Origin of the sequence: uncultured Chitinophaga sp., assembly GCF_937898475.1 — a bacterium.
Taxonomy (GTDB): Bacteria; Bacteroidota; Bacteroidia; order Chitinophagales; family Chitinophagaceae; genus Chitinophaga.
The window spans coordinates 1-57,671 of the sequence record NZ_CALEJS010000021.1; the positions used below are offsets into that span (position 1 = coordinate 1).

A 57,671-nucleotide genomic window follows, 5' to 3' on the forward strand; every position below is an offset into this window, starting at 1 on the left:
AGGCATGCCTTGTTTTGCCAAACAGTCGGCATAACATCACCAATTTCTGATTGGAGTAGTCCTGTCTCATTTGGGTGACTGTTTGGCACCAGGTTTTTTTCTGATCTCAATTTTAAATTGCTTTTCGGCAATCTCAATCATCGTCTCCAGGGCGGCTATCTTCAGTTGCGCTTCTTGCAGTTGCTGCTGTAAGGTCTTTAAATCTTGCTCAGGGGTGGCAGGCGGTTGTTCATCCATGACAGACCTATTTAGTACTGCAAGTTCGGTATTTTCCCGGTTGATTGTCCGTATCCACTTGCGTATCGTATCGACCAGCGTCTTATTGGCGATGGCCGCTTCCTTAATATCGAGCCTGTGTTCTGTAATCGCTCGTACGATGTTTCTTTTTTGTTGATGAGTAAAGGTCCGCCGTTTATGGGCGTGGTAATCTGCAGAGCCATACAATCGCATCCACTCGGCTAAAGTACCAATGGTTACCCCATACTGCTCACAAACCATTCTACGGCTACTGCCACCTTCGACTGATGACACTGCTGCACGGATCCCTGCCTTGCCTATCCTTGGCTTGCTGGCCTTTAAGGAACCCTCAAAATTGTTTCCTACTAACATAAAACTCCCAAGTTTTGTGTATAGTGTTTTTAGGACGGGTCATTTCAGCCGGATCTTACATAAAGCACGAGGGTGTATCAACCAATTGATACACCCTCGTGCTTTTATACAGTGTGTAAAGTGTGCCGGATGGCTTACAGGCTGACACCGCGTTTCCAGGGAATAAAGTCATCCTGGTGCAGTTGCTCTGCCTTGGTACTTATTTCACCGCTGGCAGCACTGATCACAAACTCCAGTATCTCTTCGCCCATTTCAGCAATGCTTTTTTCACCGCTGATGATAGCGCCGGTATTGATATCAATAATATCGGGCATGCGTTGTGCAAGACGGGTATTGGTAGCCAGCTTAACAACCGGCGCAATCGGGTTGCCGGTTGGTGTACCCAGCCCGGTGGTGAACAGCACGATATTAGCGCCGGATCCTACTTCTGCAGATGTAGACTCCACATCGTTGCCAGGTGTGCAAAGCAGGTTCAGTCCCGGCTTAGTGACATACTCGGTATAATCAAGCACATCTACCACGGGGGAGGTACCGCCTTTCTTAGCCGCCCCTGCAGACTTAATAGCATCTGTGATCAGTCCGTCTTTGATATTACCCGGTGAGGGGTTCATATAGAAGCCGGAACCTACAGACTCGGCCTGGCTTTCATATGCACGCATGATGCGGATAAATTTCTCTGAGGCATTTTCTGATACACAACGGTTGATCAGCTCCTGTTCCACGCCGCACAGCTCAGGAAACTCAGACAGGATGGAGGTGCCGCCCAATGCCACCAGCAGGTCTGAAGTATGACCCACAGCCGGGTTGGCAGATATACCTGAAAAACCATCAGAACCGCCGCATTCCAGGCCTATTACCAGTTTGGAAAGAGGGGTGGGCTGGCGTTCCAGTTTGTTGGCCTCAACAAGGGCCAGGAAGGTTTCCCTGATGGCGGCAGACAGCATATCAAACTCTGATTTGCTTTTCTGCTGTTCAAAAACCAGTAAGGGTTTGTCAAAAGAAGGGTTCAGTTTCTTAAGCGCATGCTGCAGCAGAGATACCTGTGCGTGCTGGCAACCCAGGCTCAGGATAGTAGCGCCTGCAACGTTGGAGTGGTGGATATAGCCTGCCAGCAGTGCACAAAGCGCTTCTGCATCCTGGCGGGTGCCACCGCAGCCGCCTTCATGTGTCAGGAACTTAATACCATCTATATTCTGAAATACGCTGTTCTTGCGTGTAATAGTCTCTGTTACGGTAACAGGCTGATAGGTTTTAATAGCATCTATGTTGCCGTTCCGGTAGAGGTTTACCAGGTCGTTCACCTGCTCATTGTACGCTTCGGGCGGTGCAAAGCCCAGGCCCTTTTCAAAGGCCGTTTTGATCACGCCTACATTCCGGTTCTCACAAAACACCATAGGTATCACCAACCAGTAGTTACGGGTGCCTACCTGTCCGTCTTTACGCGGGTAACCCATAAAGGTGCGGTTCTTCCAGCGGCTCACATCCGGGGCTTTCCATTGTATGCTGGCGTCCTTTTCATGAAAAGCATTGGCCTCATGGCGTACATTGCTGGTTGTAATGATCTCGCCTTTATTGATGGGCTCCGTTGCCTTACCTACCAATACACCGTACATTACAATCGGGTCACCTTCCCTGAGGTCGGTAAGCATAAATTTATGCTTGGCGGGAACATCTTTTACCAGCGCCAGGGAAGTGCCGTTGAATTGTATATTTGTGCCGCCCGGAAGGTCCTGAAGGGCCACCAGAACGTTATCATCAGGATGTATTTGCAGATATGTGTTCATAATACTAAAGTAGGGAATATATGATTTTGATTTTAATACTATAATGTTAATCCATGATAAGATTTTGACAGTTTGGAGAGCAAAGAAACTAATAAAGCGTTAAACAATATGGCTAAAGTATGCAAACGTTTGCAAGATTCACTATTTAGCGTTATCTTACCAGTATATTTCAAAACTACCGAGGCATGAGTACCATTGCAGCAACAAGATATGCTAACAGTCCGCAGGAGGTGAAAACCTGGACAACAGCACAAACACGAGAAGCTTTACTGATAGAAAAATTATTTGAACAGGATAAGGTAACCCTGGTATACAGTCATTACGACCGTTTCATTACCGGTGGTGTAATGCCCGTAAGCAAAGCAGTGGCGCTTTTGCCCGTAGATCAGCTGAAGGCGGCCTACTTCCTGGAACGCAGGGAGCTGGGTATCATCAATGTTGGAGGAGCCGGCACTGTAAAGGTAGACGGAGAAGTTTTTGACATCGGTTTTAAGGAAGCCCTGTACATTGGCAGAGGTAAACAGGAAGTTATCTTCAGCAGTAAAGACACCGCAACGCCCGCAAAGTTCTACCTGAATTCAACACCCGCACACACTGCCTATCCTACCCGCCGCATTACCCGTGAGGATGCAGAAGTGGTAACATTGGGGGCACAGGAAACATCTAACCACCGTACCATCAATAAGCTGATAGTGAACAGTGTGCTGCCCACCTGCCAGCTGCAAATGGGCATGACAGAACTAAAACCAGGCAACGTGTGGAATACCATGCCTGCGCACACCCATGACAGGCGCATGGAAGTATACTTTTATTTCGAGGTGCCGCAGGGACAGGCCGTATGTCATTTCTGGGGGCAGCCACAGGAAACAAGGCATATCTGGATGCAGAATGAACAGGCGGTGATCTCTCCGCCATGGAGCATTCACTCCGGAGCTGGTACCAGCAACTATACCTTTATCTGGGGCATGGCAGGAGAGAACCTGGATTATGGAGATATGGACGGCTGCGCTATTACCGATCTGCGTTAAGCAATTTCTTTACACGGAAAAAATATTATAAGCATGGTGCTCGAACAATTTAACCTGGAAGGGAAAACAGCACTGGTCACCGGATGTAAGCGGGGTATTGGCCTGGCAATGGCAGTGGCCCTTGCAGAAGCAGGCGCCGATATTATCGGTGTTTCTGCATCCCTGGAAAAGAGCGGCAGCGAGGTGGAAAAAGCGGTGACCGCACTGGGACGCAAATTCAGCGCCTGGCAATGCGATTTTGCAGACCGCGCCGCCTTGTACAACTTCATAGAAAAAGTACAGCAGGCGTTTCCTGTGATAGATATTCTTGTGAACAACGCAGGCACCATCCTGCGTAAACCCGCGGCAGAACATCCGGATGAATACTGGGATACTGTGATCAACACCAACCTGAATGCGCAGTTCATACTAACCCGTGAAATCGGGAAAACCATGCTGGCGCGTGGCCGGGGTAAGGTGATCTTCACCGCTTCCCTGCTTACTTTCCAGGGAGGTATCAACGTACCCGGCTATGCTGCCAGCAAAGGCGCCGTAGGCTCCCTGGTAAAGGCCTTTGCCAATGAGTGGGCCGCTAAAGGTGTTAACGTGAATGCCATTGCACCCGGTTATATTGCCACGGATAACACAGCCGCCCTGCGGGCAGACGAAAAACGCAGCAGCGCCATACTGGAACGGATTCCTGCCGCCCGCTGGGGTGAGCCTGAAGACTTTAAAGGCCCGGTAGTTTTCCTTGCATCATCAGCGGCTGATTATGTGCACGGAACTATTTTAACGGTAGATGGTGGATGGATGGGCAGGTAGATAGGTAGTTAGCAACTTATTTCATAAATTCCACGAAGCTAATTACCCTTATATGAGTAAACGATCAGAAAAAACAATCGTTGATATTGCAGCAGAACTGAACCTTTCCGTTTCAACGGTTTCGCGTGCATTGAACGATCATCCCAATATCAGTGTCCGCACAAAGGAAAAGGTAAAAAAAATGGCGCGTAAGCTGGGTTACCGGCCCAACGCGCTGGCAGCCGGTCTTCGCAATAACAGGAGCCGTACAATAGGATTGATCATACCACGTATCTCCATGTTCTTCCCGGCGGCCATCAGCACTATTATTCAGAACAAGCTGCAGGATCACGGTTACCACCTGATCATTTGCCAGTCTAACGATTCATATGAGCAGGAAGTAGAGCTGGTCAACACCCTCTATTCTGCCCGCGTAGATGCTTTGGCAGTATCTACCACCTTGCATACAACAGACTTCTCCCATTTTGATGTGTTCCGGAACCATCAGATCCCCCTGGTGTTCTTTGACCGTGTGCCATTGAAACAGCAGGTGAAAGTGATCAAGGGAGATGATTTCCTGGGAGGATTTACAGCTACGGAGCACCTCATAAAAAAGGGATGTAAGGATATTGTGCATATATCCGGGCCGCTTAGCTGCAGCCTGTATATAGAACGGGTAGCAGGCTACAAAAGCGCCCTGCAGCAGTATAAGCTGCCGTTTAAAAAATCGCGCATCTTCTACCAGGAACTAACCCGCGAAAATGCGCTGCAGGCCTGCCGGCAAATATTCGATAAACAACCTTACCCTGACGGCATATTTGCAGCGAATGATACCACCGCTATTACCATACTGCAGTACTGCCGTTCCATCAACGTAAGGGTACCTGAGGATATCAAGATAATAGGCTACTCCAATGATCCGCGCAGCGAGATCATTACGCCTTCCATCACGTCCATAGATCAGTCGCCCGAAATGATGGGAGAACGTGTAGCAGCAGCCCTGATCGAAATGCTGCATACGGCGCCATCTGCCAGCCAGCGGTATTCACAGGAAATAATACCCATACAGTTGATTGAGCGTGGGTCTTCTGCGGGAAAAGAAGTGGTGAAGGGACGGCAGCCTAAGCTTAAAAAGGCAAATAAGAAATAAACAAATATTCACGGAATGGAAAAACTAAAACTACTTACGGGCATTGTACTGTTGTCTGCCATGTCTGCGGCAACAAACGTGCTGGCTCAATCTGCTAAACCGGAACTGATAAAGAAAGCCGATCAGGCCCTGGATCTGGCAGTTAAGCAATATAAGCTGATGGCTAAACAGGTGCCTGACAGTTTACTGCCACGCTCTACCAACAAAGACGGCAGCCTGATGACCTCTAAATCTGACTGGTGGTGCAGCGGCTTCTTCCCCGGTACTTTGTGGTACCTGTACGAATATTCAAAAGATGAATCCCTGAAACAGGAAGCGTTGAAACGCATGGCGGTCATCGAAAAAGAAAAGTACAATACCCACACGCATGACCTGGGCTTTATGATGTATTGCAGCTTTGGCAATGCTTACCGCTTAACAAAAGATCCTACGTATAAGGAGGTGTTGCTTACCAGTGCAAAATCCCTGTCTACGCGCTTTAATCCTGCCGTAGGCTGTATTAAGTCATGGGATCATGGCAGTTTCACCTTCCCCGTGATCATAGACAATATGATGAACCTGGAATTACTTACCTGGGCAAGCCGCGTAAGTGGCGATCCCTCTTTTGATAAGATAGCCAGGACACATGCCAATACGACTATAAAAAATCATTTCAGAGACGACTACAGCTCTTATCATGTAGTAGATTATAATACTGCATCCGGTGCGGTATTACAGAAGAAGACGCACCAGGGTGCGGCAGACAGTTCTGCGTGGTCCCGCGGACAGGCATGGGGCTTATATGGTTATACCATGCTGTATCGCGAAACAAAGGATAAAAAGTATCTCAGCCAGGCCAAACATATTGCCGACTTCATTTTAAATAACCCTCACTTACCGGAGGATATGATCCCTTATTGGGACTACGATGCGCCCGGCATACCTAACGTACCAAGAGATGCTTCTGCGGGTGCTATAGCCGCTGCTGCTTTGCTGGAATTAAGCCGCTATGCATCCGGTAAAGATGTGGCCCGTTACTGGAATGCAGCGGAGAAAATGCTGACCAGTCTTGCCAGTCCTGCCTATCTGGCCAGGGAAGGGGAGAACAATGATTTTATACTGATGCACAGTGTAGGTTCAGCACCGCATAATTCTGAAGTGGATGTTCCGCTGAGTTATGCCGACTATTATTTTGTGGAGGCCTTGCTGCGATATAAGCAGTGGGGTAAAAAATAGCCAATCAATTATAACATCTTGAACAGGCGAAACTTTATCAAAGCGGTGCCACTGGCAGGTGTGGCAGGTACTGTAAATACAGGCAGCTGGTGGAATACCGGTGGCGCCGCTCAGCATCTGGTCAATGAAACGGATCGCACTTACTGGGCAGGTTTACTAAGCCGTATTGCCACACCTGTACTTTTGCATCTGAGTAAGGGACAGTTAAAGCAGTTCATGCCCAGGGAAGTGGCCCCTCATTATAATAAACCGGTAGAAAAAGTAACCTACCTGGAAGCATTTGCCCGTACCATGGCTGGCATTGCTCCCTGGCTGGAATTAGGCGCGGATAATACGCCTGAAGGTAAAGAAAGGGGTCGCCTGATACAGTATGCAAGGGCCGCAACAGCACACGCCGTGGATCCGTTGTCTGCTGACTACATGAACTTTAGCGGTAAGTACGATGGACAACCCCTGGTAGATGGCGCTTTCCTGGCACATGCCTTTCTTCGCGCCCCCAGGCAGCTGTGGGAGCCGCTTCCGCAGCTGGTAAAGCAGCAGGTGATCACTGCATTTAAAAGCCTTCGCGAAATAAAACCCGGGTATAGCAACTGGCTGCTATTTGCAGCCATTATAGAAGTTGCACTATTGCAGTTTGGCGACAGCAGCTGGGATTCCATGCGGGTAGATTTCGCAGTGAAGAAACATGCAGAGTGGTATAAAGGTGACGGCATGTATGGAGACGGGCCTCATTTTCATTTTGACTATTACAACGCATTTGTTATCCATCCCATGCTGGCTGATATACTCAAAATATTAGCCGGCAAGGGTAAGGTAGCGCAAAAAGATTACGAACAGGAGCTTAAACGTATGCAGCGCTACGGCGCAATACTGGAGCGTCTGATCTCTCCTGAAGGTACTTTCCCTGTGGTAGGCCGTTCCATGGCTTACCGCAATGCAGTATTCCAGCCATTGGTGCAATTAGCCCTGGAAGAACATTTACCGGAGGAACTATCGCCGGCGCAGGTGCGCTGCGCGCTGACCAGTGTAATGAAAAACATTTTTGAGACACCCGGTACCTTCGATAAAGAGGGGTGGTTACAGTTAGGGTTTTGCGGTCATCAACCGGAAATAGCCGACGTTTATACCTCTACCGGTTCCCTGTATTTATGTATTACTGGTTTTCTGGCTTTAGGACTACCGCCGGGGCATCCGTTCTGGACAGCGGCCCCTCAGGACTGGACAGCGAAAAAGGTATGGAAAGGCAGGCCGGTAGGAAAAGATCACGCGATCGATGACTGATCATGGCGCTGCCTTATCTTCCATTGTCAGTTACTGATATCGATAAGGCCATATTTAATTCCGAATATCACCAGGCCAACCCTTGTCTTCACTTTCAGCTTTTCACAGAGGCTGCTTTTATAATCGTCTATCGTACGTGGGCTCACGTACATTTTCTGCGCGATCTCTTTATAGGAAAGCTCCGTACACAGGAGTTGCAGGAAGTACTTCTCTTTGGGAGTAAGGTCTATTTTCTCGCTCACAGATAATACATCCTTCTGAAGGCCTGATATTACTTTGCCTGAAATGTAATCCGGTAAATAGAAGTCCTTTTTTATGATGGAGTCAAAAGCTTCTTTCAGATCGTCCGGCTCAACATTTTTCATAATGTAGCCTTTGGCGCCTGATTTCAGCATTTTAATGATCACAGACTCGTCATTGAGCATGGAGAGGGCCAGTACTTTGATCTGAGGGAAATGATTGTTGATCCAGGTGGCGGTTTCATAGCCGTTCATGCCGGGCATGTTTACATCCAGTATCAGTATGTCGGGTAACTGTATTTCGCGGCTGTTAATAATCTTAATAACTTCTTCGCCATTGCTGGCTTCAAACAGCATGAAATAGTCGTTGAAGGTATTGATAAGCCTGCCAAGTGCTTTACGTACGAGAACATGGTCATCGGCAATAGCCACGCTATATTTGGCTTTCTTCGTGGTGCTCATGAAACGTTTGTTTATTTACGGGTATGGTTATTCTAATAGTGGTTCCGCCATTCTTTATACTGTTGATGATACAGTTGCCACCTATGAGGGTAGCTCTTTTCCGGATATTTCGAAGTCCCAATCCTTTTGAATGTTCTTTTTCCAGCAGGGCTCCGGGGTCAAATCCGATACCGTTATCCCTGATTTCAAGTCTGATAGTATCGTTTTCATGGGTTAAATATACTTCAAGTTCACTGGCTCTGGCATGCTTTACGATGTTGTTCAGCATTTCCTGTACAATTCTGAACAGGATGGTCTCAGTTTGGTGATCTATCAAATTCCGGACATCTGTAAAATTAAAAGAAGTTTTGTATAAATTCGTTCTTTCCAGCCTTTGTAATTCAAATTCAATGGATTTAACCAATCCTATTTCTGTGATACGTTCGGTCTGGAGACCTTTAGACAGGTCTCTCAGTTCGGTAATGGCTTTCTGCAGCATTTTGCGGCTCTCTTCAATATACAGGTGAGCCTCGCTGCCGTTATCCACCGGTACGGTTAGCAGTGAAAGCGAAACAAAGGTGAGGGACTGTCCAATATTGTCATGAATCTCCTGAGAAAGGTTCCCGAATATATTCTCCTGGATCTCCAATTGGGTCCGCAGCAGTTCCTGTTCATACTTTTCCTTCAGCAAGCGTAGCTCCTGCACCTGTGCAAGCCGGCTTTTCTGGTTCAGGATCAGCATGATAACTATGAACCCTACCAGGAAAAGCAAGAGGATGGTAGTAGTTATAATTACGATGACAACTTCCGGAAATTCAGACTGCATAATGATGATATACAATACAAAGAATAAAGAATAATATTGATAACCACGCTGATATTGAAAAACGTTTTGTAAGCAAGCTTTGGAATATTAGTAAGAAAATTAATAATACCCAAATTTGGCACGCTGATGGAATTAAAGAATAAAAGGCCGGTGGCGATCCAGAAGGAGGGGTCGCGTAGCAGGTTGTCTTTACCCGGGTACTTGATCCGCTGATAGAAGTAGCAGATGCAGCAGATCACGATCATTACGGCGCCGATGATATAGCTATAGGTAGCAAAGGAATGGAGGCTTCGTTGAATAAGTCCGATATTGATCAGAGGGAAAACCGGATATATCAGCATACAGCGGCCAAACATTTTTTTGGCTTTGCCCTCCTGCAAAAAATGGCGTACCAGGTAGATCGAATAAATGATATTTATAACGCCATAAATGTTGTAAAGCGGAAGATTATTCTTATTATGTATGTTAGACCACCAGCCGATAAACTCAACCAGGAGGGTCAGGATCATATAAAACGTAAAAAGCCACATATAGGAAGGTGGCTGTTTTTGGGTAAGAGATATCAGGCTGATGAGAACACACAGAAAGATGATATAGATATGAATGGGAATCGGAAAAGAAAGGTCTAATAGTAAAACCATACACATATCAATAGTTAAAATAGAGCGTCAAATTAGGAAACTCGGTGCAATTACTGCACATATCTAAAAAAACTGCCAGACAAAAAGGCTGTCTGGCAGTTTCATGGATGCAAAAAGTTTACTATTGTTCAGGATTGTTTTGCGACAATAAACGTAGGCAGGTCTTTTGTTGTACCTCCGCCACCAGGGCAGTATGGAGGGCAGGGGCTGCCTATATTAAATGCAACGATTTCAGGCCCCTTGGGTGTGGAAACATACAGGTCTTTGTTTTCGGTTTTGCCCGTCTCGGTTTGTTTCTGCTGTGTAGCAACAAACGCAACAGTCTGGCGGCCTTCGAGCAGGATATTGTCGGGATATGTGGACGGATATACTCCGAAGTAAACCCTGATGCCGTCAGCACCAGCAGCTTCAGCAGCTTCCAGGTATTCTTTCAACTCGGGCAGGCTATACCAAACACTTAATGAGTCGGGTTTACCAAGATGGTTGGTATTATTTACCCACCTTTCTCTACGGTAATTCTCACGGAGTTCATTCACATGACGAGCATCCACGAATTTGCCCGCTTTATTGATTTGTTTAGTAGAGGACATAATCGGAAATTTTAGGTTTAATGATCAAATAACATCCTAAAGCTACGGTCAAATTTGATATTAGTGTATTTATAAATTATTTATTTTCATTAGATAATAAATTAACTAAATTTATAATATTGCTATAATCATGTCATATTGATTTTTTCATAATATAAAAACCGTAGTTTCCGGTATAAAATATGAATAATAATGAAGTGAAAACTGCGTAAATCACGGTATTATTCATCCGTCATTTACCGGTCGTTTTTCTAACCCAAAACGCAATAGGTGAAATTTGAAGAGGGAAAGTAAAATGACCACGCCCCTGATGCCCGTATATATAAAGCAACATTGTAAAGCCCGTTATAATACGGGTGACTTATTACCGTGATTTACGCAGTCGTTTATATCGTATTAATACATTTTCAAACTAGGTTATCACCGGTTTTTTCCCCACAGCTAACACGTAAATATATGCTCGTTTCCGTTAGTATTACTTACCTGGAATACCGGCTAACTTCGATTGGTAAAAGGTTTGGGACTAATGCACAATGGCCCGTGATTTACCTGGGTTAATGCTCAGAAAGGCTGTCTCTTCACGGGTAAAGTTCTCTTTCTGGCCTTTTGCCCTTTTTAATTGAATTGATTTTGATAATTTGAACCTGCAATTGAAACACAAATGCAGCTTTTGATATCCATTGTAAATATACCCTAAGAAATTTTTGTACTCTTGTGAAAACCCAATTGTATTGTCCCCCCCAAAGTACCATAATTGGCCTGTTGTTTAGCAGGCCTTTTCTTTTTTCAATACTTTCCGGTGGAGTAATATTGCCACATACTGAATTTCAATGTTTTAGCGCAATAGTGAAATGCTTCAGGGCATCCAGGTCATAAAAGAACCTGAACACAATCACTGCCGTTTCGCCCGTTTCCTGTGAAGAACCCAGATAGCAGATCTCGGTCTCACCTTCCGTCACCCAGAAGTGGCGGGTGTGCGGTGCTTTCCCATTAGGGCTACCCAGGCCAACATCCGGTTCACCATATATCTGACAAAGACGGTCGGCGATACGGTTGTTAACCTGCAAAGGGTAAACGAATATACTGTTTATAAAGCCCACTTCATTGATGCCGGCCAGCAGGAAACGTATATCGATATCCGTTTGCTGGTTTTCCAGCCGCCCCTTAAGGGCGCCGTTATAGATATAAAACCGGCTCACATCCGGCAAAACCATGAAGAGATGGCGGTGCCTGCATTCAGACAGGGGGATCAGGCCTGCCACATGCTGTGGTTTTTTCCCCAGTTGAATGGGTCCTACGCCTAGGGTGTGGAAAAGATGACTTTGTTCAGCGGGAGGTACCGGCATATTGTGGAACTTTTGTGGTTCCGTGTATAAATGTAATCAACTTATGCAGGTAATAACCGGGGGGAGGGTAGCGATCTGCGCATCTGGTATATGCAGGTCACCCGGCATTTGCCGGGTGACCGCACTTTTTTACATATATAACGTTTTCTATTTATAATTTGCTTTTGCAGCTTTCGGCCCCATGTAAAAAGTAAGCTCGCCGCCATTCATAATGTCGCCATGCGAAATAAAGGGAGTGGAGAGCTGTTTACCGTTCAGCAATACCTTCTGGACAAATACGTTCTTGTCACTTTGATCCCTAGCTTCGATAGTAAACGTTTTACCATTTTCGAGTTGCAGGGTAGCATGTGCAACCGCGGGACTGCCCAGCGCATACTGGTCTGAGCCAGGGCATACCGGGTAGAAGCCCAGTGAGGTAAAGATGTACCAGGCGCTCATCTGTCCGCAGTCGTCATTACCCCCCAGACCGTCGGGAGCAGGCTTATACATTTTCTTTAATATCATGCGCACACGCTCCTGCGTTTTCCAGGGTTCGCCCGTCCAGTTATAGAGGTAGGCCACATGATGTGAGGGCTCGTTCCCGTGTACATAGTTGCCAATAATGCCATCGCGGGTAATATCTTCTGTTTCAGCAAAGAAAGCATCCGGCAAATGCATGGTGAAAAGAGAGTCCAGGTGCTGCACAAACTTTTTCTTTCCGCCCATCAGTTCAATCATCTCTGCGGGGTATTGCGGAACGTACAGGCTATAGTTCCAGGCGTTTCCTTCAATGAATCCCTGGCCATGCGTGGTCAATGCATCAAATTGTTTACGGAAACTGCCATCGCTCAACTTAGGCCGCATAAAGCCTGTGGATGCATCATAGACATTCTCATAGTATCTGGAACGTTTGATGAATTCATCATAGATATCCATTCTGTTCAGCTTTTTAGCCATTTGTGCAATGCACCAGTCGTCGTAGGCATACTCCAGCGTTTTAGAAACAGCAGAAGAGTTTTTGTCATCCGGCACATATCCATACTGCATATAGTATTCGATGCCGTCATATGGTTTATAACGGGCGGTGTTCACACAAGCCTCCAGCGCACGATTAGCATCGAAGGGCGCATTGCCTTTAATGACGGCGTCTGCAACAACTGATACACTATGATAACCGGTCATGCACCAATTCTCATTGGCGTAGTGCGACCATACAGGCAGCATCTTATGTACACTTTGGTCATAGTGAGCCAGCATGGATTGTACCATATCTGCATTCCGTTTAGGTTGTATGATGTTGAAGAAGGGGTGCAATGCGCGATAGGTATCCCACAATGAGAAAGTAGTGTAATTGGTAAAGCCGTTGGCGCTATGATTGTTCTGATCCAGCCCGCGGTACATCCCGTCCACATCCATATAGGTGGTAGGACCCAGGAAAGCATGATACATAGCTGTATAAAAATTTACCTTATCATCTGTGTTGCCGGTTTCAATGGCTATCTTCTGCAATTCTTTATTCCATAAAGCCTGACCTTCCTGTTTTACTTTATCAAAGTCCCAGTGCGGTATCTCTGTACGCAGGTTTTGCAGGGCGCCGGCTATGCTTACTGGTGACAGCGCAAACTTGATCTTGATCTTTTCATCGGCATTTGTTTTAAAATCGAACCAGGCCCTTATCTGCTTTCCTGCCATTTCAGGGAAGTTGTGGAACTGGTCAAATTTTCTCCAGAAGCCCTTATACACATCATTGGCGTAGTTGGCATGGCCATACCGGTGAAAAGGTTTAGAGAAGGTCATCGCAAAGTACACAGTACGGGTACGGGCCCAGCCGTTGGTTTGCCGGTAGCCGGTGATCAGTGTATCATTCTCTACCCGCACAAATGTCCACACATTTTTGTTCTCATAGTTATATATGCCCGCCATGAGGTCCAGTACAATGTGCGCCTGGTCTGTCTGCGGAAATGTGTACTGGTGAAATCCTACGCGGTTGCTTGCGGTCAGCTCGGCCAGTATATTATACTCATCCAGCTTTACTTTATAATAATCCGGTTCAGCCACTTCTGTCTGGTGGGAGAAAGTAGAGCGATAACCACTTTCAGGATGGGTGGCTGTACCCGGGTTCAGCTGCAGCGCACCCGTAGTGGGCATGATCAGGAAGTCGCCCAGATCAGAATGCCCGGTACCACTGAAATGGGTATGGCTGAAACCTGTAATGGTCTTGTCGTCATACTGATAACCGGCGCAATATTTATAGACATCCGGGTTGTATTTGCCATTCATTTCATACGGAATAGTATCTGTTTCCGGGCTTAACTGCACCATTCCGAAAGGTACGGTTGCGCCCGGGTAAGTATGGCCCATTTTCTGGGTGCCGATAATGGGCTTTACGTATTGCGTCAGATCTGTAGCCGGCCCCGTTTGGGCAAATAAGGTCAGCGGCATATAACAGCAGACATGGAAAAACAGCTTCTTCATTCGTTTAATTTTATTTCTCTGGTCGATTTTTGTTGTGACGTCTGATTTTTTGATAAACGGGATTAAAGATAAACATCCTGTGGGGGATATTATATATGGAGTATAGTGTAGTATAGTTAGATATTATTATCTTGGACCGATAAAACTTCCACTTATGAAACAATTGTTATGCAGGTATTGGCTGCTGGCGTGTTTGCTTGTAATACCCGGTGCGGCGATGTCCCAGCAGAAAGCGCTCGTAAATACTTCCAGGAGTACGTTTGCATCATTAAGTAGCATAGATATGGGTGATGTGCAGTGGACCAGCGGTTTCTGGGCAGAACGCTTTTCCGTTTGCAGGGATGCGATGGTACCACACCTTTGGAAAACCTACACAGATCCGGATGTAAGTCATGCGTTCAAAAATTTTGAGATTGCAGCAGGACTTGATACCGGCGCCCATGCCGGGCCTCCCTTTCACGATGGTGATTTCTATAAACTGCTGGAAGCGGTAGCCTGCGTATATGCAATAACAAAAGACAAACGGCTGGACGCGCTCATGGACAGTGTAATACCGGTTATCGCCCGCTGCCAGCGTGGGGATGGCTATATACATACGCCCGTTATCATCGCAGGACACAATAAGGCTGCCGGTGTAAAAGAATTTGAGGACCGCCTTAATTTCGAAACCTACAATATGGGACACCTCATGACGGCTGCCTGTGTGCACTACCGGGCTACCGGCAAGACCTCCTTACTGAAGCTGGCCATCAAAGCAGCTGATTACCTGGATCATTTTTATAAAACCGCTTCTCCTGCGCTGGCGCGTAATACCATTTGCCCCTCTCACTACATGGGAGTGGTGGAATTATACCGCGCTACCAATGATACCACTTATCTGCAACTGGCAAAGAACCTGATCAATATCCGCGGTTATGTGGAGGATGGTACCGACGATAACCAGGATCGCATCCCCTTCCGCAGGCAAACTACTGCCATGGGCCACGCTGTACGTGCCAACTATTTATACGCCGGTGTTGCAGACGTATATGCTGAAACAGGGGAAGACTCTTTGATGACCTGCCTTCAGCGTATATGGGAAGACGTGGTATACAGAAAAATGTATATCACCGGCGGCTGCGGGGCATTGTATGACGGCGTATCTCCTTACGGCACTTCCTATGAACCGCAGCAGATACAGAAAACACACCAGGCTTACGGCAGAGCTTATCAGTTGCCCAATATGACCGCTCATAATGAAACCTGTGCTAACATCGGTAATGTACTATGGAACTGGCGTATGCTGCAGATCAGCGGCGATGCCAGGTATGCAGATGTGTTGGAGCTTGCTTTGTATAACAGTGTACTCTCCGGTATCAGCCTGGATGGAGATCGTTTTTTCTATACCAATCCTTTAAGCGCTGCGGCACAGTTTCCCTACCAGCTGCGCTGGAGCGGCGGACGCACTAACTACATACGTTTATCCAACTGCTGTCCTCCTAATGTTGTGCGCACCATCGCAGAAGCGGTGAATTACGCTTATGGTATTTCAGACAAAGGTCTCTGGGTGCACCTCTATGGGGGCAATACCCTTTCCACTCATTTAAAGGATGGAGGAGCCCTCAGAATGACGCAGCAAACCGATTACCCCTGGGACGGTAACATTACCCTTACCATGCAGGCAACGCCAGCTACGCCGTTCACCGTTTTTCTGCGTATCCCGGGATGGAGTAAAAGTGCAAAGGTATTGGTGAATGGAAAGCCTGCCGGCATTGATGCTGTCTCCGGTCAATATGCCGCCCTTCATCGCAGCTGGAAGGCCGGTGATGTGATCTCCCTGCAATTGCCGATGCCCGTTACCATGATGGAAAGCAACCCCCTGGTAGAGGAAACGCGCAACCAGGTAGCGGTGAAGCGCGGCCCTCTAGTATACTGCCTGGAATCTGCTGACCTGCCTGAAGGCGCCTGTCTTTTTGACATTGTTTTGCCCGGACAAGCTAAACTGCAGCCGGTACCCATGAAAATAGACAACAGTAAGCTGCTGGGTTTAAGCGGAACTGTTTTGCTGAGAAAAGATACAGGATGGAATAACACCCTTTACCGGGAGGCCGCAGTAAATGATACCCGTCCGCTCAAGGTAACTTTTATACCCTACTACGCCTGGGGAAATAGAGGACTTTCTGACATGGAGGTGTGGGTTCCGAAATATTTTCAATATTTTGGGGCTCAAATACAATAGCGGTGAGCAAGCCTATTTTAGTGATCAAATTTGGAACGGCTTCTATTACTCATGAGAACGGAGAGCTGGATGAATCAATCATAGCAGCAATTGCCAGGCAGGTAGCTGCCCTGCATTCACAGTATAATATGGTGCTGGTATCATCCGGTGCGGTAGCAGCCGGAAAAAAACACCTGCTGCAGTACAATGCCACTATCAGTGAACGCAAAGCCGCCGCAGCTATCGGCAACCCCTTGCTGCTTAATAAATATGCACAGTACTTTCAACCCTTCGGGATTGCCATTGCACAAAGCCTTTGTGAAAGAAGACATTTCAGCAACCGGGGACAGTTCCTGCAGTTGAAGAAAACCTACGAAGAACTATGGGCAAGCAATATCATCCCTGTGGCGAATGAAAACGACGTGGTAAGCGACCTGGAACTTAAATTCTCGGATAACGATGAACTGGCCACCCTCATAGCAGTGGGCTTTGGCGCATCTGGCTTGCTGTTCAGTACCTCAGTAGGCGGTGTGCTCGATAAAGATGGTAAAGTAGTACCGCAGATAGATGTGATCGATGAATCTGTATTTGCCCTGGCAGATACAAAGAAATCAAGCCTGGGTCTCGGTGGTATGGTATCCAAGCTCACCTTTGCCCGTTTGGCCACCCGCATGGGTATCCGGGTAGTGATCTTTGGTATTCATACGCCTGATGGTATCCTGAATGCACTGGATGGTAAAACGGGTACTCTGTGTCTGCCGCAGCAATGCAGTATGCCCGCCCGTAAAAAATGGCTGGCCAGTGGTAGCCTGGTAACTGGCCGTTTACAGGTAGACGCCGGCGCGCAGAAAGCGCTGGAGAAAAGGCACAGCCTCCTGGCAGTAGGCGTGAAAACCGTATTGGAAAGGTTTACCCGCGGCGAGGTGGTAGAGATCGTTAATGAAAACAACGAAGCCATTGCCGTTGCCAGGGCAAAGGTGTCATCCGATACACTGTCATTAAATAAAAAGATGCAGAATGTTGAAATCGCACATGCTGATGATATTGTGTTATTGTAGTTAAGAAGATGGAAACGATACAACCTTTGCTGGAAAAGGCCCAGCAGGCCACCAGCGCAATCAAGACACTACCGGCTCAGCAAAAGCAGGAACTGCTGCAGCAGCTGGCCGTTCGTATACAACAACATACGCAGGAGATCATTGCTGCCAATCAGCAGGACCTGGAGCGCATGCCAGACACGGATCCTAAAAAGGACCGCCTGCTGTTGAACGCAGACCGCATACGGCAACTGGCGGAGAGCCTGCAGGAGATTGCGTTGCTGCCCGATCCCGCCAATCAGCTGCTGCTGGAGAAAAAACTGGCCAACGGCCTGCTGGTGCAGAAACGCACCGTGCCTTTGGGTGTAGTTGGCGTGATCTATGAATCAAGACCCAATGTAACAGTGGATGTAGCTGCGCTTTGTATACGCTCCGGCAACGTATGTGTACTGCGGGGCGGATCAGACGCTTTTTATACCAATACCTGCCTGGTAGCACTCATACAACAGTTGCTGGGGGAATTCAAACTGCCTGAAACAGTGGTACAGCTGCTACCGGCAGACCGTAACCTCATTGGGGAATTGCTGACAGCAGTTAAATATATCGATATCATCATCCCCCGCGGATCTCAGCAGCTGATAGATTATGTGCGTGAAAACGCTCGTGTACCGGTGATCGAAACGGGTGCAGGTGTTTGTCATACCTATGTGGAAAGTACGGCCGATCTTGAGCAGGCCAGCGCCATAGTCACCAATGCCAAAGTATCACGCCCCTCCGTATGTAATGCGCTTGATACGGTACTGGTAGACAATGCCGTTGCAGCAAAGTTCCTGCAATTGCTCGCCCCTTCACTGCAGGCCTATAACGTAGAGATCTTCGCAGACGATAAAGCATTTTCTATACTGCAAAAGGCAGGGTACCCTTATCTGCAACAGGCCGCCCCGGAAGATTTTGGCCGTGAATTTCTCGACTTCAAATGTTCTGTCAAAGTTGTAGCCAATGCAGAGGAGGCTCTTGAACATATCCGCCAGTATTCCTCCAAACATTCTGAAGCCATCATTTCTTCCAATGCCGCTATCAGCGAACGTTTTCTGAACGAGGTAGATGCCGCGGCTGTATATGTAAATGCCTCCACCCGCTTTACAGACGGCGGCGTTTTTGGACTGGGTGCTGAAATAGGCATCTCAACACAGAAGCTGCACGCCCGCGGGCCTTTTGCGCTCGAAAAGCTGGTGACGGAAAAGTGGTTTGTACATGGCAGCGGCCAAATCAGGACCTGAACAGGTCTACAACAGGGATGCCGTAATAAATGCCATGCCGTAGCTACCCCAGTTCTTCAGGCTTTTGTTAAGGGTTTCGAACAACGTTTTGTTGTCCACCTTTTTCCCTTTTGAAGGCGCTTTCAGGTTGGCCGTGCTCACACTTTCTGACAATACTTTTGTTGCAAACCATGTTACATGCTCATAGGGCAGGGCAACCCCCAGGATCATCCCGGGTAAGCCGCTGAAAGACTCCGGACCGCCCGGTGTAACAATAGCGTCGGTATAGAACGCCACCACGTAAACAGAATCCATAATCACCGCATTGGCCCTGCGGCAGTCAAACCCTGCTATATTGCGCTTTTCGTCTGTTATTTTCCAGCGGATGGAACGGGTGCTGTCCTTTACCAGGAAGATCTCTTCAAATATTGTTTTTTGTGCAATGCTTTCCTGCTTATCCAGATCGCTGTATACTATATTGTCTTCCGCAGGTTCAGGACGTAGCCGTGCATTGTCGGGGTTTTCCCTTCCGGGTGCATATAAGGTAGTATTGTTGTGGAAGCGTAAGTCAAAATAAGAGATCTTAAACTTAGGCTGCCGTTTTTTCTCCATCTCTTTCCAGGTACTTTCATTGCTGCCGTATATGGCATCCAGCCGGGCATGTGCGTTGAACCTTTTTTCATATTCAATGCGGCCTTCTGTGAGGTAAACGGGTTGTTGTGCCGCAGCTTTCAGCGTAATATTTATAAGGAGGAAAAGCAGTATTGTTCTCATACTTGTGTTCTTTTGCGGTTATTGTTTATCGGCGCCACCGGTTTTATTAAAGTTCCAGATCACGGAAAGGAAGAGATATCGCTGGATGGTGCTGTACGTGTTCTGTGTAATGAAGTTGCTGTTCACCTGCCTGTTAAACCCTATGTTCTCGTTCAGCAGATCGTTTACAGCTGCTTTGATCAGGAGGGCATCATTCTTCAGGAGCTTCTTACCGATCCAGGCATTCCACAGGAACACATTGTTATTAGTGGTAAATACTTCTGTTTTCTGGCGCAGGTTGATAATACAGTCTGAATGTATCTCTACTTTCCAGGGCAGGAAAAAACTTACATCAGGGCTCATATTAAAGCTCCAGTAGTTGGTTTGTACCCTTTGCTGTACAGACGAGCTGCTGTTGGTATAGTTGGCGAACGCCTCAAGTCCCAACTCATATATTTTATCTTTCCTGTGCCGTATGTAAATACCGCTCCTGTAATTGCCACTGTTGGTGACATTCAGGGCATCATTTACATAGTTCACGTAACGGCTGTAATTGAAGCTTCCGTTGAGGCCTACGCGCGCAGCCAGTTTGGTTAATTTAAGGCCATAGTCCACATACATGCCGGCTGAACGATTGCCATCTACGTTAACAGATTGGTTGGTTCTCCTGCCGTTGGCGTCAACAGTGCTCCGGCTGCTGATGGCATTAGTGGTGAAGCTATAATTGGCGCTGACATATATTCCTCTTTCAGAAAGCAGCCTGAAATCGTTGAACGAGATCCTTACACTATTATAGAACTGTGGTTTCAGGTCGGGATTACCAATGGTAACATTCAGCGGATCTTCATTGGTTCGCAGGGGCTGTATCTGGTCAATGCCCGGCTGCCGCGTACTACCGTTGTAGTTGAAAGTAAACCTTCTCTGGCTGTTGAACATGTAAGCCACTGTAGCCTGTGGATACCAGTTCACAAAGTCGCGCGTGCGGGTAATGTCCTTGCGTACGTCCCGCTGGTCAAAGCTGGTAAGACCTACGTTCGTACCAAAGTTCACACGCAGCTTTTTGTTGATCAGGTTATAGGTGATACCACCGCGATGAGTGAACATATTAAAAGCATAGTCATTACTGAACAGGGTATCCAGCTGGCTGTATTTCCCGTTATTATCCTGGTTAAAGGAGTTCCTGTTGGAATTGCTGTTGTTAACTATCACACCATAATTGATGATTAGTGAACTGGTAGCTGATAAAGGCTCTGAATAGGTCAGTTTGGTATCAAAGCTGAAGTTCTCATTTAAATTGGTCTTATACTGATCTATCCTTTGTGTGCTCTCAATGCTGCCGTTCTCATAAAATTCCGTAGTGGAATTCAGGTAGCCATCAGAGGTGCTGCGTGAAAAGCGCTCTATAATGTTCAATGACAGTGTTCTGCCTTTTTTGCGTAGTTTTTTACGCCACAGGATATTGCTGTTCAGGCTGCGGTTGTCGCCAATGGTGTTGATATTACGATCATTCTGGTTCACCAGCGAACTGTCTTCAGCAAGGGATTGTGTGTTGAACACGCTGCCCGTGGTTTTATGATCCAGGCCGCCGTCTGCCTGTATCTTGATAGAAGAGGTGGAGTCCAGCTGGATCTCATAGGAGGCGTTGGCCCGTTGCCGTAATATGTTATTGGAGAAACGCTGTGATGAATTGGTATAGTACAAGGTATCGGGCAATAAGTACTGCGAGTTGGTGGTGCTGCTGCCATCTACATACAACTGCATGATCTTATAACTGCCGTTCACGGATTGTTTGTCCTCATTCCATTTATTGCTGTACATCAGACCGCCTGTCTGTACCAGCGGATAACCCTGACCTTCATAGTTTCCGTCCCAGGAATCCAGGTCATCTCTTGAGCCGGAAAAGAAATAGGTATCAGTCGTTTCATCGTAGCCGGCGCCTGATGACATTTGCCCGTAACTATTCCTTTCCTGCCAGTTTAAACCTGTTTTACCGGTATTGGATACAATACCGTACCCGGAGAGTTTCCGTTTCTTACTGAATGAATTGAACATGGCCTGGCTGTCATGGTAGCCATCGGTACCAGCGCCGGTGCTCAGCTTTCCAAAGTAGCCGTTCTTTTTGTTCTCTTTCAGTTTCAGGTTCAGGGTCTTTGTTTTTTCTCCATCGTCTACGCCTGTAAAGGTGGCCTGGTCGCTTTTTTTATCAAACACCTGTACTTTATCCACCATATCGGCCCGCAGGTTCTGGGTGGCAAGGGTAGGATCATCGCCAAAAAATTCTTCGCCGTCTACCAGCACCTTTTGTACTTTCTCACCCTGCGCGGTGATCTGCCCGTTCTTATCTACCTGTATGCCGGGTAGTTTCTTGAGCAGCTCTTCCACGGAGGCATTGGGCGGCACCTTGAAACTGTCTGCATTGTACTCGGTGGTATCGCCTTTGAGCTTGATGGCGGCCACTGCCTGGTTGATCACTACTTCCTGGAGCAGGCGTGCCTTCAGCGACATGATGATCCTGGCATTGGTGATGCTGGTTGAATCTGTCAGTTGTAAGGGTTCCACATAATCTGCAAAGCCCGGCGCTGTTACCAGCATCAGGTAGTTACCGCCTTTAAGGCCCTTCAGCTCAAAATACCCCGAGGCATTGGTCCGGGTAAACTTATACAGCATAGAGTCTTTGGCCTGTAAAAGGGTTATGACCGTGTTCGATAGGTTTTGATGATTAAGGGTATCCATAATGCTGCCTTTTACGGCTGCTTGCTGGCTATAGCACAGGCAAGGGACAGCAGTACAGAAAATCAAGGTAGAGAGTGTCTTCATTTACGGGATTTAACAGGGTTAGCTTAATAGACGCAAACGGTTGTTAATTCCATAAATTAAAAGCGTTTATTTTATTTTTTATAGACCTACGTAGTGAAAAATCTGTTAATTTATCAATGTTCCGGTATAGATCAGCAGTGGAAGCGGGCATCAGCAATGTTACCCCTTTCTGGCATTTTTTAATATCTTTAATAGACAAACTAACACTTTACACTGTTCAACCATATGCCAGGGGCTTTGCACTTTATCTCCGGTGCAGCCGCCAGATATGCCAACGGAGAAATCACAGTGCAGCATGCCTGAAGGTACGGACCTGCCCTGTACTGTTCAGGCGCTCCCATCTTTTGACGGAAACAGGTATGTATGAGCGAAAAAGTACTAATAGTAGAGGATGAATTTATTGTGGCCAATGATCTGCGCCTGATGCTGCAACGGGCGGGGTACCAGGTATGCGGTATAGCCCCTTCTGTAAAAGAAGCGCAGGATATTATTGATCAGCACCAACCCGGTCTGGTAATACTTGATATCTATCTGAAAGGCCGGCAAACAGGTATTGAGCTTGCCCAACAGTTAAAGGAAAGGCATATCGCATTTGTATATCTCTCCGCCAATTCCAGTCAGCATGTACTGGAGGCGGCAAAGGCTACTGAGCCTTACGGCTTCCTGGTAAAGCCTTTCCGCGAAAAGGATGTATTGGTTACGATTGATGTGGCCCGGTACCGCCACCAGCATAGCCTGGAATCGGGGTACCGCCGGGAGCTGTTATTACAGGAGGCCATTTCACAGATCATCACCGAACGGATCAGACCTGAACAAAAATGCCTGAAAATAGCCCGCGCCCTGCAATCATACCTCCCTTTCGATTATATGTCTGCCGGCGCGCTGGGTTTCCTGCGTATCGGGTTCGATGAATACCAGGTGATCAGGAAGGATGAATTGTGTACCATATCCGGCCTCAAAGCAGCAGATCTGGATGTACTGCAGGCCGGTACGCCGGTGGATCAGTTCAGCGCCGCATACAACCAGGAGGCGTTTGAAGGTATCCTGGCTCAATATCCGCTGAAGGGATTGCTGGCCCGTACTTTTCAGCTGCAGTCCCACCTGGTGGTACCCATATCGCATCCCGGCGGCGGCGCTACTCCCTTTAGTTTTTACAGCCGCAGGCCAGACGCCTATCAAAGCGGCGACACGCATATCCTGGAGCGTTTACAACATTTACTGGCAAAGTTGGAAGTTCCCGGAGATCAGGTTGTTGTGTCGGCGTCCAGCCCGCACGGTACCTATGGGCACACCGTTGCCGCAGGCTTTGACGGTATCATCGGCAAAAGTCACCGGCTGCTCCGTGTACTGGACCATGTGGCCCAGGTGGCGCCGTTTGACACCTCTGTATTGATAACAGGGGAGAGCGGCACCGGTAAGGAGAAAGTGGCCAGGAGCATTCACCAGCTATCGCCACGTTGCAGGAAGCCGCTGGTAAAGGTGAATTGCGCTGCATTACCTTCCAGCCTGATAGAGTCAGAGCTATTCGGCTACGAGAAAGGCGCTTTTACAGGCGCTGCCAACAGGAGGATCGGTAAATTTGAACAGGCCGATGAAGGCACCATCTTCCTTGACGAGATAGGCGAAATGCCGCTGGAACTACAGGTAAAATTGTTAAGGGTATTGCAGGAAAAGGAGATAGAACGCATAGGCGGCAGAAATGCCATTAAAGTGAATGTGCGCATCATCGCCGCTACCAATCGTAACCTGGAGCAAGCGGTAGCGGAAGGCCGTTTCAGACTTGATCTTTACTACCGGCTGAACGTGTTCCCCATCAACATGCCGCCCCTGAGAGAACGCAGGGAAGACATCCGCTTACTGGCAGACGCCTTTGCAACACAATACACCAGCAGGATGCACAAGCCCTATTACGGAATAGCCCCGCAGATGATGGATGCCCTGGAAGCATGGGACTGGCCCGGTAACATCCGCGAACTGGAAAACGTGATCGAACAATCTGTCATACTGAATGACGGCAATTCCCCGCTTGAACTTAAACGCCCGCTGGGAAACGGATGGCTGACCGGTCTTACACCCGTTGCCGCACCAGGGGATGCCCAGGTGAAAACATTTACAGACATGAAAAAACACCTGCAGGAAACAGAACGGGCCTATATACTTTCCGTACTGAAAAAAACGAATGGCCGTATAAGAGGGGAAAGCGGCGCGGCCAGGATCCTTAACCTGAATCCTACTACCCTGGAATCCAGGATCGCCAGACTGGGTATTAAAAAAGAGGACATTTCTTAAATGTTGAGGGGAGCGATCATACTGTTTTCTCTATGCTCCCTACATGCTTTCCGTATGCTTCAGGGGTTTCTGTTAAAATAATACCGTTGACAGGGTTGTTTAAGCCTGTTTTAAAAAAGAAAACCGGAATAAGAATACCCCGGCCTTTACCTAAACCTACAACTGTTACACTGTTAAAAGACTAGCACATTGTATGTGCCTATATTATCAGGTAATTTTATTCAACAGCAAAGATGCAACTAAAAACGGGTCCGGGGAATATCTAAATGACGGATTCTGTTGTACTTATCCCGGTTTATCAGAAAGCTCATCCACGGTGGATCGTATTTTTATCAGAGACGGCTCCGAAAAAGTCGGAGGCAGAAATGTCATATAATTGTTTGATAAATGAGACCCCGCAATTTAAGTGCTTCTTTTTCAAAGCGCTATATGCGGTAAATATAAGTATGCTTAAATCGGGCAATTCCGGTACATTAATAGACGGGATAAGCAAAACTACAACGTTATGCTATCCCTTAACAGGCCAAGTACCATCATCAAGAACGGAACCTCTCTCCAGCATCCTACCAGGGGCACTGCATTACCCTTTGAGATTCATACCATTGAATGGATGATGAAAAACAGGTGGGGACAGCAAAGCACTCCCCACCGGCATAATTATTACAAGATCATCTGGGTTAAACAGGGGGGAGGCACCTACCTGGTAGACCTGGATAAACATGGTATCAGTAATAATACGGTATATTGCCAGGCGCCCGGACAAATATACCTGTTCAACGCGGGGGAGCATACTTCGGGTTACGTTGTTTCCTTTACCGCAGAATTCCTGGGCATAAATGAGCACAGTTTTGAACCCCTGCATGACCCCGGCTTTCTCAATGCCTGCGCGCATGCACCTGTTATAAAAGTGAGCGGCGAAATGCAAAAGGAAATGCAGGAGATCATCGAAAAGATGGTGAAAGAATATGATAATTTTTTCCTGCTGCGTGCAGAGATACTGAAAGGCTTTCTGAAGATATTCCTGATCTACCTTACCCGCCAGTTTGGAAGGCCTGCCATGTATCAGCAGCGTACCAAGAACACCGCGCTGACGGATAAATTCCTGGGACTGCTGGAAAAGAACTATACTACCTGTAAAATGGTGAGCGATTATGCCGAGGAATTGTTTGTAAGCTCCAATTACCTGAATGAAATAGTAAAAAAGGTAACCGGTTTCCCGGCCAGCTATCACATCCGGCAGCGTATTGTGCTGGAGGCCAAAAGACAGGCTATTTACGTGAACGCCAGTATGAAGGAGATTGCCTACCATCTGGGCTTTGATGACATTGCGCATTTCAGTAAATTCTTTAAAAACGTTTCGGGCATGAGTTTTACCGAGTTTAAAAAAGAGGCCTTGCGCCGCTTCAGTTTTCAATAGGTCAGGCCTGCTAATATGAAAACACAACAGCAAAAAGTGACCTGGGTGATTGACCCGGTGCACTCCAGGATCCGGTTCAGTATCCGGTACGTTTTACTTACATCCGTTTCAGGTTGGTTTACCCGTTTTGAAGGCGTGATTATGGCAACGGCAGATGATTTCAGCGATGCACAGGCCCAGCTCAGCATCTTTACCAGCTCCCTCGATACCGGCAATCCACGGCGTGATGCACAACTTCGTTCCCCCTATTTCTTTGATGTGGAAAGATACCCGGTCATCTTCTTTGAATCTACCTCGGTTAAAACAACAGGCTTCTTCATTGCGATGACAGGCATACTGCGGATAAGGGATGTAACGGAAGTGATCCGCTTCAACGTAATGTACAACGGCACAGTGGTGGACCAATTGGGAAATATAAAAGCAGGCTTCGAAATGGAGTCTGCTTTTAACCGAAAAGACCTGCATCTGCAATGGAATGAAACCTTTGATGCAGGTGGCGGACTGCTCTCTGATGAAGTGAAGATTTTTTGTGATGTGGAACTTTTAAAGCTGGTATAAACAGGTACATTTGTAGTATGGACCAATTGATAACAGGCATTCATCACGTTACGGCCATTGCTGCGGGTGCACAAAAGAATATTGATTTCTATACTGGTATCCTGGGACTGAGGATGGTAAAGAAAACAGTCAACTTCGATGCACCCGGCGTATATCATTTTTATTACGGAGATGAAACCGGTCATCCCGGCAGTATCCTCACCTTCTTTCCTTACGAGGGTCTTGCGCACGGCCGTCATGGTAAAGGCATGCTGAACACCACCACTTTTTCATTGCCCATAACCTCCATGAATTATTGGCTGGAACGCCTGCAGCGTTTTGACATTGCATACAAACAACCGCAGGAACGGTTTGAAGGAGAAGCCGTAGTGTATTTTGAGGATGCAGATGGTCTGGGCCTGGAACTGGTGTTCAACGACAAGGATACCCGCAGCGGCTTTACCTACGGGCACATCCCGGCGGAGCATGCCATCAGGGGATTCTATAATGTAGAGATCTGGGAAGAAGGTTATGAACGTACGGCCGGCTTGCTGACAGAACAGCTTGACCACCGGCTGATCGCCGAGAAAGGCAACCGCTTCCGGTTTGCCGCTACGGATGCGCCAGGTAACTATGTAGACATTGTTTGTTCTCCGGATAGCCTCAGAGGCCTGGCAGGCAGCGGTACCGTTCACCATATCGCCTTCAGCACTCCCAATGCTGCTACCCAGCAGGAACTGCGCCTTAAAATAGTAAAGCGTATGCTGAACCCAACACCGGTATTGGACAGAAACTATTTTACCTCCATCTATTTCAGGGAGCCCGGAGGAGTGCTGTTTGAAGTGGCTACTGCTGGTCCCGGGTTTACGGTAGATGAAAGTAAAGACCACTTAGGGGAGGCACTGCAATTACCCCCCCAGTTTGAAGCAGACAGGGCAGCTATTGAAAAGGAAGTGCTGCCCGTAACTTTGGCGCCCGCTAATTTTAAATAATAGTATTTTGTTGTCTATGCAAACAACCGTATCCAACAGACGGGGTGGCCTCCTGCTGTTGTTAACAGGTGTGCTGGCCATTGCCCTTATTATAATCGTGAACAGGTCCTGGTTTAGCCGGATAGCCGGATACTGGAGGGCGTTCCCTTCACAGGCTGCCCAGCCAGACCTGGAGGCCCGGAAAGTATCCCGCTATGGTAATGCATATATCCTCTCCCGCTCTATTGCCCTTTCACTGGAAAGAGCGGGTAAAAAAGAAACGGCCCTGGTGCTGGTGCCGCCTACCAGCTATTTCAAGGCAAAAGGGCTCAATTACCACGTCCCGGAACCAGCGGTGTTCTACTATTACACATCTCTGAAAACAGTGCGGCCTGATACAAAGGATACCGCTAACATCAACTATGTGGTGAGTGTGGAGAACAAAGATATCGCTATCAGGAAAGTGAAGGATAAACAACAGCTCAGCAAAATATTGGCAGAATACAGAAAATACCGGATCACCTTATGAACATAGTTGCATTGCTGCTGCTGACATTACTGCAATTCATCTCCGGCATTGGGGTACTGGCCCTGTTCAGGCTGTCCTTACGCAATGGCCTTAAAATTCCCCTGGCATTATTACTGGGAGTGGCGGTGTCTTCTTTAGTACCGTTCCTCTTACAATTATTGTATGTACCGCTTACAGCCTTCTCCGTTTTCAGTGCGCTGATCCTGACGGCATTGTTACTGAACCTGCACATGGGCCGTACGGCGGAGCAATGGAAAAGGATGTTCCATCACATCCATTTCACGATGAAACTGTATGAGCTGCCATTCATCCTGCTGATGGCCGCCATTGTGCTGATCAGCGTGTGGCGTTGCTATTACCTGCCGCCTACGCCAAGAGATCTTACCTCGGGGCCGGAGGTACTGGCAGCTTATGCAGTGCGCGAGCATACCATGATCAATTCAGTTTTCAGTGTAGACCTGCTCAGTACCAATAATCCCTACAAGCCGGCATTTATTACCAGTCTGCAGATCATCTACAAATATGCGGGCTTCCCATTTGGGCAACTGTGGCTGTCTGTGATATTTGTGAGCTTTACACTGCTGCTGTACCAGCTGTTGTGCCAAAGCCTTCACCGCCTGCTGGCGGGTGTATTGCTGTTGTGTTTCCTGGCCATACCGGAAATGTATGCCTACACCTTCATGGCCTTGTTTGATTACAGCAATGCCGTTTTCTTTTTCCTCTCGGTCTACAGCTTAACGCTCTACTTTGCCGAACAGTCCAGGTCTTACTTATATTTTGCCGCATGGCTGATGGGTATTGCCACCTACATCCGTCCGGAAACCCTGGTGCTGGCTTTTTTCTTCATTCCATTGCTGGTGTACCGTCAGTGGGGAAGGCAACGCCTGGGGCAGCTGGCGCAGGATGCCGCGGTATTTGTAACACCGGCTGTGTTGTTATATGCGGTTGCCGTAGTTGGCTATAACAGCTATTACCTGCCTGCCCGGTATGAAGTAAGTAACCTGATTAATCCGCATCCGCTGCAGCTGCGGACCTTCTTTGAACGTTTTGCAGACATGCATACCAGCCTGCTGTTCGGCAGTCGCTGGGCATCCCTGTATGGGTATTTTACAATACTGTTCGGAGGTTTGCTGCTGGCCGAAGCGGTGATATATAAACTACGCTTTTCCGCTACCGCCAGGGCCTGGCTGTATGCAGTGCTGGTCATATATATCGGGCTGCCATTTTTAGGGCACCTGTTGCCGCTGCTGGATATTCAGCACTCTACAAAAAGGGGCTTACTGAAGATCTTTCCCCTGATGTTGTTATACCTGGCTAATAACCAGGTGCTGGCAAAATTATCTGCCCGTCTTGGCAGGTGGGGATGATAAATCTGTCTACAGCAAAGTTTCCTTAAACAGGCGCAGCGTTCTATCCCAGGCCAGTTTTGCCGCTGCTTCATTATATCGCGTAGGGGCGGTATCGTTATTAAAGGCGTGTTGTGCGCCCTCATAAACATACAGTTCGTATTTAACACCGGCAGCTTTCAGTGCGGTTTCATAGGCAGGTATGCCTGCGTTGACACGCTCGTCTAATCCGCCGTAATGTAACTGCATGGCTGCTTTGATCTTTGGCACATCCGCCGCGTCGGGCTGCCGCCCGTAATAGGGTACAGCGGCTTTCAGTCCGGGAGCATGTATCGCCAGCTGGTTGGCCATGGCGCCGCCCCAGCAGAAGCCCACACAACCCGTTTTACCGTTGCTTTCGGGCAGGGTGGCAAGGTAATCCAGCCCTTTAAGAAAATTGTTCAGGTTGTTGGCGGCATCCAGTTTACCTATCTGGGTACGGGCCTCGTCTTCATTTTGCGGCGTGCCGCCAAAAGGGGAGAGGGCATCCGGCGCCAGGGCAATAAAGCCTGCCTGCGCCACCCTTCGCGTTACGTCCCTGATATGTGGGTTCAGGCCGCGGTTCTCATGTATCACCAGTACGGCCCCTGTTTTGCTAACTCCTTCAGGTTTAACCAGGTATGCTTTCATGGTAACGCCATCCCCTTCATAGGTGACATCCGTACCCGCAATACCGGCAGCGTTCTCAGGAACAGTAGCCGCATGCGCATAGTTCACCTCCAGTAAGGGCAGTATTGCGGTAGCGGCGGCCATGCTGCCGGTAAGCTTTACCAGCCGGCCAATGAATTCGTCACGCCGCAGCGGCTTGTGCGTATATTCATCGAAGAGATGGATGATGCGTTGGTCCATATATTAAATTTAGGTAAGAAGTATTTTTTATATCATCAGAGTATCAACTAAATTTAACAATTTTAAGGCATAAAGAAAATTAATCGGGATGAAGCATATTGTTGTTATTGGTGGGGGCTTTGCAGGGATCAACTTTGCAAGGTCAATGGCAGGCAGTAAGTATTTCAGGGTAACGCTTGTGGATAAGAACAACTACAATTTTTTTCCGCCGCTGATCTACCAGGTGGCTACCGCTTTCCTCGAACCATCCAGCATCAGCTATCCTTTCCGTAAGCTGTTCCGCGGAAAGAAGAACCTGTTCTTCCGTTTGGGCGAGTTGCAGCAGGTAGTGCCTGCAGAGAACAAGGTTATCCTCAACAATGGCGAACTGGGGTATGATTACCTGGTATTTGCCACCGGTGCGGAAACCAATTATTTCGGTATGCAGAATGTAATGAAGCACGCCATGCCAATGAAGACCCTGCATGACGCCATTGCCATGCGTAACCGTATGCTGCAGCAGATGGAGCAGGCGATAATCACTACAGATGAGGAGGAGCGCAGAAAACTGCTGACCTTCGTGATCACCGGCGGCGGGCCTACCGGTGTGGAAATATCCGGTATGCTGGCGGAAATGGGTAAGACCATCCTCGGAAAAGATTACCCGGAACTTAAAGGCAGGCGGGGCGAGATCTACCTGGTAGATGGCAGTGAAGCCTTGTTGTCGCCCATGAGCACCAGGTCGCAACGCAATACCATGGAAGCCATCCGCAAACTGGGCGTTAAAACCCGCCTCAATACCCATGTAACAGATTATGTGAACGATATCGCTGTACTTGACAACGGTGAACAGATACCTACCAGAAACCTGATATGGGCAGCCGGCGTTACCGCCAGGGTATATGATGGCATTCCTGCAGAGAGCTATGGCCGTGGTAAAAGGATGCTGGCAGATGAATTTCATAAGGTAAAGGGAATGGAGAACATCTATGCCATTGGCGATACCAGCCTGCAAACCCATGAGGTCCGTTTTCCCAATGGTCATCCCCAGGTTGCGCAAACCGCTATCCAGCAGGGTAAGCACCTGGCAAAGAATTTCAAAGCCATTGAGCAGCAAAGGCAGCCAACCTCCTTTGTTTATCACGATAAAGGCTCCATGGCCATTATCGGCCGCAACAAGGCCGTAGTAGATCTTCCGGGCCCTGTTAAGCATTTCAGGGGCTTTATCGCCTTTTTTATCTGGCTGTTCATCCACCTGATGTCTCTGATCAACTATCGCAACAGGCTTAAGACCTTGTATAACTGGACCGTAGCGTATTTCAGTAAAGACCAGTCATTGCGGATGATCATCCGCCCCGATAACGGGAACACAACGCATATTCCCGAAAGGTAAAAACAAAGGCATGAGGTATTTGCTGTATTTTTTTTATATCACATGGTATTGGGGAGTAGACCTGGCTATTTTTATTATAAGGCATGAAATAAAAGGCGAAAAAAAATATGGTATCCGAACTATTGGTCTGAGCAGCCTGCCGGATACCGTGCCCGATATTGAGCGTAAACACTTCAGTCTTTATGAACCGGTCAACTATTATTCACTGACTACCCTTTTTGATCATCTTAATGCGGCAGATCTAAACACTACACTGCTGGATGTTGGCTGTGGCCGTGGACGTGTACTGGCAGTAGGTGCCGCCTATGGTTTCCGGGATATGGCCGGTATTGATTTTTCCGAAAAGCTCTGCGAACAGGCCCGCGAAGTAATGGAGGGCATGAAGGAAACATACCCCGGCCTCAATGTTAACATTACCTGTATAGATGCCCGCGATTATGACATTCCTGATACGGTGGGCGTTATCTTTCTCTTTAATCCCTTTGACGATCTTGTGATGGAGTCTTTTATAGACAAGGTGTTCGAAAGCCTGTACCGCAGGGAGCGGCCCATCAAGGTGCTGTATGCCAATCCGCAGTTCAAAGAGCAGTGGCTGAATGCCGGCTTTAAGGAAACGGGCGCTTTCCTCAGGAAGAGGTATTTGAAAGGCAGTGTGCTGGAATGGAAGTGATTGGGCGTCGATAGTCCATAGCACACGGTATGGGAGGGCTATTGAGCATCGGCGAAATACATTATTTTAGCAGCATGCATAACTATTTTGGCTTTTACCTTATTATTCTCCTGGCCATCCTGTTGCTGTTCATGGCAGCGCAGCGTCTCAGGATCGCTTATCCTATTGTGCTGGTGCTGGGCGGCCTGGTGATCAGTTTTATACCGGGGCTGCCTGAGATCAGGATCGATCCCGAGCTGATCTTCGTTATCTTTCTGCCGCCTTTACTGTATGAAGCAGCCTGGTACACTTCCTGGAAAGATTTCTGGAAATGGCGGCGGGTGATCAGCAGTTTTGCATTCCCCATTGTGCTGCTTACTTCCAGCGTTATTGCCATGGTAGCACACTACTTCATACCTGGTTTTTCACTGGCCCTGGGATTCCTGCTGGGGGGTATTATTTCCCCGCCCGATGCGGTTTCTGCCACTTCTGTGATGCGGTATATCAAGGTGCCAAGGCGGGTGGTCGCTATTATAGAGGGCGAAAGCCTGCTCAATGATGCGGCGAGTTTGATCGTGTTCCGGTTTGCCCTGGTAGCGGTAGAAACAGGCGCTTTTGTTTTCAGTAAAGCCGCCGGCAGTTTTGTGCTGGTGATAGTGATGGGTATCCTGATCGGGCTGGCCATTGCCCTGGTATTTTACGCTATTTACCGCTGGTTGCCCACTACACCCAATGTGGATATACTGCTTTCATTTATTGCGCCGTACATGATGTACATCGTGGCAGAGAAAATGCATTTCTCCGGTGTGCTGGCAGTGGTCAGCGGGGCGCTTTTCCTTTCTGCCAACCGCCATGTGACGCTAAGTTTCAGCAGCCGCTTAAGGGGAGATACCGTATGGTCTACGGTAGGCTTTGTGCTGAACGGGCTGGTTTTTATGCTGATAGGACTTGAACTGCCATTTATTGTTAATCAGCTGGGCGATGTAAGCCTGGGTACCGCCATCTTCTATGGGATCATCATCAGCGTGGCATTGATGATCATAAGAATGCTTTCCACTTTTGGCGCTGCCGTGTTCACCGTGTTTATCAGCCGTTTCATTACCACGGCAGATCCCAATCCCGGCTGGAAAGGCCCCATACTGTTAGGCTGGGCGGGTATGCGGGGTGTGGTATCGCTGGCGGCGGCATTGTCTATTCCACTGGTGCTTAATAATGGGCAGCCTTTTCCGCAGCGTAATCTCATCCTGTTCATTACGTTCACCGTGATACTCATCACGCTGGTTTTCCAGGGGCTTACCCTTCCATGGCTGGTGCGCATAGTAAAGATGGAAGATAAGGATCTGCAATACTCCGAAGAAGAACAGGACGCTATCATCCGTAAGAAATTACACAACAAGGCGCTCGCAATGCTGAATGAACAGTACCAGGAGGAGCTGTCTTCCAATGAACTGCTGCAGAACCTGAAAACAAAGATGGAGTCCGTACCGGCGCCCGAGCCGGGCGGCCAGTTATTCAGCCCGGCCCACCAGACTTTCCGCAACGTATACACGGCCATCATCCGGGAGCAGCGCCAGCTGCTGCAGCAACTGAATAAGAAAGAAGCGCTGGACGAAGAGCTGATCCGTAAGCACATTGCCCTGCTGGACCTGGAAGAAGAGAAGATGCGCATGCAGATAGATGGACAGGATAGGTAAATAGCTATTGGTTGTTGGCTTTTAGCTGTTAGTAACTGGCGAGAATATTAGTTCAGGCGGTTAATAGCTAGCAGCTAAAAGCTAATCTTCGTATCTTGAGGCATTCGTGAAACAAAAGCACTGGTAGTACCCATGAGAAAGACACTGACGTTCCTGGCAGCCGTATCCATCGGCTTATGCATCCAAACACGGCAAGCTGCTGCACAAAATGGTAACCCGGTTATAACGGGATGGTATGCAGATCCTGAAGCCGCCATCTTCGGCAAAAAATACTGGATATTTCCTACCTTCTCTGATAAGTACGAAAAGCAGGTATTCTTTGATGCATTTTCGTCTGACGATCTGCGTAAATGGAAAAAGCATCCGCACATACTGGATACTGCTGCTGTAAAGTGGGCCAAACGCGCCATGTGGGCGCCTGCCATTGTTGAAAAAGATGGTAAGTATTATTTCTTCTTCGCAGCCAATGATATACAAAGTGATGCAGAACACGGCGGTATTGGCGTTGCCGTGGCTGATAAACCCGGCGGCCCTTACAAGGACTACCTGGGCAAACCACTCATCGATAAATTCCATAACGGGGCACAACCGATAGACCAGTTCGTATTTCATGATAAAGACGGCCAGTACTACATGATCTATGGCGGCTGGCGTCATTGCAACATCGTAAAGATGAAACCTGATTTTACCGGTTTTGAACCGATGGAAGATGGTGCTCTCTTTAAAGAGATCACTCCTGAAGGATATGTAGAAGGCCCGTTTATGTTCATCCACAACGGCAAATACTACTTTATGTGGTCTGAAGGCGGCTGGGGAGGCCCTGATTATTCCGTGGCCTATGCCATTGCCGATTCCCCCGTGGGCCCTTTTAAGAGAATTGGCAAGATCCTCCAGCAGGACACCGCGGTAGCTACGGGTGCAGGTCACCACTCTGTGATCAATGTGCCGGGTACAGACCGCTGGTACATTGTGTATCACCGCAGACCTCTCACTGAAAAGGCAGCTAATCACCGCGTGGTATGCATTGATGAGATGCATTTTGATAAGGACGGCATGATCGTACCGGTGAAGATCACCAATGAAAGTGTACAGCCGGTGAAGATCAGGTAAATTATGTGACCATCAGTTCCATTAGTTTCTTAATCGGGATGGTAAAGGGCAGATGATGATTGTCGCCGATCAGCAAAAATTTCTTCTTTTTGTCAATACTGGTGATAAAATCGCCGTTGACAAGGAATGACTGGCTGATACGGATAAAGCGCCGGTGATTGATTTCTTTCTGTAGTTTTGCCAGGGAGGTTGTAAGCACAAATTCCCTCCCGTCATTCAGGTGAATATGGCTGTAACAATCATCCGATTTGAAGAATAGAATAGACGAATAGCCAACTACATAGATCCGGTCACGATGAGGGATTAAAAACTTTTCTGGCATGCTGCGGCCATTTCAGTTCTATGCAGGTGCAGGGATGATCAGCTTTGGCAATCCTCAGATCTTTTTTACCGGTGTTGGTAAATTCAAAGCTGAAGGTATAATCCGTACCCTGTTTGATAATGCCGCAGTCGTGACTGATTTTATTGAATACCAGCGAGGCGCTGTCGGTTGCGCCCTGCTGCCTCGCCAGGCTGTTTTCCTGTAAGGGAATCGTATCAAGCAGGCCCTTGTAGATCAGTTTATCTGATGGGCTATATACAGGCCGCACCAGCTGTGCAACCGCTGCGGGTCCGCCCAGCGTGTGCGAAAGGTATATATTGTATGGATATGCGGCGATGTCAAGGGAACGCCTGGCCAGCTGGTAGGCTGAGTCTCTGGCGGAGGGCCGCCCGCCGCCTCCCTTCATCAACAGGAAGGCCTGCATATTGAGCGATACCAGCTTTTTATATCGCTGTGTGGTGATGGGAAGCTGGAAGATTTCCCTGAAAATATATTCATCGATCCCGATCCTGTCCAGGTCTCTGATGTCATACTCCTTACTCTTCGGAAAACCAAATGTCAGCAGATTCCCATCCTTATCAAAAAAATAGGGAAAAGGATAGGAAGGGCATTTCGTTATCCGGGCAATATCTTCCTGCCGCTTATCAGAAGCGTCGGCATTATAACAGATATAGTCGCGTTGCAGAATCCTGGCGGTTGTTGACTGGGAGTCCAGCATTTTTCGAAAAGCATCGCAGTTGCCACATTTGCTGTTGCCGATAATGATAAATACGTTCTTGTTCTCTTTTTGGGCCCTGGCAAATACATCCTCTACTGAGCCGTTCATGTATTGTACCGGCGAATGGTGGCACGAAAGCAATAATAAAACGGGTAATATACAGGTAATGAGGTATTTCATAATAGTAACAGATAATTAGGATAGCCGCTACAAATTATAGCGGCTATCCTGGTAGAAAATCATTCAACTCCTCCACTTAAAGGAAGGCATTGGTGATAGAAAGGATTGATCACAATGCATGCCCATCCAGGTACGCATACAGTGGGGCCTGTCCAGCCAATACCGCCACATTGTGAATACGGCTGTGCGAACTGGGCTGAAGATGTAAAAACAGAGAAAACAGAAAGAACGGCTGCAATGATAAGCACCTTCATGGGAATAGGTTTTTGGATTAAACAATAAAAAAACTAACCGGTTAACGTATCAGGGATTAAATCTATCTAAATATCGTTACAGTTAAGAGACTGGAAGCCTGCAATTAAGTATTCGGGCATTATCCGTCAGAATTCCCGTCATTAAGCCCCGGATAACGGGGTTGTATCCTAACATTCTGGTTTATATCTTTAACCGGTATACCACCAGTATATTCATCAACGATCACCAAATCTAAACAGGGACACAAATTTGTACGGCAGCCTTGATGATAAAGCGCTATGGGCCAGGGTAATGGAGGGCGATAAGAACGCATTGGCTTTCATTTACAATACTTATTTCCCCTCCCTTTACAGGTACGGGATGAAATTGTGCCCGGATGCCGACCTGGTGAAAGACAGTATTCATGACCTTTTTACGGGTATCTGGCTGAGCCGCGAACGGCTCTCTGCCACAGATTCCATCCGCTTTTACCTGCTCGCTTCCCTCAAACGCAGGATTGGCAGGCAGCAGGGGTTACTGAACCGCCTGGCAGGCCAGCCCTCGGTGGTACTGCCCTTTGCCGGCTCGCACGAAGATGTGCTGATAGGAGAACAGGCAGACAAAGAACGTAAGGAGAAGCTGGAAAAAGTAATCAAAGACCTGCCCCGCCGTCAGCGGGAGATATTGTACCTGCGCTATTACGAGGGGCTGGATACGCAGGAGACGGCTGCGCTCATGTCGCTCAGTGTAAGCTCTGCCTATGTGCTGCTGTCAAAAGCATTGAACTACCTGAAAAAGCATAGTGATAAGCTGGTCGCTCTTTTAATAACTTGTTCATTACTAAGGGGATAAAAATTTTTTAAAAAAAGTGCGGTACAAACGCTAAGATTTTGTCCGCTTGCTGCTTTATCTGTTAAGAACAAACGATGACATCCAGGGAATTTACCATCGAAGCGCTTTTGCAGGATCCTGTTTTCCGCCAATGGGTGATAGAAAAGGACGCCAAAGCCGCTGCCTACTGGCAGCAATGGCTGCAGCAGCACCCGCACAGGGCAGCAGACCTGGCAAAGGCCAGGGAAATACTGTTGCTGATAGGCGATCCCTCCCATACACCTGCTGCCACAGATGCAGTAGAGACCTGGGAAAGGGTTTTGCAAAGTATTGACAGCGGCAGCGCTAAGCTGGTGCGGATGCCGGGCAGCCGTATGCGCCGGTGGTGGTCCTATGCCGCAGTTTTCGCAGGTATCCTGGTCATGACCTATGCCATTTATTTTTTTCTGAAGAAGGATACCCTGCACTATGCCACTGCTATGGGGGAAATGCAAACGGTGGAGCTGCCGGACCATTCCCTGGTACGCCTCAATGTAAATTCCACTTTACGCTATGCAGGAGAATGGGACAATAAGGGGCCGCGGGAAGTATGGCTGAACGGCGAGGCCTTCTTTACTGTACAGCACCAGCACAATAACCGCCGCTTCATTGTGCATACTACCGATGTAGATATACAGGTAGTGGGTACGGAGTTCAATGTCAACACCCGCCGTGTAAAAACACAGGTGGTATTAAGCACCGGTGTTGTAAAGCTGATGCTCAACAAGAAAGGGACTCCCGGGGACGTGCCCGCTCAGGCGCATATCACCATGAAGCCCGGCGATATGGTAACTTACTCTGCTGCCACAGAGGAGCTGACAAACGAAAAGGTTGATCCCGCTGCATACGCATCCTGGCGTACCGGAATACTGTCGTTCGATGATATGCCGGTGGCAGAGGTGATCAGATCCCTGCAGGACAACCTGGGCATCGTGATACAGCTGGAAAGCGATAGCCTGGCACAGCAAACTTATACCGGAAGTATACCGACAAACAATATAGATGTGTTCTTTAAAACACTCGAAAGATCATTTAATGTCCATATCCGGAAGACAGGAACAAATACTTATACGATAGTGAACCAGGAGGATAAATAGTACATAACCAACCTTAATCTAATGCTATGGTGAAATTTTACGCCGCTTGTATCGGTGGTGTCTTTGCTATGTCCCTTACCTTGCAGTTGAGCGCTTTTCCCGCAGTTGCAGCTGTCAACACACAAAATCCGGCTGCGCTGTTATCAGCCGCTGCTGCGCAGGCAGATACACAGCAGGAGCCGCTGAAAAACCAGCTGGCCCGTGTGGAACAACGTTACAGGATCCGTATCAATTATGTAGGTAACACCGTCAACGGGATCTATGCAGATGCCCCTCCTGCCAAAGATCCGGGTGTGTCCATGATCGATTATCTCAATGACTTTCTGCGCTCCCTTGGACTGGAAGCAGAGCCGGCGGGGAAAGATCAGTACATCATCTTCAGAAAAGAAAAGTCCAGACCAGCCTCTCAACCGGCCAAACCGGCAGCCGGCGTGGAAATGGAAGCACTGAACACAACCACGCCCGGTGCAACAGCACCTGCAACACTACAGCAGCAATCCACCGTCAGCGGCCTGGTAACCGAAGAATCAGGTCTTCCGCTGCCAGGCGTTACCATTGTGGTAAAGGGCACCTTCAACGGTACCAAAACCAATGAGAATGGTAAATACAGGTTAACCAATGTACCGCCCAACGGTACCCTGGTGTTCAGCTACATTGGCTACAAATCAATGGAGGTGAAGGTAGAGGGCCGCACGGCCATTGACGCGAAACTGCTGACCGAGGTGCAGTCCATGAAAGATTTTGTAGTGAACGGTTACCAGAAACTGCAGAAGGACAATTATACCGGCTCCGCCATTGTAATAACCGGGGAGGAGCTTAAACACTTCAACCCGCAGAACATCCTGCAAAGTATACAGGCCCGCGACCCTTCTTTTCGTTTAGTGGAGAATAATATCGCAGGGTCCAATCCCAACCAGTTGCCCAATATTAACGTGAGGGGCACTACGGCTCTGCCTTCCGGTACGCCCGGTCAGTTGAGCCGCAACCAGCTTGCCAGCATTACCAACCTTCCACTGTTCATACTGGACGGTTACCAGGTCAGCATACAGAATATCTTTGACCTGGATTTTAACCGGATAGAAACGGTGACCCTGCTGAAAGATGCAGCGGCTACCGCCATCTATGGGTCCCGTGCTTCCAACGGCGTGTGCGTGTTCACCACAAAGGCGCCCAAAGAAGGCGCGCTGGAACTGTACTACAACTACGAGCTGAATGTTACCACGCCCGATCTTACCGCCTATAATGTACTGGATGCAGGTCAGAAGCTGGAATACGAAAGGCTGGCTGGTTTGTATGCTGGCAACGAGGTAGATGGTGAGGAAGCACTTGAACGGCTTTATTATGCCAAAAAGAAGAATGTGCTCAGCGGTATCAATACATACTGGTTGTCGCAGCCGGTGAGCAATGATTTTGGCCATAAACATTCCGTTTCCCTGCAGGGCGGCTCTTCTTCCATGCGCTATGGTGTGGATGTACGTTATCAAACCAACAATGGCGTGATGAAGGGCTCCGGCCGCGACCGTTACAGTTTGAGCAACACCTTGTCTTACTCGCCGCGTAGCCACAAGCTGCTGTTCCGCAACCAGTTCACCATATCGCAGGTAAAAGGCACAGAATCTCCCTATGGCTCTTTTGCAGATTATGTGAAGATGAATCCCTATTACCCGATCTACGATTCTAACGGCAGACTGCTGCGGGAAATGGATAAATGGAATTACCGCAGTGCAGCAGAGAACAGCGCCATTAGGACCGAGCATGTGCTGAACCCCATGTATGAAGCCACTATCGGCAGCTTTAACAAGCAGGAGTACCTGGAGTTCATGGACGGTTTTAATGTTGAATATAATCCCAGTGGGCAATGGCGTATCAGTGGTAATATCAGCCTTATCAAGCGTAAGCAGACAAACGATCATTTTATATCACCGCTCAGTAACCTGTTCTATTCATACGCCGGCGATCAGCTCAAAGACCGGGGCACCTATGAATATGGTACGGAAGACTTTACACAGGTAGATGGCAGCTTTACCATCAACCATAATGAGGTGATCCGTAATGAACATTTCCTGAACTTTTCGCTTGGCACCAATATTCAGTCCACATCTTCTACACTGCGTTCCTTTAAGGCGCAGGGTTTTACCAATGACCGTTTTACAGACATATCCTTTGCCCGCATGTATGAGAAAGACGCCGCTCCACAGGGCGGTGTAACAGAACAACGGCTGGCAGGCGTTTTTTTGTCCTTTAACTATTCCTTTCAGAACCGTTTCCTGATGGACGGCACCGTGCGGGTAGACGGATCTTCCAAATTCGGTTCCGACTCCCGTATGGCGCCCTTCTGGTCTTATGGCATCGGGTGGAATTTGCATAAGGAGAAGTTCCTGCAGCATACTCCTGTGAGCCAGCTACGGCTGAAAGCCACCACCGCCCTGACGGGAGATGTGTCGTTCCCGGCCTATTTATCCAATACCACTTACCAGTATTATACCGGTGAATGGTACTCAACCGGTGTGGGGGCTGTATTTAATGCTTATGGCAATTCAAGGCTGAAATGGCAGCGTACCCATAACTACGATCTGAGTGTGGAGCTGGGACTGTTCCAGGACCGTGTGTACTTTTCTCCCAGGTACTATCACAAGCTGACCACTGATCTGCTGGCGGATATCAACGTACCTTCTTCCACCGGTTTTGAGCGGTATAAGGAAAACCTGGGAGAGATGGTGAATAAAGGCTTTGAAGTATATATGCGCGCTAACGTGTTCCGCAGCCGTAACTGGTCGGTTAACCTGAACCTGAACATGGTGCACAACACCAATGTGATCACCAAGATATCCGATGCACTCAAGAATTATAACGATGATGTAGACAAACAGCAACAGGAAAACCCTGACCTGAAAGCTGTACCCCTGCTGCGTTACCGCGAAGGACAGTCCCTCAACACCATCTATGCCGTACGCTCCCTGGGCATAGATCCGGAGAATGGACGTGAGATCTTCCTGAACCTGGATGGTACCCGCACCTACGATTACAACGTGAAGAACACCGTGCCTATAGGTGATCAGACGCCCAAGCTGGATGGCTACTTTGGCGGCAGCGTGATATACAAAAACTTTATGGTGGAAGTAAGCTTTTACAGCCGCCTGGGTGGCGACATCTACAACCAGACATTGGTAGACCGCGTGGAAAATGCCAGTCCCTGGTACAATGTAGACGCCCGCGCGCTGGACGCCAGGTGGAAACAACCGGGCGACCAGGTATTCTTCAAGAATATTGCAGACATGGGCAACACGCTTACCTCCTCCCGTTTTGTACAGCGTGAGAACAGGGTGGAGCTTAAAGCCATCTACCTCTCTTACGAAGCGCCGGCGTCTTTCTACAAACGCCTGCGTATGAAGAACCTGCGCTGCGCGCTTAACATGAACGACATTGCTTACTGGTCATCTATCAAACTTGAAAGGGGCATAGACTATCCTTTCGCCAGAAGCTTCACCTTTTCATTATCAACCAGGTTCTAAAACGTTTTGCACATGAAAAAGTATCTCATACTCATCATAACGGCCGCTGCGCTATCCTCCTGCAAAAAATGGCTGGATGTGAAGCCGCTGACGGAGGTGGAGCAGGAAGTGCTGTTCAGCACCGAAGCAGGATTCATGGAAGCCATTAACGGGCTCTATACCCGCTGCGCACAACAGGACCTGTATGGCAAAGAGCTCAGTGTGGGCTTTCCTGATGCACTGGCACAGAACTATACCGTATCCCCGGAAGACCCTAACAAATACCGGCAAACCCTGTTGTACAACTATAAGGACGGCGACTTTGTTACCCGCAGGGACGCTGCCTGGAAAGGGCTGTACAATGTTATCGCCAACAGTAACATTATCCTGGAACATGTAGACAAGCAAAAGGGAGTGCTTACACAACCCGTTTATGCCATCGTAAAAGGAGAGGCACTCGCTATGCGGGCCTACTGTCATTTTGATGTGCTGCGCCTTTTTGCCGCCTCCTATGCCGCCGAACCAAACGGCAAAGGCATTCCTTATGTGACCGCCTTCAGCAAGGACGTTCCGAGGATGTACAAAACCGGCGAAGCAATAGACCTGATGCTGCAGGACCTGAACGCCGCAAAAGAATTACTGCGTACCGCCGATCCTATCCTCACACCGGGATATAAGGTGGGGTATGACGCGGTAACCGATTCTTCCAATGAGAAAGACGGACCGCTGTTCACACAGGAGCGCCGCCATCATCTCAACTACTATGCAGTTTGCGGAGCGCTGGCTCGCATCTACCTCTATAAGGGAGACCATCCCCGGGCGCTGTTCAATGCACTGGAAGTGATCAATGCCAATAAGTTTCCCTGGACCAAACAGTCAGACTTCCTGAATCCCGATGAAGAGAAGAAAGACCGCATGCTGTATAAGGAATTATTGTTTGCCGTTTACAGCGCCAATTCCGAAACTACTGACGCATTGCGCCGCTTGTTAAGAGATGGGGTAGCGTCATTGTACATAAACCTGCAGGAGGGGCGTAATATCTATGAAACAGGCGGGGTAGGAGGAGAGGACTTCCGCTACAAACAGTGGTTTTCTGAACAGGCTTATTCCAGCGGCACTTACCTGCGCCTGGAAAAATATACCCGTGATCCGGACCGCAACATTCACCCGCAGCTGGCTCCAGCCCTGCGCCTCAGCGAAATGTACTACATCGCGGCAGAATGCTCGTTTGATACCGATCCTGCCAAAGCCTGGGAGTATTTCAATACCGTACGTCTTAACCGCGGCATTGGTACACCACGCAATGATCCGTCCAAAGCCGTTTTTATGGAGGAGCTTGTGAAAGAGGCCCGCAAAGAGTTCTTCGGTGAAGGCCAGATCTTCTATATGTACAAACGGTTGAACATTTCTTTCCCCGGTTCTTTCGGCAGCACTATCCCGGCTACCAGTTCCATTTTCGTACTGCCATTCCCGGATGATGAAATTGCTTTCGGTAACAGATAAACATGCACAAATGAAGCGTTCAATAATATTTGGTTTACTATATATGGCCGTGCTCAGCTCCTGCAGAAAAGCTACCGAGCTGCAATACGCCTCAGCGGATAATATCTACTTTGACCTTACAGACCGCACCGGTGCAACGGTAGACAGTATTGTCTATTCCTTTGCCCTGTTCCCCGAACTGGCCAGTGATACCATCCTGCTGCCGCTGCGCATCTCCGGTATCAGGGCAACAACTGAACGCAGTTTCAGGATCAGCGTAGTGGAAAGTGCTACCACGGCGCAGCCTGAACTGCATTACAGGCCCCTGGAGGATGTTTATAAAGTGCCTGCAGGTCAGGGTATCATTAAAGTACCGGTGATCATCTATAATACTGATACCAACCTGGCCAATAAAATGGTGCGCATCAAATTCCAGCTGGAAAGTACGGCAGATCTGCATGCGGAGTTTAAAAAGCTGGACACTTTCCGTCTTATGTTCTCAAACCGCCTGGAGAAGCCGGTTTGGTGGGATCCATGGTCTGGTGAGCTGGGCCCCTATTCCCGGGTAAAGCACGAGCTGTTCATCCGCGCAGCAGGTACTACTGAGCTGCCGGCTACTACAAGTGATGCCACCACTACTCCCAGGGTGCTGTATTATACCAGGCGTTTCCGTTCTTTCCTCAACGATCCGATAGCGTGGGTGGAGGATAATCCGCAGGAAGGATATACCGTAGAACCAGCAGGCACGGGTAAGTATTACTTCTACAGCATCAGTAACCCGGGAAAGAAATACCTGATGACGCTGAACACGGCTGATAACAGGTATTATTTCACAGACGAGAACGGCAACCGCATTGTATAAACAAAAAACATTTCTGCAGATGAAAAGATATCTGTTATATATACTGGGAGGCCTGGTGCTGTTAACGATCGCCTGCTCCCGCGACAAGGGCAACTATGATTACGTGGAGCTGCCGGATCCGGTGGTGGAAGGGCTGGATACTTCCTATACCGTCATTACCGGTGATAGCCTGATCATCACACCAACGGTTAAACTGACTTCCGGAAAGAGTGACTACGAATGTTACTGGAAGATCAATGTACCGGAGAAAGCTACTTCGCTAAACTATGAGGGTCATAGCCTGCGTATCGTTTTCGGGCTCGCCTCCGGCCATTACAACGCGCAGCTGGCCGTTGTGGATAACAGTAACGGCATGAAGTATTTCTATGAGTTCAGCATCAGCTGCCAGACGGAATTCACCAGGGGCGCGGTAGTGCTTACCAGCAACGGTGGCAGGGCTGAACTGGCTTTTATTAAACCGGATGGTAGTATTCAGTCAGAAATATACCAGGCTATTAACCAGGAGGCGCTGCCGGGAGAACCTATGCAGCTGGTACCGGTGCAGAACCAGTTTTACCTGAATCGCCTTACCTCTTACTGGCTTACCTATACGAACGGTGGAGTACTGGTAGATGCAGACAACCTGCAGCGTTTGCGCAGCCTGAAAGACAACTTCTTTGATCCTCCGGCAACTGCCAAAGCGGACTATATGATGAACATGCCGCAGGGCGTTACCCAGGCAGTAATAAACGGAAAGCTGTATACCGGCGCTACGGAAACAGCTCCGTTCTGGCCCTACTACGGATTCTACGGCGTACCGATAGCAGGTAACTATAAACTGCACCCGCAGATGGTACACAATGGGTTTGAGAATCCTAACGGCACCTACTACCTGGGCTTTGAGGCCAACCAGAAACAGTTTGTGCGCATCATGAACCTGACTTACTATGGATCAGATTTCTCAGTGATGGATACGGCCTTCAACCCGAAAGATCTTAAAATGGACCTGCTGTATATGGACCGCTTCGGTGATGACGACCTGTATGCATTCTGCGACAGCGCAGGCAAAAAAATGGAATTGAAGTTCCGCGTACTGCTGAACGACAGTACCCAGCGTTTTTATCCTTCCTATAAAAGGACATTCCCCGGCGCAGCCCTGCTGTCTGCTGGTACGATCTGGCGCTCATCACCCATCGGCGTTTTCTTTTTCAGCGCTAATGACAAGGTATACCGCTATAATCCCCTGAACCAGGAACTTACGCCGCTGGTAGCCAACTTCGGTGGTAAGAAAGTAACCATGCTGAAAGTGCAGCGCGGAGGTAACCTGCTGGTGGCAGGCGTGGAAGGCAGTGTGTATTACCTGGATATCAGCGTGGGGAAAACAGGACAGGTAATACAGCAATATAACGGCATAGCGGGTATACCCAAAGACGTGATCGTAAGGGACTAACATAATTTCATCATCTAAACAGCATAACATGAGAAAATGGATATTAACGGCTTTTGTTGCTCTGCCTGTAGTTGCAGCCGCACAAAGCGGTGAGTTTGTACTGAATGGTAAGCTGGGCAATCTTAATGCGCCGGCTAAAGCATACCTGCACTACCAGGGGGAAGATAACAACAGCACCCTGGACTCTGCCGTGCTGCATAACGGCACTTTCGTGATCAAAGGCAAAGTGAAAAGCCCCCACATGTGTATGCTGGTGGTAGATCACCAGGGCAAGGGTGATCAAAACCCGCAGATGGCGCAGGACAGGCGCCTGATGTACCTGGAAAAAGGCAGCATTCATATCACCGCTGAGGAAACGCTGGAAGACGGCACCATTACCGGCTCACCGGTAAATAAAGAGCATGAGCGTTACAAGCAGTTCCTGTCTCCCTTTGACGAGCAGATGAACAGTATCAACAAAGATTTCGGCGCATCCACGCCTGAACAGCAGCAGGATACCGCTTTCATGAACGGTCTGCGTGCACGTTTTGACAAAGCCATGAAAGATAAACGCGAGCTGATGAAACAATTCATCACCGCTAATCCAGGATCTTTCTTCAGCGTGGAGGCCCTGAAAGAACTGAGCGTACACCTGAACATGAACCTGGCCATACTGGAGCCCCTGTACAAAGGCCTGTCGCCCGAAATACAGAACAGCTTTGCAGGCAAAGAGTTTGCCGCTTCAATGGAAAGGGAGCGCCGTCTTGCTCTCGGCTCACCGGCGCCTGACTTTACCCAGAATGATGTGGCAGGCAAGCCGGTGAAGCTGTCTGACTTCCGCGGTAAGTATGTGCTGCTGGATTTCTGGGCCTCCTGGTGCGGTCCCTGCAGGGCGGAAAATCCTTACGTAGTAGCTGCCTATAACCAGTTCAAAGACAAGAACTTTACGGTGCTCAGCGTATCGCTGGATCAGCCGGGCAAGAAAGACGCCTGGGTAGCCGCTATAAAAAAGGATGGCCTGGAAGACTGGACACACGTTTCTGACCTTAAATACTGGAATAACCAGGTAGCAGTTTTATATGGTGTAAAGGGGGTACCTACCAATTTCCTGATCGATCCCTCCGGGAAGATCATTGCCAGGAACCTGCGCGGAGAGAAGCTGCAGGCTGAACTGGACACTGTCATCAATGGCAAAACAGCGTCGAACTGACCTGGCTGCTGACTATCCTATGTAATCCCTGACCAACCATTGCACGGGGCCGGAAGCAATTCCGGCCTTCGCGTTTTTGACACGCCATTTTGTACATTTGTCACTTATAATTAATTTACGCCGGTAAGGGGTAACCGTCTTAAATGTACAATCAATATGGAGAGTATGCCACCCGGTGAGGAGGTATTGTTAAGAATGATAGAAGGCGACGAGTCCGCATTTACAAGCATTTACAGGCACTACCATCCTGCACTCTATATCTATGTACTACGCTTCTGTAAAATACCCGACTTGTCGGAAGATCTGGTGCATGATGTTTTCCTGAAGATCTGGGAGATCAGGGACCGTATAGACCCCAGCCTGCCTTTTACCGGCTACCTGTACCGCATTGCCCGTAACCACGCCTTTAAGACCATTAAGAAACTGGCGCAGGATGAAGGCCTGCAGGAAGAGGTACTGGAACACCTGGCAGCCAGCGGCAGCGGTTTGCCCGAGCAGGTGGTAAGAGAGAAGGAGTACGACCGTTTGTTCCGCGAAGCCCTGGGCCGCCTGGGCCCCCAACGCCTCAATGTATTCCGGCTTTGCCGGCAGGAAGGCAAAAGCTATGACGAAGCAGCTGCTATACTGGGCATATCCCGCAATGCCGTTAAAAAACACATGGTGCTCAGCATGCGTTTTATCCACGATTACATCTACCGCCACGGCGATCTGCTGCTGGCATGCTGCCTGTTGTTAAAAATCTTTTAAATTTTTTTTGGGGAGGGGGTACCCTCCGGTCTCAATTTGGGATATTAATAGCAGGCGCCCGTCTGAAAGGGCGCCGGCATAACGTATGTCTCAACTAAATGGCCACCACGAAAAACTGCTGCAGCGGTACCTTGACGGGCAATGCTCGCCCGAAGAGGTAGCAGAACTGTATGCCTGGCTTCGTACGTCAGAAGCCCACCGCCCCCTGCTGGCAGCCATGCAGCAGGAGTTTGAGCAGGTTATGCAACAGCCCCAACAGGTTCCTGCAGCGCTTAGCGACCGGGTAGAAGCCCGCCTGATGCAGGATATCAGCCGTAAAAAGGTGAGGCCCCTCTTCAGCCGCTACCGCGTGGCGGCTGCCGCCGTGATACTGCTTGCGATGGCAGGTGGTTTCTGGTGGCTGGCATCTGTTTCCCGTACCGCTCAGCAAAGTCTTCCCGCTAAGGAAATTGCCGCCGTTCATAAAGACAACGATGTAGCTCCCGGTACCAGCAAAGCGATGCTTACCCTGGCAGATGGATCTACCGTAACGCTGGACAGCGCCGGTAACCAGGTGATACAGCAGGGTAAAACCCTGGTACAGCAAAGTAATGGCCAGTTGCAATATGCCGCTAAAGGTAAAGGCGAAGCGATTGGATATAATACCCTTACCGTTCCCAGGGGCGGCCAGTTCAATATTGTATTGCCGGATGGCAGCCATGTATGGCTGAACGCAGCTTCCACACTGCGGTTCCCTACTGCTTTCACCGGTAAGCAACGGGTGGTGGAGCTGCAGGGCCAGGGATATTTTGAGATAAAGAAGGACGTAGCCCGTCCGTTTATCGTAAAAGTGAATACCACGGAAGTACAGGTGCTGGGCACCCGATTTGACATAATGGCCTATGACGATGAAAAGAGCCTGAATACCACTTTGCTGGAAGGCGCTGTACGTATGAAACAGGGGCTTATCCAGCAACAGCTGGCGCCTGGACAGCAGGCAGTACTTGACTACAACAGCGGCCGCATGTCTGTACGCGCGGTGGATGTAGATGAGGTAGTAGCCTGGAAAACCGGCTTCTTTGAGTTTGATAATGCCGCTATTTCTGTCATCATGAGGCAGTTGTCAAGATGGTACGATGTGGAGGTCAGCTATCTGAATAATAACAGCAACCGGCTTTTTGGCGGCCGTATCAGCCGCAATCTGCCACTGTCAGAGATATTACACATGCTGGAAGCAAACGGCGCAAAGTTTAACCTGGAGGGCCGCCGGCTGATGGTTACAGTAGAAAACTAAAGTATTTGAACTAAAACAATAAATCAGCAACAAAATCTCATTACGGGCCCCTGACCACGTTGGGGCGGTAATGAATTCAATGTTAAACATCCTAAATATGAAAAAACTGGTAAACATCACCGTTATGAATCAAACAACAAGCTAGCGTACAAGGGGGGAACCAAAGAAAAAAACCGGAAGTGCTCGCAACACTCCCGGCAGTAAGTCTGGGATTCCCGAAGATCATCAGTCCCGTTTAAGAACTATTTATCTCGTCATTTCCCAAACACTACAAAAGTATGCAATTAAACTTTAGTGGTATAGCTTCCCGTGTGGGTAAGCGATCCGCTCATCAACCACGTCAGGTAGAGGCCATACTAAATGAAACACCTCGTTTTGCCTGCAAAATTGTCCGCGTCATGAAATTGACTGCCTTTTTGCTGCTTGCCGCCTGCTTGCAGATCAGCGCAAAAGCGGTATCCCAGCAGATCACGTTATCGGCTAAGAACATGCCTTTAAAGAAGATACTGAAAGAAGTATCCAGGCAGGCCGGTATTTCCATCGTTTATGATGAAGGCCTGATCTCCCGTGCCAACCCGGTGAGCATCTCTGTCAAGAATGCATCTGTAAAGGAAGTACTGGACGAATGCCTGAAAAACCAGCCGGTTATCTACAGCATGGACGGCATGCGTATTATTATACAGAAGCCCCAGGCTCCCCGCCAGCTGCAACAGGAAGATACTACCATCGCCGTAAGCGGCCGTATCCTGGATGAAAAGGGAGAGCCGGTACCGGGCGCCAGCGTTCGTATACAAGGCACCAACAGGGGCACTGCTACTGATCCTGATGGTCGTTACACTATCCGTGCTCCGCGTAACAGCTCGCTGGTGGTGAACTTCCTCGGCTATTCGCCCAAGATCGTTGCTGTAACGGGCGGTACCCTGGATGTAAAACTGGAAGTGGCCCAAACGGCTTTGAATGAAACCGTTGTGGTAGGTTATGGCGTTCAGAAAAAGAGCGTGGTAACCGGTTCCATCTCCAGTGTAAGGGCAGCAGACCTGGAAAACCAACCTGTTACGCGTCCTGAACAGGCGCTGCAGGGCCGTACTTCCGGGGTTACCATCGCTGCCAACTCTGGTCAGCCCGGTTCCGCAGCAGCCGTAAGGGTAAGAGGTATCACCTCTTTCGGCAACAATAATCCGCTTTGGGTAGTGGATGGAGTAGTGGTAGACAATGGCGGTATCGGTTACCTGAACCAGTATGATATTGAATCCATCGAAGTACTGAAAGATGCTGCGTCCCAGGCTATCTATGGTGCGCGTGCGGCCACCGGCGTTATCCTGATCACTACCAAAAAAGGTAAGGCAGGTAACCTGAAGGTGAACTACAATGGTTATTTCGGCGTTTCTGAACCCGCTAAGAAGCTGAAAATGCTGAACGCTTCAGAATATGCCACCCTGCGTAATGAAGCTGCCGCCAATGCAGGTAAAGACCTGCCTTTTGACAATCCTGCATCTTTCGGACAGGGTACTGACTGGCAGTCACTCATCTTCAATAACAGCGCCATCAGGCAGAACCACGAGATAAGCGTGAGCGGCGGAAATGATAAATCCACTTTCTACAGCTCTTTCGGGTATCTTAACCAGGAAGGTATCGTAGCATCTGACATCTCGAAATACCAGCGCGTAAACGCACGCCTGAACTCCGTACATAAAATATCTCAGTACATCACCTTCGGACAGAATGTGGGTTACTCTTATGAGAAGAGCGTGGGCATCGGTAACACCAACAACGAGTTTGGCGGTCCTTTAAGCTCTGCCCTGAACCTGGATCCGATTACGCCATCCGTGGTAACAGATCCTACCCTTGCCGCACAGGCGCCTTATGACAGGGCAGGTATCAGAAGGGATGCGCAGGGCCGTCCTTATGGTATCTCTACCATCGTAGGACAGGAGATCACCAACCCGCTGGCCTACATCACCACCCGCCTGGGTAACTACAACTGGGCCCACAACATCGTAGGCAATGCTTACCTCGAAGTGCAGCCCATCCCGGGATTGAGGTTCAGGTCCAGCCTGGGTACCAAGCTGGCCTTCTATGGCGCAGAGACCTTTACGCCTTCGTTCTACCTGAACTCTTCTACCAATAACACCCGCACACAATTCCAGCGTACCAATAACCAGCGTTTTGACTGGAACCTGGAAAACACGATCTCCTATAACAAGACCTTCGGCGCGCATGATGTGTCTGTGTTACTGGGCCAGGGTGCATACCTTGAAAACCGTCTAAGAGGTACCAATGTAACTTATTATGATATCCCTGCGGACAATTTCAAGGATGCTTCCATGAACTTCAACATTGCTACCGCCAACAGGATCGCCACCGGTAGTGAAGGTATAGACCATAAAGTGTCTTCCCTCTTTGCCCGTGTGAACTATGCTTATGAAGAGAAGTACCTCTTTACCGGTATCCTTCGCCGTGACGGTTCTACCAGGTTTGGCCCCAACAAGAAATATGGTGTGTTCCCCTCCTTCTCACTGGGCTGGGTAACTTCCAAAGAGAATTTCTGGCCTGCTCAGAACGTGGTAGACTTCCTGAAGATCCGTGGCGGATACGGTGTGGTAGGTAATGATAACATCCGCGACTTTGGTTATGCCCCCATCATTGGTGGCGGCCGTAACTACCAGCTGGGCACCGGTGAGAACTACCAGGTGGGTTACAGCCCCAACTCACTGCCTAACGAAAATCTGCGCTGGGAACAAACCAGTCAGACCAACGTAGGTTTTGAAGCCAGCATCTTCAGAGATTTCACGCTGTCTTTTGACTGGTACAAGAAAGTAACTTCCGGTATCCTGCAGCCGCTGCGTATACCCATCTACGTAGGTGTGGTAGAGCAGCCTGTTGCCAACGTGGCAGATATGCAGAACACCGGCCTTGAACTGGAACTGGGCTACCGTAAGGTAGTAGGCGACTGGACACTGTCTGCAAATGCAAATGTGTCTCATATCAAGAATGAAGTAACAGACCTCGGTCCTGGTAAAACATATGTAAGCGACGGACAGCAAACCTTCCAGTCTTCCAGCTGGCCGCTGACCCGCACCGCACTGGGACAGCCTTTCGGCGCCTTCTACGGTTTCCGTACCAATGGCATCTTCCAGACCCAGGCAGATGTTGACAACTATGTAAGCGCTGACGGCAAGAAGATCCAGCCCAATGCTGCGCCCGGCGACTTCCGTTGGGTGGATGTGAATGGCGACGGTCAGATCAACGAGAACGACCGTGATTTCATCGGTAACCCTACACCTACCTGGACATATGGCCTGACCATCAACGCAGCTTACAAAGGTTTTGACCTGACTGTATTCGGACAGGGCGCCGGTGGTAACAAGATCTTCCAGGGTCTGCGCCGCCTCGATATCCCCACCGCCAACTGGCAGACAAAAGCGCTGAGCAGGTGGCATGGTGAAGGTACTTCCAATGATTTCCCCAGGCTGATGCAGGAAGATGTTAACCAGAATAACAACTTCACCAATCCTTCTGACTTCTACCTGGAAAGCGGCAATTATTTCAGGATCAGGAACCTGCAGCTGGGATACACCATCCCTTCATCTCTTACCAAACGCGCCAAGATCGAAAAAGTACGCATCTATATCATGGCTGAGAACCTCGTAACGATCACCAAATACACCGGCTATGATCCGGAAATTGGTGGCGACCTGCTGGGTGTTGACCGCGGTATCTATCCGCAGGCACGTTCTTATATGCTGGGATTGAATGTTACTTTCTAACAAGTTAAAGCTGATCAACAATGAACAAACGTAAAATATCATATATCGTATTGCTGGCTGCCGGGATCTCCATGGCGGGCGCCTGCAAGAGAAGCTTCGTTGAAGTGAATCCGAAAGGATCCAATATCGACGGTAATTATTATCGTAACCAGGCAGAAGCCTTTACAGGCCTGGTGGCAGTGTATGACATTGTGGGCTACCAGGGTAACGGCTTTGTTACCAAAGTAGGCGCACTGGACGCCGCATCAGACGATCATTTTGCAGGTGGCGGCGGTCCCAACGACGTAACCGCCCTGCAGGTTTTCTCCAACTATACCCTTACCCCTGCACAGGGCCCGCAGGAAGAAATGTGGAGAATGGGCTACTCCGGTGTTTTCCGCGCCAATGTATTGCTGCAAAAGCTGCCCGGCGTACCTATGGACGAGAACCTGAAGAGCCGGTATGCTGCAGAAACCAAAGTGCTGCGCGCTTATTTCTATTTTGACCTGGTGCGCTTCTTTAAGAATATTCCGCTGGTAATGGAGCCCCTTACGCTGGAAAACATGAATACCGTACCGCAGGCTACTCCGCAGGAAGTATATGCACAGATCGAAAAAGACCTGACCGAAGCGCTGGCCGATCCCAACCTGCCTGACCAGGTGCCAAAAGCAACAGAAGGCGGCCGTGTAACCAAAGGCACTGCGCACGCTTTGCTGGGTAAAGTATATCTCTACCAGAAAAAATGGGCACAGGCAGTTACCGAATTCCAGGAAGTGAACGGCGCCAACCCGGGACAGGTAAGCGCTAAATACGGCTATAACCTGCTGCCTGATTTTGGTGATCTCTGGAAATCTGACAACAACAGCAAATTCAACAGCGAATCTATCTTTGAAATTGCACATACCGCCACATCTGCCGGTAGCTGGAACTGCGTAAGCTGTACAGAAGGTAATGTGCTGGGCGTAATGGTAGGCCCCAGGGCATATACCCCGATAGCTGCCAACGCACCTGACTATGTGTCCGGCTGGAGCTTCCTGGTGATCACGCAAAGCCTGTTTGACGCTATCCATGGTGATCCGCGTTACAAATATACCGTGGCCAACCTCGACAGCATGGAAAAGAACAACATCGCTTCTTACCAGAAAGCAAACATGAACACCGGCTACTTCCTGGAGAAATTCGCCGGCCGGGTATCTACCCGCAGTGATGCAGGTGGTAACTGGGAGCTGAACTTTGGCCAGAATATGTACGAGATCCGCCTGGCAGATACTTACCTGATGGAAGCGGAAGCCCGTGTGCAGACCGGCGAAAGCGGCGCTGCAGGCACCCGTTCCTATCAGCTGCTGAATGCAGTGCGCGCCCGTGTGGGGCTGCCTGCCATCAACGCCACACTGGATAATATCTTTGCTGAAAGGCGCCTGGAACTGGCGGGTGAAGGTCATCGCTGGTTTGACCTTGTACGCTCCGGCAGAGCCCCATCTGTACTGGGCAGCCGCGGTTTTGTAGCCGGTAAGCACGAGATACTCCCCATTCCGCTGCTGGAAATGGAAAACACCCTCATTGAGCAGAGCAAGGAGTGGGGTGGTACCAAATAGAAATTATTGGTGCAGGGCTTTATAATATAGCGCTATATTGCACGAGCTGCCGGTAATGAGGCCGGCAGCTCGTTTTTGTTAAAATAAGTTTCACGTGATGAATACAGGTAAACACACTCCGTTCCTGCTGCTGATGGCAGTGATCACAGCAGCCACGTTTTCTGCACGGGCGCAGGGCCCCGCTCCTGTAGACAAAGGCTGGAAGTTTGACCCTACCCCGGTATGGACCGATGAATTTGATTATAACGGTGCGCCCGACAGCACCAGGTGGGGATACGATATTGGCGGCGGCGGCTGGGGTAATAACGAACTGCAGTATTATACCAACAGTACAGACAATGCAGCTGTGGCCAACGGCATCCTTACCATAACCGCACGTAAAGAAGACAAGGAGAACCGCCACTATACCTCTGCCCGGCTGGTGACTAAGAACAAAGGAGATTTCCTGTATGGCCGTTTCGAGATACGGGCAAAACTGCCTGCCACCAGGGGTACCTGGCCTGCTATCTGGATGCTGCCTACCGACTGGGAATACGGCGGCTGGCCTGAATCCGGCGAGATCGATATCATGGAGCATGTAGGTTTTGATCTGAACAACATCCATATTACCACCCACACCAAAAAATATTATTTCAAGATCAATACTCAGAAAACCGCCACCAAACGGATCAGCAATGCCGCTACCGCATTTCACCTTTACCGGGTAGACTGGACACCTGCCACTATCCGCGGGTATATAGATGATGAGCTGATATTCGAGTTCAGGAATGAAGGAACAGGTCCGGATGTATGGCCCTTTGACAAACGCTTTCACCTGCTGCTGAATATTGCGGTAGGCGGCGACTGGGGCGGACAGAAGGGCATTGATGAAGCGGGTTTCCCCGCTACAATGGAAATAGACTATGTACGTGTATACAAACTGATAGAAAAATAACTGATCAAAGAAGATGATAACGATGGGAAAAAAGATGAACAGGCATGCGGCCATCCTGCTGCTGTCAGGCATGCTGTATACCACCACTGCTACAAGTAACATAACAGCGTACGGTCCGGGCGATCCGCCTGCAAAAGCTACAGTAGCCTGCTGGCTCACCACTCCCGATAAAACGGCTTTATTTGCAAAGCAGCCGCAGCAACTGGTGTTTAAAAAGGAAACAAAGCTGCACTATCCTGTTATTGATATCAATGAAGCGCAGACCTTCCAGGAGATAGATGGTTTTGGATTTGCGCTGACCGGTGGCAGTGCCACCCTGATCCACTCATTGCCGGAAGCTACGCAGGATGCCTTGCTGAAAGAGCTGTTCCTGGCAGATAGCACACATATCGGCATCAGTTACCTTCGCGTCAGCATCGGCGCTTCAGACCTCAGCGATACTACTTTTACCTACGATGAAATGCCTGCCGGGCAAACAGACGAGCAGCTGCAGCATTTCAGCATAGCGCCGGAGCATAAAGACCTTATCCCTGTACTGAAGAAGATCCTGGCATTAAATCCCCACATTAAGATATTGGGCTCTCCGTGGACAGCCCCCACCTGGATGAAATCCAACAAAAGCTTTAAAGGCGGCAGCCTGCTGCCCGAATACTATACTGCCTATGCGCAATACCTGGTGAAGTATATCCGGGCCATGCAGCAGCAGGGTATTGTGATAGATGCTATCACGCCACAGAACGAGCCCCTGCACGGGGGCAACGTTCCCAGCATGGTGATGCAGCCTGCAGAACAGGCGGCCTTCATCGGCCAGCATCTTGGTCCTGCTTTCCGGTCGGCAGGTATCAGAACGAAGATCATCATCTATGATCATAATGCAGACCGGCCTGATTATCCCATTACCGTGCTGAATGATGCCGGGGCAAGGCCCTTCGTGGATGGTTCCGCATTTCACCTGTATGGCGGCCCCATCACCGCTTTGTCTGACGTGCATAATGCCTATCCTGATAAGCATGTGTACTTTACAGAACAATGGGTGGGCGGCCCCGGCAAATTTCCCGAAGATCTGCAGTGGCATGTAAGCACGCTGATCATCGGGGCTACACGCAACTGGTCAAGGAATGTACTGGAGTGGAACCTGGCTGCCGATCCGGCTTATAAGCCGCATACCATAGGCGGCTGTACTACCTGCCTGGGTGCTTTAACCATTGATGGCAACACCTTCCGCCGTAATGTGGCTTACTATATTATTGCCCATGCTTCCAAGTTCGTAAGGCCCGGTGCGGTGCGTATTGCCTCTACCGTGCCCGCTGATCTGAACAATGTTGCGTTTAAGACGCCGGATGGTAAGCAGGTGCTGATTGTAGTGAATACCGGTAAAGCGCCGCAAAACTTCCACATCCGTTATAAGGGAAAAGTGCTGAGCACATTGCTGGGCAATGGCGCGGTAGCCACCTATGTGTGGTAGCAGCCGCAACATTCATCCTGGCCTCCTGTTTGATGCTGATACGGTAAAACCGTGATTATGGCAACAGTTAACCAGGAGAACCGCAACAAGTATGCGGTCATAACAGGCGCTACCAGTGGGATAGGCTACGAACTGGCAAAGTTATTTGCAGCAGATAGTTACAACCTTATATTGGTGGCCCGTAGCGAAGAACGCTTACAGCAGGTGACAGACCGGCTGAAACAGCAGTATAGTGTGGAAATAACGCCCATCCCCCGGGATCTATTCATCCCCGGTGCAGCAAAGGAGGTGTATGAGCAGGTGAAGGCATTGAACATTACCGTGGATGTGCTGGTCAACGATGCAGGACAGGGTGAATGGGGCCCCTTCGTAGAAACAACGCTGGAAAGAGATATCGATATTATCCAGCTCAACATCATATCACTCCTTACACTTACCAAGCTTTTCCTGCAGGATATGATAGTGCGTAATGAAGGGAAGATCTTACAGGTGGGCTCTGAAGCCGGCACTACGCCAATGCCTTTGTTGTCTGTTTATGCAGCCACAAAGGCATTTGTTATTTCATTCAGTGCCGCACTTACGGAAGAGCTGCGTGACAAGAACATTACCGTAACGGTACTGTTGCCCGGTGCAACGGATACTGACTTCTTCCACAAGGCGCACCAGGACCAGGCGGTGGTGTACAGGGACAAGGAACTTGCTTCGCCCGAAGATGTGGCAAAAGATGGTTATGAAGCACTGATGAAAGGAGAGAGCAAAGTAATTTCCGGTGCAAGAACCAAAATGCA

At 48.9% G+C, this 57,671-nt stretch carries 45 protein-coding genes (1 of these 45 running past the window's edge); 32 read left to right on the forward strand and 13 right to left on the reverse strand.

From position 1 onward, the window contains the following. Positions 1-66: 66 nt before the first annotated feature. Positions 67-609, reverse strand: coding sequence for a hypothetical protein (locus tag Q0577_RS15240; protein ID WP_298737681.1), 543 nt, complete (start codon positions 607-609; stop codon positions 67-69). Between the two features lie 134 nt (positions 610-743). Further along, on the reverse strand, positions 744-2,393 hold the full coding sequence (locus tag Q0577_RS15245) for a UxaA family hydrolase (protein ID WP_298737683.1): 1,650 nt from the start codon (positions 2,391-2,393) through the stop codon (positions 744-746). 185 nt (positions 2,394-2,578) lie between these two features. On the opposite strand from Q0577_RS15245, the gene kduI reads away from it, so the two are divergent. The 5 genes from kduI to Q0577_RS15270 are packed head-to-tail and all read left to right on the forward strand — an operon-like array spanning position 2,579 to position 7,847. Then, positions 2,579-3,421, forward strand: a complete 843-nt coding sequence (kduI, locus tag Q0577_RS15250) for a 5-dehydro-4-deoxy-D-glucuronate isomerase (protein WP_298737685.1) — start codon at positions 2,579-2,581, stop codon at positions 3,419-3,421. Positions 3,422-3,457: 36 nt separating this feature from the next. Further along, complete coding sequence (gene kduD, locus Q0577_RS15255; protein WP_298737830.1) at positions 3,458-4,222, forward strand: 2-dehydro-3-deoxy-D-gluconate 5-dehydrogenase KduD; 765 nt, start codon at positions 3,458-3,460, stop codon at positions 4,220-4,222. Positions 4,223-4,274: 52 nt separating this feature from the next. Further along, the gene (locus Q0577_RS15260) at positions 4,275-5,351 is read left to right on the forward strand and encodes a LacI family DNA-binding transcriptional regulator (protein ID WP_298737687.1); all 1,077 of its coding nucleotides are present in this window, start codon (positions 4,275-4,277) and stop codon (positions 5,349-5,351) included. A gap of 15 nt (positions 5,352-5,366) precedes the next feature. Further along, entirely contained in the window at positions 5,367-6,566 is a 1,200-nt protein-coding gene (locus tag Q0577_RS15265; protein ID WP_298737689.1) for a glycoside hydrolase family 88 protein, read from the forward strand. A gap of 18 nt (positions 6,567-6,584) precedes the next feature. Then, positions 6,585-7,847, forward strand: a complete 1,263-nt coding sequence (locus Q0577_RS15270; RefSeq protein WP_298737691.1) for a DUF2264 domain-containing protein — start codon at positions 6,585-6,587, stop codon at positions 7,845-7,847. Positions 7,848-7,873: 26 nt separating this feature from the next. On the opposite strand, the gene Q0577_RS15275 is transcribed toward Q0577_RS15270, so the two are convergent. The 6 genes from Q0577_RS15275 to Q0577_RS15300 form a co-directional block, all read right to left on the reverse strand. After that, positions 7,874-8,548: a response regulator transcription factor gene (locus Q0577_RS15275; RefSeq protein WP_298737694.1), complete on the reverse strand. Its 675-nt coding sequence runs from the start codon at positions 8,546-8,548 to the stop codon at positions 7,874-7,876. Continuing rightward, positions 8,520-9,353, reverse strand: a complete 834-nt coding sequence (locus tag Q0577_RS15280; RefSeq protein ID WP_298737696.1) for a sensor histidine kinase — start codon at positions 9,351-9,353, stop codon at positions 8,520-8,522. Before Q0577_RS15280 ends, Q0577_RS15275 begins: the two co-directional genes overlap by 29 nt. Further along, positions 9,320-9,862 carry a hypothetical protein gene (locus tag Q0577_RS15285; protein WP_298737698.1) on the reverse strand — a complete coding sequence of 181 codons (543 nt, stop codon included), beginning with the start codon at positions 9,860-9,862 and terminating at the stop codon, positions 9,320-9,322. Before Q0577_RS15285 ends, Q0577_RS15280 begins: the two co-directional genes overlap by 34 nt. Before the next feature lie 260 nt (positions 9,863-10,122). After that, positions 10,123-10,584, reverse strand: a complete 462-nt coding sequence (locus Q0577_RS15290) for a hypothetical protein (protein WP_298737699.1) — start codon at positions 10,582-10,584, stop codon at positions 10,123-10,125. 827 nt (positions 10,585-11,411) lie between these two features. Beyond that, positions 11,412-11,930 (reverse strand): hypothetical protein, encoded by a 519-nt coding sequence (locus Q0577_RS15295; RefSeq protein WP_298737700.1) that lies wholly within the window; start codon positions 11,928-11,930, stop codon positions 11,412-11,414. A gap of 147 nt (positions 11,931-12,077) precedes the next feature. After that, on the reverse strand, positions 12,078-14,384 hold the full coding sequence (locus tag Q0577_RS15300; protein WP_298737701.1) for a GH92 family glycosyl hydrolase: 2,307 nt from the start codon (positions 14,382-14,384) through the stop codon (positions 12,078-12,080). 154 nt (positions 14,385-14,538) lie between these two features. On the opposite strand from Q0577_RS15300, the gene Q0577_RS15305 reads away from it, so the two are divergent. Genes Q0577_RS15305 through Q0577_RS15315 form a run of 3 tightly spaced genes read left to right on the forward strand, consistent with a single transcriptional unit; the run spans position 14,539 to position 18,898 of the window. Next, on the forward strand, positions 14,539-16,602 hold the full coding sequence (locus Q0577_RS15305) for a glycoside hydrolase family 127 protein (RefSeq protein WP_298737702.1): 2,064 nt from the start codon (positions 14,539-14,541) through the stop codon (positions 16,600-16,602). Between the two features lie 2 nt (positions 16,603-16,604). Further along, a complete protein-coding gene (gene proB / locus Q0577_RS15310) occupies positions 16,605-17,639 on the forward strand; it encodes a glutamate 5-kinase (protein WP_298737703.1) in 1,035 nt (344 codons plus the stop codon). A gap of 8 nt (positions 17,640-17,647) precedes the next feature. Continuing rightward, positions 17,648-18,898, forward strand: a complete 1,251-nt coding sequence (locus Q0577_RS15315; protein ID WP_298737705.1) for a glutamate-5-semialdehyde dehydrogenase — start codon at positions 17,648-17,650, stop codon at positions 18,896-18,898. Positions 18,899-18,904: 6 nt separating this feature from the next. On the opposite strand, the gene Q0577_RS15320 is transcribed toward Q0577_RS15315, so the two are convergent. Both Q0577_RS15320 and Q0577_RS15325 read right to left on the reverse strand, forming a co-directional pair. After that, on the reverse strand, positions 18,905-19,651 hold the full coding sequence (locus Q0577_RS15320; protein ID WP_298737707.1) for a GLPGLI family protein: 747 nt from the start codon (positions 19,649-19,651) through the stop codon (positions 18,905-18,907). A gap of 18 nt (positions 19,652-19,669) precedes the next feature. Continuing rightward, on the reverse strand, positions 19,670-22,447 hold the full coding sequence (locus Q0577_RS15325; RefSeq protein ID WP_298737709.1) for an outer membrane beta-barrel protein: 2,778 nt from the start codon (positions 22,445-22,447) through the stop codon (positions 19,670-19,672). 363 nt (positions 22,448-22,810) lie between these two features. Between Q0577_RS15325 and Q0577_RS15330 the strand changes: the two genes are divergently transcribed. The 6 genes from Q0577_RS15330 (at position 22,811) to Q0577_RS15355 (ending at position 29,557) form a co-directional block, all read left to right on the forward strand. Continuing rightward, a complete protein-coding gene (locus Q0577_RS15330) occupies positions 22,811-24,736 on the forward strand; it encodes a sigma 54-interacting transcriptional regulator (protein ID WP_298737711.1) in 1,926 nt (641 codons plus the stop codon). Between the two features lie 505 nt (positions 24,737-25,241). Next, positions 25,242-26,153 (forward strand): helix-turn-helix domain-containing protein, encoded by a 912-nt coding sequence (locus Q0577_RS15335; protein WP_298737713.1) that lies wholly within the window; start codon positions 25,242-25,244, stop codon positions 26,151-26,153. A 15-nt stretch (positions 26,154-26,168) separates the two neighbouring features. After that, positions 26,169-26,711, forward strand: coding sequence for a YceI family protein (locus Q0577_RS15340; RefSeq protein WP_298737715.1), 543 nt, complete (start codon positions 26,169-26,171; stop codon positions 26,709-26,711). A gap of 17 nt (positions 26,712-26,728) precedes the next feature. Further along, positions 26,729-27,682, forward strand: a complete 954-nt coding sequence (locus Q0577_RS15345) for a VOC family protein (RefSeq protein ID WP_298737716.1) — start codon at positions 26,729-26,731, stop codon at positions 27,680-27,682. A gap of 16 nt (positions 27,683-27,698) precedes the next feature. Next, positions 27,699-28,190, forward strand: a complete 492-nt coding sequence (locus tag Q0577_RS15350; RefSeq protein WP_298737717.1) for a hypothetical protein — start codon at positions 27,699-27,701, stop codon at positions 28,188-28,190. After that, positions 28,187-29,557, forward strand: coding sequence for a hypothetical protein (locus Q0577_RS15355; protein WP_298737719.1), 1,371 nt, complete (start codon positions 28,187-28,189; stop codon positions 29,555-29,557). The genes Q0577_RS15350 and Q0577_RS15355 overlap by 4 nt, the downstream gene beginning before the upstream one ends. 9 nt (positions 29,558-29,566) lie before the next feature. Here the strand turns inward: Q0577_RS15355 and Q0577_RS15360 are convergent, their stop codons facing one another. After that, complete coding sequence (locus tag Q0577_RS15360; protein ID WP_298737721.1) at positions 29,567-30,424, reverse strand: dienelactone hydrolase family protein; 858 nt, start codon at positions 30,422-30,424, stop codon at positions 29,567-29,569. Between the two features lie 88 nt (positions 30,425-30,512). On the opposite strand from Q0577_RS15360, the gene Q0577_RS15365 reads away from it, so the two are divergent. The 4 genes from Q0577_RS15365 (at position 30,513) to Q0577_RS15380 (ending at position 35,249) form a co-directional block, all read left to right on the forward strand. Continuing rightward, the gene (locus Q0577_RS15365; protein WP_298737723.1) at positions 30,513-31,796 is read left to right on the forward strand and encodes an NAD(P)/FAD-dependent oxidoreductase; all 1,284 of its coding nucleotides are present in this window, start codon (positions 30,513-30,515) and stop codon (positions 31,794-31,796) included. Between the two features lie 10 nt (positions 31,797-31,806). After that, a complete protein-coding gene (locus tag Q0577_RS15370; protein WP_298737724.1) occupies positions 31,807-32,466 on the forward strand; it encodes a class I SAM-dependent methyltransferase in 660 nt (219 codons plus the stop codon). 74 nt (positions 32,467-32,540) lie between these two features. Continuing rightward, positions 32,541-34,139, forward strand: a complete 1,599-nt coding sequence (locus Q0577_RS15375) for a Na+/H+ antiporter (protein WP_298737725.1) — start codon at positions 32,541-32,543, stop codon at positions 34,137-34,139. Between the two features lie 132 nt (positions 34,140-34,271). Continuing rightward, the gene (locus Q0577_RS15380; protein WP_298737727.1) at positions 34,272-35,249 is read left to right on the forward strand and encodes a glycoside hydrolase family 43 protein; all 978 of its coding nucleotides are present in this window, start codon (positions 34,272-34,274) and stop codon (positions 35,247-35,249) included. A 1-nt stretch (position 35,250) separates the two neighbouring features. Here Q0577_RS15380 and Q0577_RS15385 read toward each other — a convergent pair whose 3' ends face one another. Both Q0577_RS15385 and Q0577_RS15390 read right to left on the reverse strand, forming a co-directional pair. Beyond that, positions 35,251-35,571 carry a LytTR family transcriptional regulator DNA-binding domain-containing protein gene (locus tag Q0577_RS15385; protein WP_298737729.1) on the reverse strand — a complete coding sequence of 107 codons (321 nt, stop codon included), beginning with the start codon at positions 35,569-35,571 and terminating at the stop codon, positions 35,251-35,253. After that, on the reverse strand, positions 35,540-36,469 hold the full coding sequence (locus Q0577_RS15390; protein ID WP_298737730.1) for a DUF1573 domain-containing protein: 930 nt from the start codon (positions 36,467-36,469) through the stop codon (positions 35,540-35,542). The genes Q0577_RS15385 and Q0577_RS15390 overlap by 32 nt, the downstream gene beginning before the upstream one ends. Before the next feature lie 504 nt (positions 36,470-36,973). Between Q0577_RS15390 and Q0577_RS15395 the strand changes: the two genes are divergently transcribed. The 14 genes from Q0577_RS15395 to Q0577_RS15460 all read left to right on the forward strand — a co-directional run. Continuing rightward, positions 36,974-37,555 carry a sigma-70 family RNA polymerase sigma factor gene (locus tag Q0577_RS15395; RefSeq protein WP_298737732.1) on the forward strand — a complete coding sequence of 194 codons (582 nt, stop codon included), beginning with the start codon at positions 36,974-36,976 and terminating at the stop codon, positions 37,553-37,555. Positions 37,556-37,629: 74 nt separating this feature from the next. Continuing rightward, positions 37,630-38,670, forward strand: a complete 1,041-nt coding sequence (locus tag Q0577_RS15400) for a FecR domain-containing protein (protein ID WP_298737734.1) — start codon at positions 37,630-37,632, stop codon at positions 38,668-38,670. Between the two features lie 26 nt (positions 38,671-38,696). After that, positions 38,697-42,182 carry a SusC/RagA family TonB-linked outer membrane protein gene (locus tag Q0577_RS15405; protein WP_298737736.1) on the forward strand — a complete coding sequence of 1,162 codons (3,486 nt, stop codon included), beginning with the start codon at positions 38,697-38,699 and terminating at the stop codon, positions 42,180-42,182. Between the two features lie 12 nt (positions 42,183-42,194). Then, positions 42,195-43,664: a RagB/SusD family nutrient uptake outer membrane protein gene (locus tag Q0577_RS15410; RefSeq protein WP_298737738.1), complete on the forward strand. Its 1,470-nt coding sequence runs from the start codon at positions 42,195-42,197 to the stop codon at positions 43,662-43,664. A gap of 10 nt (positions 43,665-43,674) precedes the next feature. Then, complete coding sequence (locus Q0577_RS15415; protein ID WP_298737739.1) at positions 43,675-44,505, forward strand: DUF4843 domain-containing protein; 831 nt, start codon at positions 43,675-43,677, stop codon at positions 44,503-44,505. A gap of 19 nt (positions 44,506-44,524) precedes the next feature. Further along, entirely contained in the window at positions 44,525-45,934 is a 1,410-nt protein-coding gene (locus Q0577_RS15420) for a PKD-like family lipoprotein (RefSeq protein WP_298737741.1), read from the forward strand. A gap of 28 nt (positions 45,935-45,962) precedes the next feature. Continuing rightward, positions 45,963-47,123 (forward strand): TlpA disulfide reductase family protein, encoded by a 1,161-nt coding sequence (locus tag Q0577_RS15425; protein ID WP_298737743.1) that lies wholly within the window; start codon positions 45,963-45,965, stop codon positions 47,121-47,123. 156 nt (positions 47,124-47,279) lie between these two features. After that, entirely contained in the window at positions 47,280-47,870 is a 591-nt protein-coding gene (locus tag Q0577_RS15430; protein WP_298737745.1) for a sigma-70 family RNA polymerase sigma factor, read from the forward strand. Positions 47,871-47,955: 85 nt separating this feature from the next. Continuing rightward, a complete protein-coding gene (locus Q0577_RS15435) occupies positions 47,956-49,143 on the forward strand; it encodes a FecR family protein (RefSeq protein WP_298737747.1) in 1,188 nt (395 codons plus the stop codon). A 398-nt stretch (positions 49,144-49,541) separates the two neighbouring features. Beyond that, positions 49,542-52,910 carry a TonB-dependent receptor gene (locus Q0577_RS15440; RefSeq protein ID WP_298737748.1) on the forward strand — a complete coding sequence of 1,123 codons (3,369 nt, stop codon included), beginning with the start codon at positions 49,542-49,544 and terminating at the stop codon, positions 52,908-52,910. Between the two features lie 20 nt (positions 52,911-52,930). Further along, positions 52,931-54,484: a RagB/SusD family nutrient uptake outer membrane protein gene (locus Q0577_RS15445; RefSeq protein ID WP_298737750.1), complete on the forward strand. Its 1,554-nt coding sequence runs from the start codon at positions 52,931-52,933 to the stop codon at positions 54,482-54,484. A 97-nt stretch (positions 54,485-54,581) separates the two neighbouring features. Next, positions 54,582-55,418: a glycoside hydrolase family 16 protein gene (locus tag Q0577_RS15450; protein WP_298737752.1), complete on the forward strand. Its 837-nt coding sequence runs from the start codon at positions 54,582-54,584 to the stop codon at positions 55,416-55,418. 13 nt (positions 55,419-55,431) lie between these two features. After that, on the forward strand, positions 55,432-56,883 hold the full coding sequence (locus tag Q0577_RS15455) for a glycoside hydrolase family 30 beta sandwich domain-containing protein (RefSeq protein WP_298737754.1): 1,452 nt from the start codon (positions 55,432-55,434) through the stop codon (positions 56,881-56,883). A 57-nt stretch (positions 56,884-56,940) separates the two neighbouring features. Continuing rightward, positions 56,941-57,671 carry the 5' portion of an SDR family oxidoreductase gene (locus Q0577_RS15460; RefSeq protein ID WP_298737756.1) on the forward strand. Its footprint extends 169 nt past the window's final position, so the window shows 731 of its 900 coding nt (coding positions 1-731); it begins with the start codon at positions 56,941-56,943; the stop codon falls past the right edge of the window.

Coding starts and splice junctions, on each gene's coding strand:
- Q0577_RS15425 (WP_298737743.1), top strand. CDS start 45,963: ATGAGAAAATGGATATTAACGGCTTTTGTTGCTCTGCCTGTAGTTGCA.
- Q0577_RS15305 (WP_298737702.1), top strand. CDS start 14,539: ATGAAACAATTGTTATGCAGGTATTGGCTGCTGGCGTGTTTGCTTGTA.
- Q0577_RS15375 (WP_298737725.1), top strand. CDS start 32,541: ATGCATAACTATTTTGGCTTTTACCTTATTATTCTCCTGGCCATCCTG.
- Q0577_RS15420 (WP_298737741.1), top strand. CDS start 44,525: ATGAAAAGATATCTGTTATATATACTGGGAGGCCTGGTGCTGTTAACG.
- Q0577_RS15410 (WP_298737738.1), top strand. CDS start 42,195: ATGAAAAAGTATCTCATACTCATCATAACGGCCGCTGCGCTATCCTCC.
- Q0577_RS15405 (WP_298737736.1), top strand. CDS start 38,697: ATGGTGAAATTTTACGCCGCTTGTATCGGTGGTGTCTTTGCTATGTCC.
- Q0577_RS15455 (WP_298737754.1), top strand. CDS start 55,432: ATGATAACGATGGGAAAAAAGATGAACAGGCATGCGGCCATCCTGCTG.
- Q0577_RS15340 (WP_298737715.1), top strand. CDS start 26,169: ATGAAAACACAACAGCAAAAAGTGACCTGGGTGATTGACCCGGTGCAC.
- Q0577_RS15430 (WP_298737745.1), top strand. CDS start 47,280: ATGGAGAGTATGCCACCCGGTGAGGAGGTATTGTTAAGAATGATAGAA.
- Q0577_RS15285 (WP_298737698.1), bottom strand. CDS start 9,862: ATGATCCTGACCCTCCTGGTTGAGTTTATCGGCTGGTGGTCTAACATA.
- Q0577_RS15365 (WP_298737723.1), top strand. CDS start 30,513: ATGAAGCATATTGTTGTTATTGGTGGGGGCTTTGCAGGGATCAACTTT.
- Q0577_RS15295 (WP_298737700.1), bottom strand. CDS start 11,930: ATGCCGGTACCTCCCGCTGAACAAAGTCATCTTTTCCACACCCTAGGC.
- Q0577_RS15345 (WP_298737716.1), top strand. CDS start 26,729: ATGGACCAATTGATAACAGGCATTCATCACGTTACGGCCATTGCTGCG.
- Q0577_RS15290 (WP_298737699.1), bottom strand. CDS start 10,584: ATGTCCTCTACTAAACAAATCAATAAAGCGGGCAAATTCGTGGATGCT.
- Q0577_RS15335 (WP_298737713.1), top strand. CDS start 25,242: ATGCTATCCCTTAACAGGCCAAGTACCATCATCAAGAACGGAACCTCT.
- Q0577_RS15390 (WP_298737730.1), bottom strand. CDS start 36,469: ATGAAATACCTCATTACCTGTATATTACCCGTTTTATTATTGCTTTCG.
- Q0577_RS15385 (WP_298737729.1), bottom strand. CDS start 35,571: ATGCCAGAAAAGTTTTTAATCCCTCATCGTGACCGGATCTATGTAGTT.
- Q0577_RS15245 (WP_298737683.1), bottom strand. CDS start 2,393: ATGAACACATATCTGCAAATACATCCTGATGATAACGTTCTGGTGGCC.
- Q0577_RS15280 (WP_298737696.1), bottom strand. CDS start 9,353: ATGCAGTCTGAATTTCCGGAAGTTGTCATCGTAATTATAACTACTACC.
- Q0577_RS15300 (WP_298737701.1), bottom strand. CDS start 14,384: ATGAAGAAGCTGTTTTTCCATGTCTGCTGTTATATGCCGCTGACCTTA.
- Q0577_RS15400 (WP_298737734.1), top strand. CDS start 37,630: ATGACATCCAGGGAATTTACCATCGAAGCGCTTTTGCAGGATCCTGTT.
- Q0577_RS15260 (WP_298737687.1), top strand. CDS start 4,275: ATGAGTAAACGATCAGAAAAAACAATCGTTGATATTGCAGCAGAACTG.
- Q0577_RS15370 (WP_298737724.1), top strand. CDS start 31,807: ATGAGGTATTTGCTGTATTTTTTTTATATCACATGGTATTGGGGAGTA.
- Q0577_RS15445 (WP_298737750.1), top strand. CDS start 52,931: ATGAACAAACGTAAAATATCATATATCGTATTGCTGGCTGCCGGGATC.
- Q0577_RS15380 (WP_298737727.1), top strand. CDS start 34,272: ATGAGAAAGACACTGACGTTCCTGGCAGCCGTATCCATCGGCTTATGC.
- Q0577_RS15450 (WP_298737752.1), top strand. CDS start 54,582: ATGAATACAGGTAAACACACTCCGTTCCTGCTGCTGATGGCAGTGATC.
- Q0577_RS15415 (WP_298737739.1), top strand. CDS start 43,675: ATGAAGCGTTCAATAATATTTGGTTTACTATATATGGCCGTGCTCAGC.
- Q0577_RS15435 (WP_298737747.1), top strand. CDS start 47,956: ATGTCTCAACTAAATGGCCACCACGAAAAACTGCTGCAGCGGTACCTT.
- Q0577_RS15360 (WP_298737721.1), bottom strand. CDS start 30,424: ATGGACCAACGCATCATCCATCTCTTCGATGAATATACGCACAAGCCG.
- Q0577_RS15320 (WP_298737707.1), bottom strand. CDS start 19,651: ATGAGAACAATACTGCTTTTCCTCCTTATAAATATTACGCTGAAAGCT.
- Q0577_RS15265 (WP_298737689.1), top strand. CDS start 5,367: ATGGAAAAACTAAAACTACTTACGGGCATTGTACTGTTGTCTGCCATG.
- Q0577_RS15350 (WP_298737717.1), top strand. CDS start 27,699: ATGCAAACAACCGTATCCAACAGACGGGGTGGCCTCCTGCTGTTGTTA.
- Q0577_RS15440 (WP_298737748.1), top strand. CDS start 49,542: ATGAAATTGACTGCCTTTTTGCTGCTTGCCGCCTGCTTGCAGATCAGC.
- Q0577_RS15330 (WP_298737711.1), top strand. CDS start 22,811: ATGAGCGAAAAAGTACTAATAGTAGAGGATGAATTTATTGTGGCCAAT.
- Q0577_RS15325 (WP_298737709.1), bottom strand. CDS start 22,447: ATGAAGACACTCTCTACCTTGATTTTCTGTACTGCTGTCCCTTGCCTG.
- Q0577_RS15315 (WP_298737705.1), top strand. CDS start 17,648: ATGGAAACGATACAACCTTTGCTGGAAAAGGCCCAGCAGGCCACCAGC.
- kduI (WP_298737685.1), top strand. CDS start 2,579: ATGAGTACCATTGCAGCAACAAGATATGCTAACAGTCCGCAGGAGGTG.
- Q0577_RS15240 (WP_298737681.1), bottom strand. CDS start 609: ATGTTAGTAGGAAACAATTTTGAGGGTTCCTTAAAGGCCAGCAAGCCA.
- Q0577_RS15355 (WP_298737719.1), top strand. CDS start 28,187: ATGAACATAGTTGCATTGCTGCTGCTGACATTACTGCAATTCATCTCC.
- Q0577_RS15275 (WP_298737694.1), bottom strand. CDS start 8,548: ATGAGCACCACGAAGAAAGCCAAATATAGCGTGGCTATTGCCGATGAC.